43 protein-coding genes and 1 tRNA gene are annotated in these 45,160 nt (G+C 68.3%); 28 read left to right on the top strand and 16 right to left on the bottom strand.

The window, feature by feature from the left end; translation table 11 throughout:
• Positions 1 to 208 (top strand): hypothetical protein (locus MMB92_RS29145; protein WP_277563123.1); only part of this gene is annotated, 208 nt, incomplete at its 5' end.
• A gap of 159 nt (positions 209 to 367) precedes the next feature.
• On the opposite strand, the gene MMB92_RS29140 is transcribed toward MMB92_RS29145, so the two are convergent.
• Positions 368 to 1,633: an SGNH/GDSL hydrolase family protein gene (locus MMB92_RS29140; protein ID WP_111442475.1), complete on the bottom strand. Its 1,266-nt coding sequence runs from the start codon at positions 1,631 to 1,633 to the stop codon at positions 368 to 370.
• 200 nt (positions 1,634 to 1,833) lie between these two features.
• Here MMB92_RS29140 and paaA point away from each other — a divergent pair, with 200 nt between their 5' ends.
• The 8 genes from paaA (at position 1,834) to MMB92_RS29100 (ending at position 8,086) form a co-directional block, all read left to right on the top strand.
• A complete protein-coding gene (paaA, locus tag MMB92_RS29135; RefSeq protein WP_006497418.1) occupies positions 1,834 to 2,832 on the top strand; it encodes a 1,2-phenylacetyl-CoA epoxidase subunit PaaA in 999 nt (332 codons plus the stop codon).
• A gap of 35 nt (positions 2,833 to 2,867) precedes the next feature.
• Entirely contained in the window at positions 2,868 to 3,152 is a 285-nt protein-coding gene (gene paaB / locus MMB92_RS29130; protein ID WP_006482881.1) for a 1,2-phenylacetyl-CoA epoxidase subunit PaaB, read from the top strand.
• 10 nt (positions 3,153 to 3,162) lie between these two features.
• On the top strand, positions 3,163 to 3,966 hold the full coding sequence (gene paaC / locus MMB92_RS29125; RefSeq protein ID WP_058902225.1) for a 1,2-phenylacetyl-CoA epoxidase subunit PaaC: 804 nt from the start codon (positions 3,163 to 3,165) through the stop codon (positions 3,964 to 3,966).
• A gap of 25 nt (positions 3,967 to 3,991) precedes the next feature.
• On the top strand, positions 3,992 to 4,546 hold the full coding sequence (gene paaD, locus MMB92_RS29120; protein ID WP_006482879.1) for a 1,2-phenylacetyl-CoA epoxidase subunit PaaD: 555 nt from the start codon (positions 3,992 to 3,994) through the stop codon (positions 4,544 to 4,546).
• 2 nt (positions 4,547 to 4,548) lie between these two features.
• Complete coding sequence (gene paaE, locus MMB92_RS29115; protein ID WP_048992256.1) at positions 4,549 to 5,637, top strand: 1,2-phenylacetyl-CoA epoxidase subunit PaaE; 1,089 nt, start codon at positions 4,549 to 4,551, stop codon at positions 5,635 to 5,637.
• A 127-nt stretch (positions 5,638 to 5,764) separates the two neighbouring features.
• On the top strand, positions 5,765 to 6,586 hold the full coding sequence (locus tag MMB92_RS29110) for a DUF1835 domain-containing protein (protein WP_277563122.1): 822 nt from the start codon (positions 5,765 to 5,767) through the stop codon (positions 6,584 to 6,586).
• 12 nt (positions 6,587 to 6,598) lie between these two features.
• Positions 6,599 to 7,204, top strand: coding sequence for a TetR/AcrR family transcriptional regulator (locus MMB92_RS29105; protein ID WP_006482923.1), 606 nt, complete (start codon positions 6,599 to 6,601; stop codon positions 7,202 to 7,204).
• 234 nt (positions 7,205 to 7,438) lie between these two features.
• Positions 7,439 to 8,086, top strand: coding sequence for a GNAT family N-acetyltransferase (locus tag MMB92_RS29100; protein WP_277563121.1), 648 nt, complete (start codon positions 7,439 to 7,441; stop codon positions 8,084 to 8,086).
• 57 nt (positions 8,087 to 8,143) lie between these two features.
• Here MMB92_RS29100 and MMB92_RS29095 read toward each other — a convergent pair whose 3' ends face one another.
• Positions 8,144 to 8,668, bottom strand: coding sequence for an Lrp/AsnC family transcriptional regulator (locus MMB92_RS29095; protein ID WP_006482889.1), 525 nt, complete (start codon positions 8,666 to 8,668; stop codon positions 8,144 to 8,146).
• A 213-nt stretch (positions 8,669 to 8,881) separates the two neighbouring features.
• On the opposite strand from MMB92_RS29095, the gene hppD reads away from it, so the two are divergent.
• A complete protein-coding gene (hppD, locus tag MMB92_RS29090; RefSeq protein WP_058902223.1) occupies positions 8,882 to 9,979 on the top strand; it encodes a 4-hydroxyphenylpyruvate dioxygenase in 1,098 nt (365 codons plus the stop codon).
• Positions 9,980 to 10,111: 132 nt separating this feature from the next.
• Here hppD and MMB92_RS29085 read toward each other — a convergent pair whose 3' ends face one another.
• On the bottom strand, positions 10,112 to 10,306 hold the full coding sequence (locus tag MMB92_RS29085; RefSeq protein WP_006482893.1) for a hypothetical protein: 195 nt from the start codon (positions 10,304 to 10,306) through the stop codon (positions 10,112 to 10,114).
• 329 nt (positions 10,307 to 10,635) lie between these two features.
• Here MMB92_RS29085 and MMB92_RS29080 point away from each other — a divergent pair, with 329 nt between their 5' ends.
• Positions 10,636 to 14,226: an indolepyruvate ferredoxin oxidoreductase family protein gene (locus tag MMB92_RS29080; protein WP_059721069.1), complete on the top strand. Its 3,591-nt coding sequence runs from the start codon at positions 10,636 to 10,638 to the stop codon at positions 14,224 to 14,226.
• Between the two features lie 148 nt (positions 14,227 to 14,374).
• On the opposite strand, the gene MMB92_RS29075 is transcribed toward MMB92_RS29080, so the two are convergent.
• The gene (locus MMB92_RS29075; RefSeq protein WP_006482927.1) at positions 14,375 to 16,645 is read right to left on the bottom strand and encodes an NADP-dependent malic enzyme; all 2,271 of its coding nucleotides are present in this window, start codon (positions 16,643 to 16,645) and stop codon (positions 14,375 to 14,377) included.
• Positions 16,646 to 17,105: 460 nt separating this feature from the next.
• Between MMB92_RS29075 and MMB92_RS29070 the strand changes: the two genes are divergently transcribed.
• From MMB92_RS29070 to MMB92_RS29040, 7 genes are all read left to right on the top strand, one after another.
• On the top strand, positions 17,106 to 17,792 hold the full coding sequence (locus MMB92_RS29070; protein ID WP_006482887.1) for an orotate phosphoribosyltransferase: 687 nt from the start codon (positions 17,106 to 17,108) through the stop codon (positions 17,790 to 17,792).
• A gap of 240 nt (positions 17,793 to 18,032) precedes the next feature.
• The gene (locus MMB92_RS29065; protein WP_006482912.1) at positions 18,033 to 18,629 is read left to right on the top strand and encodes a YbhB/YbcL family Raf kinase inhibitor-like protein; all 597 of its coding nucleotides are present in this window, start codon (positions 18,033 to 18,035) and stop codon (positions 18,627 to 18,629) included.
• Between the two features lie 214 nt (positions 18,630 to 18,843).
• The gene (locus MMB92_RS29060) at positions 18,844 to 19,416 is read left to right on the top strand and encodes a flavodoxin family protein (RefSeq protein ID WP_006497426.1); all 573 of its coding nucleotides are present in this window, start codon (positions 18,844 to 18,846) and stop codon (positions 19,414 to 19,416) included.
• Positions 19,417 to 19,607: 191 nt separating this feature from the next.
• On the top strand, positions 19,608 to 20,558 hold the full coding sequence (gene argC, locus MMB92_RS29055) for an N-acetyl-gamma-glutamyl-phosphate reductase (RefSeq protein ID WP_006481596.1): 951 nt from the start codon (positions 19,608 to 19,610) through the stop codon (positions 20,556 to 20,558).
• Positions 20,559 to 20,992: 434 nt separating this feature from the next.
• The gene (locus tag MMB92_RS29050; protein WP_059721070.1) at positions 20,993 to 22,423 is read left to right on the top strand and encodes a DUF2957 domain-containing protein; all 1,431 of its coding nucleotides are present in this window, start codon (positions 20,993 to 20,995) and stop codon (positions 22,421 to 22,423) included.
• A 148-nt stretch (positions 22,424 to 22,571) separates the two neighbouring features.
• Positions 22,572 to 23,813, top strand: coding sequence for a DUF2957 domain-containing protein (locus MMB92_RS29045; RefSeq protein ID WP_006481600.1), 1,242 nt, complete (start codon positions 22,572 to 22,574; stop codon positions 23,811 to 23,813).
• A gap of 18 nt (positions 23,814 to 23,831) precedes the next feature.
• Complete coding sequence (locus MMB92_RS29040) at positions 23,832 to 24,665, top strand: OmpW family outer membrane protein (protein ID WP_006491960.1); 834 nt, start codon at positions 23,832 to 23,834, stop codon at positions 24,663 to 24,665.
• 184 nt (positions 24,666 to 24,849) lie between these two features.
• On the opposite strand, the gene MMB92_RS29035 is transcribed toward MMB92_RS29040, so the two are convergent.
• On the bottom strand, positions 24,850 to 25,779 hold the full coding sequence (locus tag MMB92_RS29035; protein ID WP_058902220.1) for a LysR family transcriptional regulator: 930 nt from the start codon (positions 25,777 to 25,779) through the stop codon (positions 24,850 to 24,852).
• Positions 25,780 to 25,876: 97 nt separating this feature from the next.
• Between MMB92_RS29035 and MMB92_RS29030 the strand changes: the two genes are divergently transcribed.
• Positions 25,877 to 27,160 (top strand): MFS transporter, encoded by a 1,284-nt coding sequence (locus MMB92_RS29030; RefSeq protein WP_277563120.1) that lies wholly within the window; start codon positions 25,877 to 25,879, stop codon positions 27,158 to 27,160.
• A gap of 91 nt (positions 27,161 to 27,251) precedes the next feature.
• On the opposite strand, the gene MMB92_RS29025 is transcribed toward MMB92_RS29030, so the two are convergent.
• Positions 27,252 to 27,887, bottom strand: a complete 636-nt coding sequence (locus MMB92_RS29025; protein ID WP_084749781.1) for a LysE family translocator — start codon at positions 27,885 to 27,887, stop codon at positions 27,252 to 27,254.
• A gap of 76 nt (positions 27,888 to 27,963) precedes the next feature.
• Positions 27,964 to 29,040 carry an NAD(P)-dependent oxidoreductase gene (locus MMB92_RS29020; protein WP_256097636.1) on the bottom strand — a complete coding sequence of 359 codons (1,077 nt, stop codon included), beginning with the start codon at positions 29,038 to 29,040 and terminating at the stop codon, positions 27,964 to 27,966.
• Here MMB92_RS29020 and MMB92_RS29015 point away from each other — a divergent pair.
• Positions 28,930 to 29,700 carry a Mut7-C RNAse domain-containing protein gene (locus tag MMB92_RS29015; RefSeq protein WP_212268171.1) on the top strand — a complete coding sequence of 257 codons (771 nt, stop codon included), beginning with the start codon at positions 28,930 to 28,932 and terminating at the stop codon, positions 29,698 to 29,700. The two genes, MMB92_RS29020 and MMB92_RS29015, sit on opposite strands and share 111 nt — an antisense overlap.
• Positions 29,701 to 29,780: 80 nt before the next feature.
• On the opposite strand, the gene MMB92_RS29010 is transcribed toward MMB92_RS29015, so the two are convergent.
• Positions 29,781 to 30,014, bottom strand: coding sequence for a hypothetical protein (locus MMB92_RS29010; RefSeq protein WP_006494172.1), 234 nt, complete (start codon positions 30,012 to 30,014; stop codon positions 29,781 to 29,783).
• 359 nt (positions 30,015 to 30,373) lie between these two features.
• On the opposite strand from MMB92_RS29010, the gene MMB92_RS29005 reads away from it, so the two are divergent.
• From MMB92_RS29005 to MMB92_RS28990, 4 genes are read left to right on the top strand one after another with little or no spacing between them, the layout of a single operon-like run.
• The gene (locus tag MMB92_RS29005; RefSeq protein ID WP_277563119.1) at positions 30,374 to 31,579 is read left to right on the top strand and encodes an efflux RND transporter periplasmic adaptor subunit; all 1,206 of its coding nucleotides are present in this window, start codon (positions 30,374 to 30,376) and stop codon (positions 31,577 to 31,579) included.
• A gap of 5 nt (positions 31,580 to 31,584) precedes the next feature.
• Complete coding sequence (locus MMB92_RS29000) at positions 31,585 to 32,283, top strand: ABC transporter ATP-binding protein (protein WP_006484506.1); 699 nt, start codon at positions 31,585 to 31,587, stop codon at positions 32,281 to 32,283.
• A gap of 21 nt (positions 32,284 to 32,304) precedes the next feature.
• Positions 32,305 to 33,459: an ABC transporter permease gene (locus MMB92_RS28995; protein ID WP_277563118.1), complete on the top strand. Its 1,155-nt coding sequence runs from the start codon at positions 32,305 to 32,307 to the stop codon at positions 33,457 to 33,459.
• 8 nt (positions 33,460 to 33,467) lie between these two features.
• Complete coding sequence (locus MMB92_RS28990) at positions 33,468 to 34,634, top strand: ABC transporter permease (RefSeq protein ID WP_264835989.1); 1,167 nt, start codon at positions 33,468 to 33,470, stop codon at positions 34,632 to 34,634.
• Positions 34,635 to 34,653: 19 nt separating this feature from the next.
• On the opposite strand, the gene MMB92_RS28985 is transcribed toward MMB92_RS28990, so the two are convergent.
• The 3 genes from MMB92_RS28985 to MMB92_RS28975 all read right to left on the bottom strand — a co-directional run bounded on the left by MMB92_RS28985 (position 34,654) and on the right by MMB92_RS28975 (position 37,501).
• A complete protein-coding gene (locus tag MMB92_RS28985; protein ID WP_277563117.1) occupies positions 34,654 to 35,985 on the bottom strand; it encodes a carotenoid oxygenase family protein in 1,332 nt (443 codons plus the stop codon).
• A 15-nt stretch (positions 35,986 to 36,000) separates the two neighbouring features.
• On the bottom strand, positions 36,001 to 36,633 hold the full coding sequence (locus MMB92_RS28980) for a DUF2239 family protein (RefSeq protein ID WP_006497438.1): 633 nt from the start codon (positions 36,631 to 36,633) through the stop codon (positions 36,001 to 36,003).
• Positions 36,634 to 36,769: 136 nt separating this feature from the next.
• A complete protein-coding gene (locus tag MMB92_RS28975; RefSeq protein WP_006497439.1) occupies positions 36,770 to 37,501 on the bottom strand; it encodes a glutathione S-transferase in 732 nt (243 codons plus the stop codon).
• Positions 37,502 to 37,541: 40 nt separating this feature from the next.
• Between MMB92_RS28975 and MMB92_RS28970 the strand changes: the two genes are divergently transcribed.
• From MMB92_RS28970 to MMB92_RS28960, 3 genes are all read left to right on the top strand, one after another.
• The gene (locus tag MMB92_RS28970; RefSeq protein WP_124633764.1) at positions 37,542 to 38,516 is read left to right on the top strand and encodes a LysR family transcriptional regulator; all 975 of its coding nucleotides are present in this window, start codon (positions 37,542 to 37,544) and stop codon (positions 38,514 to 38,516) included.
• Positions 38,517 to 38,730: 214 nt separating this feature from the next.
• Positions 38,731 to 40,071 (top strand): MFS transporter, encoded by a 1,341-nt coding sequence (locus MMB92_RS28965; RefSeq protein ID WP_006497441.1) that lies wholly within the window; start codon positions 38,731 to 38,733, stop codon positions 40,069 to 40,071.
• Between the two features lie 62 nt (positions 40,072 to 40,133).
• Complete coding sequence (locus MMB92_RS28960) at positions 40,134 to 41,531, top strand: enolase C-terminal domain-like protein (RefSeq protein ID WP_043205720.1); 1,398 nt, start codon at positions 40,134 to 40,136, stop codon at positions 41,529 to 41,531.
• A gap of 90 nt (positions 41,532 to 41,621) precedes the next feature.
• On the opposite strand, the gene MMB92_RS28955 is transcribed toward MMB92_RS28960, so the two are convergent.
• From MMB92_RS28955 to MMB92_RS28935, 5 genes are all read right to left on the bottom strand, one after another.
• Positions 41,622 to 41,697, bottom strand: a tRNA-Ala gene (locus MMB92_RS28955).
• A gap of 66 nt (positions 41,698 to 41,763) precedes the next feature.
• Positions 41,764 to 42,126, bottom strand: coding sequence for a c-type cytochrome (locus MMB92_RS28950; RefSeq protein ID WP_006497443.1), 363 nt, complete (start codon positions 42,124 to 42,126; stop codon positions 41,764 to 41,766).
• Positions 42,123 to 42,923 carry a BON domain-containing protein gene (locus tag MMB92_RS28945; protein WP_277563116.1) on the bottom strand — a complete coding sequence of 267 codons (801 nt, stop codon included), beginning with the start codon at positions 42,921 to 42,923 and terminating at the stop codon, positions 42,123 to 42,125. The genes MMB92_RS28950 and MMB92_RS28945 overlap by 4 nt, the downstream gene beginning before the upstream one ends.
• 17 nt (positions 42,924 to 42,940) lie before the next feature.
• Positions 42,941 to 43,525: an SIS domain-containing protein gene (locus tag MMB92_RS28940; protein ID WP_006497445.1), complete on the bottom strand. Its 585-nt coding sequence runs from the start codon at positions 43,523 to 43,525 to the stop codon at positions 42,941 to 42,943.
• A 126-nt stretch (positions 43,526 to 43,651) separates the two neighbouring features.
• Positions 43,652 to 44,080, bottom strand: a complete 429-nt coding sequence (locus MMB92_RS28935) for a YraN family protein (protein ID WP_012492275.1) — start codon at positions 44,078 to 44,080, stop codon at positions 43,652 to 43,654.
• Positions 44,081 to 44,126: 46 nt separating this feature from the next.
• Here MMB92_RS28935 and rsmI point away from each other — a divergent pair, with 46 nt between their 5' ends.
• Positions 44,127 to 45,014, top strand: coding sequence for a 16S rRNA (cytidine(1402)-2'-O)-methyltransferase (gene rsmI, locus MMB92_RS28930; RefSeq protein ID WP_006483673.1), 888 nt, complete (start codon positions 44,127 to 44,129; stop codon positions 45,012 to 45,014).
• Positions 45,015 to 45,160: the final 146 nt, after the last annotated feature.

Raw genomic sequence — 45,160 nt, 5'->3', positions numbered from 1 at the left:
CTTGAACCCCTCAGCAGCGCTGCGTTTTCAGCAGCAGAGAAGCGAGATTATGAACCGTGTTTCGCAGTTCGTCAACAACTTTCTGAACGACTTCGTTGCGACTGCGGGGCTCAACTTCCGTACCGCCAAGGTTCGCTACCTCCGAACTCCAACAGCACTGCTTCCCTTCCCTCCGCGCCGCGTTTCCGTTAGCGCGAAAGAGGCGTGATTCTAAGCACCTGTCCCCATCCATGCAAGCGCTTTGTGAAGAAAGTTTGAAAAAGCCTCCGTGCGCTCACGCGCACGGAGGCTTTGGGCTCGACGGGCCGGGAAGCGCGGTCGATCCACCAGCCGTCGGCAACGTTCCCTTCTATATATAGAGAGCGTGTCAGCTGCCGCCCGCAGCAGCCTGCAGTCGCTCAATCGGCACCGCGTCGGCCATCGCCGTGTAGCCGGCGTCGCTCGGATGGATACCGTCGCCGCTATCGTATCGGCGTTGCAGCACGCTCGGGCGCGCCGGATCGCGCAGCGCCGCGTCGAAGTCCACGACGCCGTCGAACCCGCCGCCGCTGCGGATCCACCGATTCACCTCGAGCCGGATCGCCTCGCGCCCGGCCGGCAGCGCCGCCGGCGTGAGTGTCGCGCCGAAGACCTTCACGCCCTGTCGGTGCGCCGCCTCGATCAGCCGGCGATAGCCATCGATCAGCGATGCAGCCGTCACCTGCGTATGCGGGTGATCGCAATCGAGCCCCGCGCGCGGCGGCATCGCCGCGAAATTGATGTCGTTGATCCCGATCAGCACGATCGCCGCCTTCACGCCCGAGCGCGACAGCGCGTCACGCTCGAACCGCGACGCCAGCGACGTGCCGTAACACGCGGAATCGCTGAGCAGCCGGTTCCCGCTGATGCCGAGATTTACGACGCCGACCGAATCGGCACCCGCTGCAGCCAGCCGGCGCGCGAGCGCGTCGGGCCAGCGGCGGTTCCGGTTCACGCTGGAGCGCAGCCCGTCGGTGATCGAATCGCCGATCGCCGCGACGCTGGCGTGTGCGGGACCAGCTTCGACGGCCAGTTCGGTCACCCACGCATATTGGGTAAAGCGGGTGCGAAACGTCGCGGCGCCCGGATCGTTCACGTGATCACCCGGCCCGGACACATAGTTGAACTGGTTCGACACGCGATGCCAGACCGTCATTCGCTGGTTCGGCCCCATCTGGAGGCTGATCGCATACGGCTGCGCGGCCGTCACGCCGATCGCCACCGGGTCGCTTTCGAGTTCCTGGCCCGGCGCGAGCGTCACCGACGCCTTGCCGCCGAACCGGACCGGCACCGCCGCACCACCGGCGAGCGCGGCCCCTTCGCCGGCGCGCGCGAGACTCGCGGCCACGACGACCAGCGGCGCGCGACCGTATGCGTTGCTCACGCGAATCCGCGCCGCCCGCCCCGACACGGTCGGGTAGACGATCTGACGCACGGTTCGCCCGGCCACGTCTGGCGCGCGGTAGAGCGGCGGCGGTGCGGCGAGGTCGGGAATCGGCTGCAGCGCGGTCGCCCACGCAGCGACCCACCCGGCCGGCGCGGCCGACGCTGCAAGCGGCGACACGAGAACGGCCGCACCCAGCACAGCCGCGGCGAAACTGCTTCGAAATGACATCGGCAAAATCCTCATCGGAAAGCGGGCATTGTGCCGCAGAAGATGCCGGCCCCACGTGCGGGGCCGCACTTGCTCCGCCTGATCGCGCCCCGATGTCCCTCGTTTACCCGAGTCCCGCCGCAAATCCACAAGAAATTTATTAACCGACCGGTCGGTTGGTTTATACTTCGCACACACTCAACCGGACGAGAGCCTTCGCCATGTACACGCAATCCCTCGACATCCCCGGCAACGTCGCGCCGCTCGACGCCGCAGCCGAGTCGCCCGAGCAGGCGCGGTTCGATGCGGTGATGGCCGCGGACGGCAAGATCGAACCGCAGGACTGGATGCCCGACGCGTATCGCAAGACGCTGGTGCGCCAGATCTCGCAGCACGCGCACTCCGAAGTCGTCGGCATGCTGCCGGAAGGCAACTGGATCTCGCGCGCGCCGAGCCTGAAGCGCAAGGCGATCCTGCTCGCGAAGGTGCAGGACGAAGCCGGCCACGGCCTCTATCTTTATAGCGCGGCCGAAACGCTCGGCGTATCGCGCGATTCGCTGATCGACGCGCTGCACGCCGGCAAGGCGAAATACTCGAGCATCTTCAACTACCCGACGCCGACCTGGGCCGACGTCGGCGTGATCGGCTGGCTGGTCGACGGCGCCGCGATCATGAACCAGATCCCGCTGTGCCGCTGCACGTACGGTCCGTACGCGCGCGCGATGATTCGCGTGTGCAAGGAAGAGTCGTTCCATCAGCGCCAGGGTTTCGACGCGTTGCTGTCGATGATGAAGGGCAGCGACGCGCAGCGCGCGATGGTCCAGCAGGCCGTCGATCGCTGGTGGTGGCCGGTGCTGATGATGTTCGGCCCGAGCGACGCCGATTCGGTCCACAGCAGCCAGTCCGCCAAATGGGGCATCAAGCGGATCTCGAACGACGATCTGCGCCAGAAATTCGTCGACGCCACGGTCGACCAGGCGAAGGTGCTCGGCGTGACGCTGCCCGACCCCGACCTGAAATGGAACGAAGCGCGTGGCCACCACGACTACGGCGCGATCGACTGGGACGAATTCTGGCGCGTGGTCAACGGCGACGGCCCGTGCAACAAGGAACGCCTCGCGACGCGTGTGAAAGCCCACGAGGATGGCGCCTGGGTGCGCGAAGCCGCGCTCGCGCACGAAGCGAAGCGCCGCGCCCGCGCCGAACAGCAGGCCGCCTGAGCGGCCCCCTCGAATTCAGGAATCAGGAGAAAACGATGAACAAGGAATGGCCGATCTGGGAAGTGTTCGTGCGCAGCAAGCAGGGCCTCGACCACAAGCATTGCGGCAGCCTGCACGCGGCCGACGCGACGATGGCGCTGCGCATGGCGCGCGACGTCTACACGCGTCGCCAGGAAGGCGTGAGCATCTGGGTGGTGCCGTCGTCGGCGATCACCGCGTCGGACCCGAGCGAGAAGGCCGAACTGTTCGAACCGGCGGGCGACAAGATCTACCGTCATCCGACGTTCTACACGCTGCCCGACGAAGTCAACCACATGTAACGCCCGCGCCATGACGATCACGCCCGAACACCTCTCCTACGTGCTGCGCCTCGCGGACAATGCGCTGATCCTCGGTCAGCGCAACGCCGAATGGTGCGGCCACGGCCCGATCCTCGAGGAAGACATCGCGCTCACCAACATGAGCCTCGACCTCATCGGCCAGGCGCGCATGCTGTACACGCACGCGGCCGAGCTCGAGCGCCAGCTCACCGGCGCGACGAAGACCGAGGACGACTACGCGTACTTCCGCACCGAGCGCGAGTTCGCGAACTTCACGCTCGCCGAACTGCCGCACTACGGCCCGGTCTCCGGCACCGCGCACGCCGACAAGGACTACGCGGTGACGATCGTGCGCAACTTCCTGTACGCGGCGCTGATGCTGCACGTATGGAGCGCGCTGGAGACGTCGGCCGACACGCAACTGGCGGCGATCGCCGCGAAATCGGTGAAGGAAACCCGCTATCACGTCCAGCATGCGCGCGAGTGGCTCGTGCGCCTCGGCGACGGCACCGACGAATCGCACCGCCGCGCGCAGGCCGCGCTCGACTACCTGATGCCGTACACGCGCGAATTCTTCGCCGCCGATGCGATCGACGACGCGATCGTCGCACCGGGCATCGGCCCGGCGCCAGCCGCGATCGAGGCCGCGTGGCGCGCGGACGTGGATGACGCGCTCGCGGAAGCCACGCTCACGTTGCCGGCGCCGGTGAAGCATGTGACGACCGGCAAGCAGGGCGAGCACTCGGAGCACATGGGCTACCTGCTCGCCGAAATGCAGAGCCTCGCGCGCCAGCATCCCGGCGCGAGCTGGTAACCGGCCCACGCCACGGAGCCCGACGATGTCCGCCCAGACCGCCGCCCCTGCCCCCGCCGCGCACCGCGACGATCCGTTGCTCGCCCGCGCGTGGGACGTGCTCGAAGCCGTGCCCGATCCGGAGATCCCGGTCGTGTCGATCCGCGAGCTCGGCATCCTGCGCGACGTCCGCCGCGCGGATGACGGCCAGCTCGAAGTCGTGATCACGCCGACCTACTCGGGCTGCCCGGCGATGTCGCAGATCGCCGAGGACATCGCCGCCGCGCTGCAGGCCGCCGACTTGCCGCCGCACCGGATCGAGACGGTGCTCGCTCCCGCGTGGACGACCGACTGGATTACGCAGGAAGCGCGCGACAAGCTGCGCGCGTACGGCATCGCGCCGCCGGTCGGCCAGTGCGGCAGCGCCGCGCCGCGGGAGAACGTCGTGCGCTTTGTGCCGCGGCCGGTCGCGGCGCCCACCTGCCCGCGCTGCGGCTCCGCGCGCACCGAACGTCTCGCGCAATTCGCGTCCACGGCCTGCAAGGCGCTGTATCGCTGCGTCGACTGCCGCGAACCCTTCGACTACTTCAAACCCTACTGAATATGGCGACCCCGCAATTTCACCCGCTGCGTATCCGCGACGTGCGGCCCGAGACCGCCGACGCCGTGACCGTCTCGTTCGACGTGCCGCCCGAATTGCGCGACGCGTACCGCTTCACGCAGGGCCAGTTCGTCACGCTGAAGACCCACATCGACGGCGAGGAGACGCGCCGCTCGTATTCGATCTGCGTCGGCACGACGGACTACGACCGTGACGGCGAACTGCGCATCGGCATCAAGCGCGTGCGCGGCGGCCGCTTCTCGAACTTCGCGTTCGATACGCTGAAGCCCGGCCACATGATCGACGTGATGACACCGGACGGCCGCTTCTTCACGCACCTGAACGCCGACCACGGCAAGCAGTACGTCGCGTTTTCCGGCGGCTCGGGGATCACGCCGGTGCTCGCGATCGTGAAGACGACGCTCGAACTCGAGCCGCGCAGCACGTTCACGCTGATCTACGGCAACCGCAGCGTCGACGCGATCATGTTCGCGGAGGAGCTCGAGGACCTGAAGAACCGCTACATGAACCGCTTCGTCCTCTACCACGTGTTGTCGGACGATCTGCAGGACGTCGAGCTGTTCAACGGCGTGCTCGACCAGGCGAAATGCGCGGAATTCCTCGCCACGCTGACACCGGCCGACGCGATCGACGAGGCGTTCATCTGCGGCCCGGCGCCGATGATGGACGCCGCCGAAGCCGCGCTGAAGGCGGCCGGCGTGCCGCAGGCGAAGGTGCATGTCGAGCGCTTCGGCACGCCGCTGCCGCAGGCCGGCGCACCGGTCGTCGAGATCACCGACCAGACGCCGGCCGCCGATCTCGAGATCGTGCTCGACGGCAAGAAGCGCAAGCTGCGCTTGCCGTACGAAGGCGTGAGCCTGCTCGACGTGGGCCTGCGCGCGGGCCTCGCGCTGCCGTATGCGTGCAAGGGCGGCGTGTGCTGCACATGCCGCGCGAAGGTGGTCGAAGGCGAAGTGCGGATGGAGAAGAACTACACGCTCGAGGAGCACGAGGTGAAGGATGGTTTCGTGCTGACGTGCCAGTGCCACCCGATCAGCGACAAGGTCGTCGTGAGCTTCGACGAACGTTGAGCGGCATCGCGTCGCGGCGCCCGACGGTTTCTCGCCGTCACACATCTCGCTTACACTAGGGGCCGCCGGCCGGCTGGACATCGCAACGTCCGCCCGTCGGCGGTTTTCTTTTGTTGACGACAGGCCGATGAGTACCATTCATGTGATTCAGGGCGGCACCGCCGCCGCGTCGCTGCGCGAGGCTCTCGTGCAAGCCGGACGCGACGAGCGCGTCGTCGGTTTGCTCGACGATCTCGGCGTCGGGCCACTGAAGGGCGCCGACGAGACGCCCGACACGCGCGCCGCTTTCTGGCAGCACGTGCTCGGCGACCAGATTCCCGACTGGAACGCGGAAATCGAAGGCGAATTCGCCCGCCTCGACCAGCTCGCGATGGATACCGGCCAGGTCGTCGTGTGGCATGCGCCGAGCGTCGGCGACAAGCTGCTGCTGCGCCGCGTCGCCTATCACCTGCGCAACGTGCCGCAGCGCCTGAACGAGGTACGGCTGTCGGCCGCCGACCTCGACGCCGCGCAGCGCGCATCGCTGTCGCGTACCGACCAGGCCTGCGTGACCGGGATGTTCTCGCCCGCGGAACTGGCGCGCAAGCGGCCGGTGGCCGCGCCGATCTCGGTCCTGCGCATCGGCCGCCTTGCGCTCGAGTGGCAGGAGGCGAAGCACCTGAACGCCGAGCTGCGTTATTGGGTCAGCAACACGATCAAGAGCGGCCACTACGCCGATCTCGACGCGCTGATCGTCGCGCGCGCGGAAACCGACTGGCAGCCCGCGCGGCGCCTCGTCGGCAGCATCATGGCCGCCGCCGACCGCGGCGGGCTGTTCGTCAGCGACTCGATCGCGTGGTGGCGCTGCCGCGAACTCGCGGCCACCGGCCGACTCGAGCTGCAGGACGACGCGCCCGCGGCCCTCTCTTCCACGCAGGTGCGCGCGGCCCCGGCCGCCGCGCACCGCTAATCTTCTTCGACCATGGCCCGAACCCGAGCGCCCGACCACGAATCCCAGCGCGAGCAGATCCTCGACCTGGCCGCCGAGAAATTCGCGCAGACGAGCTATCCGAGCACGTCGATGTCCGATCTCGCGACCGCGAGCGGTACGTCGAAGGCGCGGCTCTATCACTATTACGAGAGCAAGGAAGCGATCCTGTTCGACCTGCTCGATCGCTACACCAAACGGCTGATGCTGATCATCGCCGAGGTCGAGGGTGCGAGCCAGCGGCGCGGCCTCAGCGAGCGCGACGCGTTCGCCGAGCTCGTGCGCGCGTTCCTCGCCGAATACGAGACGTCGCACAGCCGCCACGTCGCGCTGCTCAACGACGTGAAGTATCTGGAGGATGCGCAGCGCGAAATCGTGCTCGACCGCCAGCGCGACATCGTCGCGGCGTTCACGCGGCAGCTCGCGCGCGCGTATCCCGACCGCATCTCGAAGGAAAACCAGACCTCCGTGACGATGATGGTGTTCGGGATGATCAACTGGACCTTCACATGGCTGAAGCCGGGCGGGCGCCTCGGCTACCGCGACTTCGCCGAACAGGTAATCGACCTGATCGAACGCGGGCTGTCGACAGCGGCCTGATGCCGCGCAGCAGCATTCGTTGCGCGGCGGGCACAGTGCGGCCGCCCGTCGCGCGTTTCATATGATGAATTTTAAATCCGTTAAAAATCAAATAGATATACGAATAATTAAGCGGATTTAGAATTCACCCTCGGCACAAATAACGTCAAATGCGGGTTTTCCCTTACCTCGGTCGGGTAGAATGCTGTTGCATTGCACAAGCCGCTTGTGCAGCCACACACTGAGGAACCCACGATGAACACGCGATCCAACCGCCGTGCCGATGCTGTCGGCCACGCCGGTACTGCGCCGGTTCTCGTCAGGGAACTGGCTTCCAAAGACCGTGAGCAGATGCTCACCCACTTTCTCTCGCTCGACGAAGAGGACCGCCTGCTGCGCTTCGGCCAGGTGGTGCCCGACCACGTGATCGAGAACTATGTCCGCACGATCGATTTCGGTCGCGATACCGTATTCGGCGTGTTCGACCACGATCTCGAACTGATCGGCGTCGGCCACCTGGCCTATCTGCCGGCCGAGGGCGACAAGCGCACGGCCGAATTCGGCGTGTCGGTGCTCGAACGCGCACGCGGCCGCGGCGTCGGCTCGAAGCTGTTCGAGCGCGCGGCGATCCGCAGCCGCAACACGCACGTGACGATGCTGTACATGCACTGCCTGTCGCGTAACGCGACGATGATGCACATCGCGAAGAAATCCGGGATGCGGATCGAGTACGCGTACGGCGAAGCCGATGCGTACCTGTCGCTGCCGCCCGCCGACCACTCGACGATCATCGCCGAGATGCTGCAGGAACAGGCCGCGGTGTTCGACTACGCGATGAAGCGCCAGGCGCGCCGCACGACGAAGTTCATCGAATCGCTGATACCCGCCGCACTGACGGCCTGACGTCGGCCAGCCGGGCCGCGCCTGTGGCGCACCCGGCTCCCCTCCTTTCCCTGCCCGCTAGCGCACCGAACGAATCGGCAACGCCGTCGTTTCCTTGAAGCAGTCGAGCGAAAAGCTCGTCTTCACGTCGATCACCGACGGGTGATGCAGCAGATGCTCCTGCACGAAGCGGGAGAAATGCGCCATGTCCTCGACCTGCACGCGCAGCAGGTAATCCATGTCGCCCGTCATCGCGTGGCACGCGACCACTTCCGGCCAGGCCTGCACGGCCGCGCGAAACAGCTCCGCGTGCGTCGCGCCCGCGCGCGCCGACGTCTCGTCGACCCGGACCGGCGCGAGGCCGCCACGCTTTTCGAGCCGCACGCTCACGTACGCGAGCAGGTCGAGCCCGAGCTTCTGCGGATTCAGCAGTGCGACGTAGCCGGTGATCACGCCGATGTCCTCGAGCCGCCGGATCCGCCGCAGGCACGGGCTCGGCGACAGGTTCACGCGCTCGGCGATCTCCTGGTTCGACAGGCGCCCGTTCTCCTGAAGAATCGCGAGAATTCGCCGATCGATGGCATCCAATTCGGCTTGCGCCATCTTCTGCCCTCCGTTGATTATTTTGAGACTGGAAATTGCGCCATCGTAGGCGCGGGCGATCAAGTTCGCAAGTTTCCGCTCGCGGCCGCCCGCTACACTCTGTCGCATGTCTCGACGCGCCGCACACGCTCATTGCGGAGGCGGCCGTCGACATCGAACCAGGCCGAGCAGGCGCACGCCGCCCCGGCGATCGCCCCGCACAGGAGACACGACATGCAGATCCCCAACTGGGACAACCCCGTCGGCACCGACGGCTTCGAATTCATCGAATACACGGCACCGGACCCGAAAGCGCTCGGACACCTGTTCGAACGGATGGGTTTCACCGCGATCGCGCGCCACCGCCACAAGGACGTGACGGTGTACCGCCAGGGCGACATCAATTTCATCATCAACGCCGAACCGGATTCGTTCGCGCAACGCTTCGCGCGCCTGCACGGCCCGTCGATCTGCGCGATCGCGTTCCGCGTGCAGGACGCCGCGAAGGCGTATCAGCGTGCGCTGGAACTCGGCGCGTGGGGCTTCGACAACAAGACGGGCCCGATGGAGCTGAACATCCCGGCGATCAAGGGGATCGGCGATTCGCTGATCTATTTCGTCGACCGCTGGCGCGGCAAGAACGGCGCGCAGCCGGGCGCGATCGGCGACATCAGCATCTACGACGTCGACTTCGAGCCGATTCCCGGCGCGAACCCGAACCCGGTCGGGCACGGCCTCACCTACATCGACCACCTGACGCACAACGTGCATCGCGGCCGCATGCAGGAATGGGCCGAGTTCTACGAGCGCCTGTTCAACTTCCGCGAAGTGCGCTACTTCGACATCGAAGGCAAGGTGACCGGCGTGAAGTCGAAGGCGATGACGTCGCCGTGCGGCAAGATCCGCATCCCGATCAACGAGGAAGGCTCGGACACGGCCGGCCAGATCCAGGAATACCTCGACGCGTATCACGGCGAAGGCATCCAGCACATCGCGCTCGGCGCGAGCGACATCTACCAGGCGGTCGACGGGCTGCGCAGCAAGGACGTGAAGCTGCTCGACACGATCGACACGTATTACGAACTGGTCGACCGCCGCGTGCCGAACCACGGCGAATCGCTGGCCGAGCTGAAGAAACGCAAGATCCTGATCGACGGCGCGCGCGACGACCTGCTGCTGCAGATCTTCACCGAGAACCAGATCGGGCCGATCTTCTTCGAGATCATCCAGCGCAAGGGCAACCAGGGCTTCGGCGAAGGCAACTTCAAGGCGCTGTTCGAATCGATCGAGCTCGACCAGATCCGCCGCGGCGTCGTGCAGGACAAGGCCTGACGCTTGCACCGCGCGGCAGCGGCTCGGCAGTCGGGCCGCCCGCGCGATCCGGCCGCACAAAGAAAAAGGGCGGGAATCCTCGGATTCCCGCCCTTTTGTATTTCGGCGCGGCCCGCAAGCCGCGCGATCGCATCAACGCACGTTCGCCTTCGACTCGGCGGCACGCTCGGCCGACGGCTGGGCTGCGGCGTCCTGGGCCGGCACGATCTGCTGCATCTGCGCGCCGGCTGCCGCCAGTGCGCTCGCGCCTCGCGCGTGCACCGGGCCGGTCATCGAGAAAAACGCGGCGGACACGATCAGGAAACTCTGGATATGACGTGTGTTCATTGCACCTCCTGTAAAACTGCCGGCGCCTCCCCGACTGCGTCGGAACGAACCCACGCGGCCGGGCACCTCCGGCAGGCCGACAAGATTAACGGCATTTGCCCGAAGATCAACGCGGCTTTACATGCTTTTACATGATGTAACGCATCATCCGCCCCGTTTTCGCGGGGCGCCGCCGCGCATTCCCCGCGTTGCAACCGATGGGCGGCGGGTTTGCCCCAGTGCTACCATCCCTTAAAACCGGCGAACATGCCGGCCACTGCAGACGCGTCCAAAAGATGCCGACGCAACCGAAGTTTTGGTGATCCCAGACCGGGTGGAGGAGACAGTTAATGAATGCCCCGCTAGACGCAGACCAACGCGCGTCGCTAGAAGCCGCGCTGAAGTCCGTCACGCTTGACGACAAATACACACTGGAACGCGGCCGCGCGTACATGAGCGGCATCCAGGCCCTCGTGCGCCTGCCGATGCTCCAGCAGGAACGCGACCGCGCCGCCGGTCTCAATACGGCCGGCTTTATCTCCGGCTATCGCGGCTCGCCGCTCGGCGGCCTCGATCTGTCGCTCTGGAAAGCCAAGCAGCACCTGGCCGCCCACCAGATCGTGTTCCAGCCCGGCCTCAACGAAGATCTCGCCGCCACCGCCGTGTGGGGCTCCCAGCAGGTGAACCTGTACCCCGGCGCGAAATACGACGGCGTGTTCGGCATGTGGTACGGCAAGGGCCCGGGCGTCGACCGCACCGGCGACGTCTTCAAGCACGCGAACTCGGCCGGCTCGTCGCAGCACGGCGGCGTGCTGGTGCTCGCCGGCGACGACCACGCGGCGAAATCGTCGACGCTCGCGCACCAATCCGAACACATCTTCAAGGCTTGCGGGCTGCCGGTGCTGTTCCCGTCGAACGTGCAGGAATATCTCGATTTCGGCCTGCACGGCTGGGCGATGAGCCGCTACTCGGGCCTGTGGGTGGCGCTCAAGTGCGTGACCGACGTCGTCGAATCGTCGGCGTCGGTCGACATCGACCCGCATCGCACCGAGATCGTGCTGCCGACCGATTTCATCCTGCCGGAAGGCGGGCTGAACATCCGCTGGCCCGATCCGCCGCTCGTGCAGGAAGCGCGGCTGCTCGACTACAAGTGGTACGCGGCGCTCGCGTACGTGCGGGCGAACAAGCTCGACCGGATCGAGATCGATTCGCCGAACGCGCGCTTCGGGATCATGACCGGCGGCAAGGCGTATCTCGACGTGCGCCAGGCGCTGACCGACCTCGGCCTCGACGACGAAACCTGCGCGCGGATCGGCATCCGACTCTACAAGGTCGGCTGCGTGTGGCCGCTCGAAGCGCAGGGCGCGCAGGCGTTCGCGCGCGGCCTCGACGAAATCCTGGTGGTCGAGGAAAAGCGCCAGATCCTCGAATACGCGATCAAGGAAGAGCTGTACAACTGGCCCGACGCGCAACGCCCGCGCGTGTTCGGCAAGTTCGACGAGAAGGATGGCGCCGGCGGCGAATGGTCGGTGCCGATGGGCAACTGGCTGCTGCCTGCGCACTACGAGCTGTCGCCGGCGATCATCGCGAAGGCGATCGCGACGCGGCTCGAGAAGTTCGAATTGCCGTCCGACGTGCGCGCGCGCATCGCCGCGCGGCTCGCGGTGATCAACGCGAAGGAAATGGCGCTCGCGAAGCCGCACGTGCAGACCGAGCGCAAGCCGTGGTTCTGCTCGGGCTGCCCGCACAACACGTCGACCAACGTGCCGGAAGGCTCGCGCGCGATCGCCGGCATCGGCTGCCACTACATGACCGTGTGGATGGACCGCAGCACGAGCACCTTCAGCCAGATGGGCGGCGAAGGCGTGCCGTGGATCGGCCAGGCGCCGTTCACCGACGAGAAGCACGTGTTCGCGAACCTCGGCGACGGCACCTATTTCCACTCGGGCCTGCTCGCGGTGCGCGCGGCGATCTCGTCGAAGGCGAACATCACCTACAAGATCCTCTACAACGACGCGGTGGCGATGACGGGCGGCCAGCCGGTCGACGGCGTGCTGACGGTGCCGCAGATCACGCACCAGCTCGCGTCCGAAGGCGCGAAGAAGATCGTGATCGTCACCGACGAGCCGGAGAAGTACGACAGCCAGAAGGCGCTGCTCGCGCCCGGCGTGACGATCCATCACCGCGACCAGCTCGACGACGTGCAGCGCGAGCTGCGCGAGATCGAAGGCACGACGATCCTGATCTACGACCAGACCTGCGCGACGGAGAAACGCCGCCGCCGCAAACGCGGCACGTATCCGGACCCGGCCAAGCGCGTCGTGATCAACGACGCGGTGTGCGAAGGCTGCGGCGACTGCTCGGTGCAGTCGAACTGCCTGTCGGTCGAGCCGCTGGAAACCGAATTCGGCACGAAGCGCCAGATCAACCAGTCGAGCTGCAACAAGGACTTTTCGTGCGTGAAGGGCTTCTGCCCGAGCTTCGTCACGGTCGAGGGCGGCCAGTTGAAGAAGCCGAAGGCGGTGTCGGTCGACGGCAGCGCATTGCCGCCGATTCCGGAACCGACGCTGCCGGCGATCGATCGCGCGTACGGCGTGCTCGTCACCGGCGTGGGCGGCACGGGCGTCGTGACGATCGGCGCGCTGCTCGGGATGGCCGCGCATCTGGAAAACAAGGGCGTGACCGTGCTCGACGTCACCGGCCTCGCGCAGAAAGGCGGCGCCGTGATGAGCCACGTGCAGATCTCGCACGCGCCGACCGACATCCACGCGACGCGGATCGCGATGGGCGAAGCCGATCTCGTGATCGGTTGCGATGCGATCGTCACGGCCGGCGACGAGTGCACGTCGCGGATGCGGCACGACACGACGCGGGTGGTCGTCAACAGCGCGCAGACGCCGACCGCCGAGTTCATCAAGAACCCGAACTGGGCGTTCCCGGGCCTGTCCGCCGAGAACGACATCCGCGCGGCGGCCGGTGTTGCGGTCGACTTCATCGACGCGAACCGCTTCGCGGTCGCGCTGCTCGGCGACGCGATCTACACGAACCCGTTCGTGCTCGGCTACGCATGGCAGAAGGGCTGGCTGCCGTTGACGCTCGCGTCGCTCGAACGCGCGATCGAGCTGAACGCCGTGTCGGTCGACAAGAACCGCGCGGCGTTCGACTGGGGCCGCCGCGCCGCGTACGACCTGGCCAGCGTGAAGCAGGCGGCGGCCGGCGACGCCCGGCCCGCGCAAGGCGCCACGGTGATCTCGCTGCACACGAAGAAGGCGGTCGACGCGCTGATCGCGAAGCGCGTGGAGTTCCTCACCGCGTACCAGAACGCCGCGTACGCGTCGCGCTATGCGGCGTTCGTCGACAAGGTGCGCGCCACCGAGCGCGCACTGGCGGACGGCGACACGGTGCAGGAACCGCTGACCGAAGCGGTCGCGCGCAACCTGTTCAAGCTGATGGCGTACAAGGACGAGTACGAGGTCGCGCGGCTGCAGTCCGACCCCGCGTTCCTCGCGCGCCTGCGCGCGCAGTTCGAAGGCGACTGGAAGCTGAAATTCCACCTCGCGCCGCCGCTGTTCGCGAAGACGGACGCCCACGGCCATCTCGTGAAGAAGGCGTACGGCCCGTGGATGATGTCGGCGTTCCGGCTGCTCGCGAAGGCGAAGTTCCTGCGCGGCACGGCGCTCGATCCGTTCGGCCGCACCGCGGAGCGCCGCACCGAGCGCGCGCTGATCGGCGAGTACGAAGCGCTGATCGGCGAGGTGCTGGCGAGGCTGAACGCGGCCAACCGGCCGCTCGCGCTCGAACTCGCGATGCTGCCCAACGGCATTCGGGGCTACGGCCACGTGAAGGAGAACAACCTGCGCGCGGTACGCCAGAAGTGGGACACGCTGCTCGCGAAGTGGCGTTCGCCGGCAGGCGGCCAGTCGCACCAGCAGGTCGCGTAACGCGCGGTCGCGGCGCGGCGTTCGAAGCAGGAACGCCCGCCCGCGCCGCCGCCCGTCGCGGTTCACGCAAAAAAAACGCCACGGAACCCAGGTTCCGTGGCGTTTTTCATTGCGCCGCGCCTGACGCGCGGCACACGCGGGCGTGAGCTTACTTCGTGTTCACGTTCGCGGCGGCAACGGCCGTCATGTTGATGATCCGGCGCACGGTCGCGGCCGGCGTCAGGATGTGGACCGGCTTGGCGGCGCCGAGCAGGAACGGGCCGACCGTCACGCCTTCGCCGCCGACCATCTTCAGCAGGTTGTACGCGATGTTCGCCGCTTCGACGTTCGGCATGATCAGCAGGTTCGCTTCACCCGACAGCGTCGTGCCCGGGAACGCCTGCTTGCGGATCAGTTCCGACAGCGCCGCGTCGCCGTGCATTTCGCCGTCGACTTCGAGGTTCGGCGCACGCTCGACGATCAGCTTGCGGGCCTCGGCCATCCGGCGCGACGACGCCGACGGCGCGCTGCCGAAGTTCGAGTTCGACAGCAGCGCGGCCTTCGGCGCGATGCCGAAGCGCTCGATCTCGGCCGCGGCCTGGATCGTCATGTCGGCGAGCTGGTCGGCGCTCGGCAGCTCGTTCACGTACGTGTCGCACACGAACAGGTTGCGGCCCGGCAGCATCAGCAGGTTCATCGCGGCGAAGTGCTCGGCGCCCTTCGCGCGGCCCAGTACCTGCTCGATGAACTTCAGGTGGCTGTGGAACGTGTCGATCATCCCGCAGATCATCCCGTCCGCATCGCCCAGATGCACGAGCATCGCGCCGATCAGCGTGTTGAACTTGCGCATCGCGGCCTTCGCGACTTCCGGCGTCACGCCGTCGCGCGCGCCGATCTCCTGATACGCCTGCCAGTAGCGGTGGTAGCGCGCATCGTCTTCCGGATCGACGATTTCGAAATCGACGCCGGCCTTCAGCTTCGAGCCGATCTTCTGCAAGCGCATGTCGACGACCGACGGACGGCCGACGATGATCGGCTTCGCGATCTTTTCCAGCAGCACGAACTGCGCGGCGCGCAGCACGCGCTCGTCCTCGCCTTCGGCGAACACGATGCGGGCCTCTTTCTGCTTCGCCGCCGCGAACACCGGGCGCATCACCATGCCGGTGCGGTAGACGGTCGCGCCGAGCTGCTCGCGGTACGCGTCCATGTCCTGGATCGGGCGCGTCGCGACGCCCGAATCCATCGCGGCTTGCGCGACGGCCGGCGCGATCTTGATGATCAGGCGCGGGTCGAACGGCTTCGGGATCAGGTAGTCCGGCCCGAATTCGAGCGAATGGCCTTCATACGCCTTCGCGACTTCCTCGCTCTGGTCGGTTTCCTCCGCCAGCTCGGCGATCGCGCGCACGCACGCGAGCTTCATTTCTTCCGTGATCGTGGTCGCGCCGACGTCGAGCGCGCCGCGGAAGATGAACGGGAAGCACAGCACGTTGTTGACCTGGTTCGGGTAGTCCGAACGGCCGGTCGCGACGATCGCGTCCGGGCGCACGGCCTTCGCGTCTTCCGGGCGGATTTCCGGTTCCGGGTTCGCGAGCGCCAGGATCAGCGGCTTGTCGCCCATCGTCTTGACCATGTCCTGCTTCAGCACGCCCGCGCTCGAGCAGCCGAGGAACACGTCCGCGCCGACGATCGCGTCGGCGAGCGTGCGCGCGTCGGTGTTGGCCGCATAGCGCTGCTTCGACGGATCGAGGTTGCCGCGCCCTTCGTAGATCACGCCCTTCGAATCGGCGACGAGGATGTTCGACTTCGTCAGGCCGAGATTCACCAGCAGGTCCAGACACGCGATCGCCGCCGCGCCCGCGCCCGAACACACGAGCTTCACTTCCGACAGCTTCTTGCCGACGACCTTCAGGCCGTTCAGGATCGCGGCCGACGCGATGATCGCGGTGCCGTGCTGGTCATCGTGGAAGACCGGAATCTTCATTCGCTCGCGCAGCTTCTGCTCGATGTAGAAGCATTCCGGCGCCTTGATGTCCTCGAGGTTGATGCCGCCGAGCGTCGGCTCGAGCATCGCGATCGCCTCGACGAGCTTGTCGGGGTCCGACTCCGACAGTTCGATGTCGAACACGTCGATGCCCGCGAATTTCTTGAAGAGGCAGCCCTTGCCTTCCATCACCGGCTTCGCGGCCAGCGGGCCGATGTTGCCGAGACCCAGCACGGCGGTGCCGTTCGTGATGACCCCGACGAGGTTGCCGCGCGACGTGTACTTCTGCGCGTCGAGCGGATCGGCGTGGATCGCCTCGCACGCGGCGGCGACGCCCGGCGAATACGCGAGCGACAGATCGAGCTGGTTCGACAGCGGCTTGGTCGGGGTGACCGAAATCTTGCCGGGTTTCGGGTTCAGGTGATAAGCGAGAGCGGCCTGCTTCAGTTGTTCGTCCATGATTGACCTGCGAGAGACATGCGGAATATTGACGACTCAGTACACAGCACCTTCGGCCGCGTCTGCTTGAATCGAGGGGATGGTCGACTGCGAGACGGCCCGCGACGCACCGGATCGGCACGCCATCGAACCTTGGCGGATGGCAAGAGGAAAGTACAAAGTACTGAACGATTTCTAAGGGTCGCCTAGTGTACACCCCCTAAATGACGTCCGTTGCTGCGACGCCGCATCTCCGGCATCAGCGCCGGGATGGTCTACCCCCGTTTGTTTCGCCGGTGGTGAGCCGGGCAGCGAACCCGCGCGAATTCCGCCGAAAACCTGCCTGAATCGGGTAAAATAGCGGGCTACGCGCGCAGCGATGCGATCGGCCCGCCGATCGCACCCCGGCCCTTCGGGCAGGTTCCCCTTGCTGCGCCACCGGGCCCGCGCCCGCTCCTCGCTCATCACCCAAGGAATGCCCATGACAGGCTACGATCGTCAGTCGATCTCGGATACGACCGCCAAAATCCTGCTCGAAGTGCAGGCGGTGCACTTCAATGCCGAAAAACCGTTCATCTTCACGTCCGGCTGGGCAAGCCCCGTCTATATCGACTGCCGCAAGCTGATCTCGTATCCGCGCGTGCGCCGTGCGCTGATGGAAATGGCGGAAACGACGATCACGCGCGACATCGGCTTCGAGCAGATCGACGCGGTGGCGGGCGGCGAGACGGCCGGCATCCCGTTCGCGGCATGGATCGCGGACCGGATGATGGTGCCGATGCAGTACGTGCGCAAAAAGCCGAAGGGTTTCGGCCGCAATGCGCAGATCGAAGGCCATCTCGAGGAAGGCTCGCGCGTGCTGCTGGTGGAAGACCTGACCACCGACAGCCGCAGCAAGATCAACTTCGTCAACGCGCTGCGCACCGCGGGCGCGACGGTGAACCACTGCTTCGTGCTGTTCCACTACAACATCTTCAAGGAAAGCGTGTCGGTCCTGAAGGACATCGACGTCGACCTGCACGCGCTCGCGACGTGGTGGGACGTGCTGCGCGTCGCGAAGGCGTCGGGCTACTTCGAGACGAAGACGCTCGACGAAGTCGAGAAATTCCTGCACGCACCGGCCGAATGGTCGGCGGCGCACGGCGGCGCGACGGCCCCGAAGGAATGACGCCCCGCCGGCATGCATGCCGGCGCACTGGCTGAACGAGCCGCCGGCTTCATCGCAGGCGGTTTTTTTTCGTCCGTCGCGTTGCGCGCCGACTGCGCGCAATCGCGGGCGCCGGTGTGCGTCGCTCATCGAACCCTAATGCTAGACTTGATCCATCGCCGCCCTCAGCTGCGCGGGCAACATACAACGCCAACAATGCCGGGAGCCTCGGCCCGGCCCACGTGACGGGAGAAGCGCCATATGCGTGTGGATCGCCGGATCACTCCGCCTGCGCCATCGGGTCGCCCTTCTCCGCTCCGTTTCTCCGCCCTCCTGTGCGCCGCCGTCTTCGCGGCGCTGCCCGCGCATGCGGAAGGCCCGTTCACCGTGACGAGCGACGACCTGACGGCGGGCGCCCGCGTGCGGCCCGCGAACGTGTTCGACCGCGGCGACTGCAAGGGCGCGAACCGCTCGCCGCAACTCGCATGGCACAACCCGCCGCCGGGCACGCGCGGCTACGCGGTCACGATCTTCGATCCCGACGCGCCGGGGCACGGCTGGTGGCACTGGGCCGTCGCGGGCATCCCGGCGACCGTCACGAGCCTGCCGGCCGATGCGAGCGCGTCCGGCTTCCTGCGCCGCATCGGCGCGAGCGAGGCGCGCAACGACTTCGGAATCGACGGCTACGGCGGCCCGTGCCCACCGCCCGGCAAACCGCATCGCTACGTGATCACCGTCTACGCGCTGAAAGGCACCGACCTGCGTATCTCGCAAGGCCGCCCCGCGCCGATGTTCGAGCACGAGATCGGCACGCTCGCGATCGGCACCGCGCGACTCACGGTCACTTACGGGCAGTAGGTAAGCGCGCGCCGCCGCCCGTGGCGGTCGCGATTGCCCGCGCCCGCGAATTTCTGTGCGCGGCCTGCGCGCTTTCTTCCGGTCATTTCGGCTTGCTAGACTCGGCTGCACCGGTCGCGGCATCCCGCCGCGCATCCGTCGCGCCGCCCAACTGCGGCGCGTGTCGCGGCGAGCCTGCGGGCCGCCGTTCCCGTCCCTTTCCGGAGAACGCTTCATGTCGAACATCGTCATCGTCTATCACAGCGGCTACGGTCACACGCAGAAACTGGCCGAGGCCGTGCACGCCGGTGCGCAGGATGCCGGCGCCGCCGCACGCCTCCTCGCCGTCGGCGAGCTCGACGACGCGGGCTGGGCCGCGCTCGACGCGGCGGACGCGATCGTCTTCGGCGCGCCGACCTACATGGGCGGCCCGTCCGCGCAGTTCAAGCAATTCGCCGACGCGACCTCGAAACCGTGGTTTACGCAGAAATGGAAGGACAAGATCGCCGCGGGCTTCACGAACTCCGCGACGATGAACGGCGACAAGTTCTCGACGATTCAGTATTTCGTCACGCTGGCGATGCAACATGGGATGGTGTGGGTCGGCACGGGCATGATGCCGGCCAACTCGAAGGCGGCCACGCGCAACGACATCAACTACGTCGGCGGCTTCACGGGCCTGCTCGCGCAGTCGCCGGCGGACGCGACGCCCGACGAGGGCCCGCTGCCCGGCGACCTCGATACCGCGAAGGCGTTCGGCCGGCGCGTCGCCGAAGCGACGGCGCGCTGGGTGGCCGGCGGCCGCTGAGCGCGCCCGGGGCACCCGCCCGCTCGCACCGGCCGCTGGCATGGCCGCGCAGCGTGGGGGTGCGCCAAAGGGACACAAGACGGCCCGCGGGCCGTCTTTTTTTCGCCCCGTGCGGTACAGGCCCGCCGGATGACGTCTTAAAATGGCGGTTTCAGGGCGCCGCGGCTCCCGTTTCATTCAGTGAGAGCGAAATGAGCACCAAAGTTTTTGTCGACGGCCAGGAAGGCACGACCGGCCTCAAGATCTTCGAATACCTGTCGGCACGCAGCGACATCGAGATCCTGCGCATCGATGAAGCGAAGCGCAAGGACGTCGACGAGCGCCGTCGCCTGATCAACGCGTCCGACGTCACGTTCCTGTGCCTGCCGGACGTCGCGTCGCGCGAATCCGCGTCGCTCGTCGAGAACCCGAACACCACGCTGATCGACGCGAGCACCGCGTTCCGCACCCATGCCGACTGGGCCTACGGCCTGCCCGAGCTGACCCGCGCGCAGCGCGAGAAGATTCGTACGTCGAAGCGCATCGCGGTGCCCGGCTGCCACGCATCGGCGTTCGTGCTCGCGATGCGGCCGCTCGTCGATGCGGGCATCGTCGCGCCGACGTTCGCCGCGCACAGCTACTCGATCACCGGCTACAGCGGCGGCGGCAAGTCGATGATCGCCGAGTACGAAAGCGCCGCGCCGGGCGGCAAGCTCGCGAGCCCGCGCCCGTATGCGCTCGGCCTCGCGCACAAGCACCTGCCCGAAATGGCCGCGCACACCGGCCTCGCGAACGCACCGATCTTCACGCCGATCGTCGGCCCGTTCCTGAAAGGCCTCGCGGTGACGACCTACTTCACGCCCGGGCAGCTCGCGAAGCGCGCGACGCCGCAGGACGTGCAGCGCGTGTTCGCCGAGTACTACGCGGACGAAGCGTTCGTGCGCGTCGCACCGTTCGACGCGGATGCGAACCTCGACAGCGGCTTCTTCGACGTGCAGGCGAACAACGACACGAACCGCGTCGACCTGTTCGTGTTCGGCAACGCGGAGCGCTTCGTCACGGTCGCGCGCCTCGACAACCTCGGCAAGGGCGCGTCGGGCGCCGCGATCCAGTGCATGAACCTCAACATCGGCGCGGCCGAGGACGCCGGTCTCAAACGCTGATTCAGCATCGCATGCCATGCAAAGCCGGCCACTGGCCGGCTTTTTATTTACCCGTATCAGGCAATATATAAAAACACCGGATCGCGCATTTACAAATATTTACAAGCTTTCCATTGCGCGATTACCAGTGAATTAATCCAGCCCGTTCTTTATCCAGTCAATCCCGAATAGGGATAAACCGGATACCGTCGATTTAAACGCTGCCGTTATACGCAGGAAGGCGCGGCGCGAGCGTGCCAGGCGTCGCGCAGCCCCCACTCCGGCAGCTTTCGACGGCCCGCCGCGCGTTTTAATTCTTACCAACCGCCTTATCGGGCAAGGATTCAAATCACCGATCCCGTTTCAATCGCCTTTTTTAGACGGGTTCATCAATTGACAGCAAAAATCCAGGCAGCGACATTAGCTCGCACAATTAAACGATTGGAGACAGCGGCATGTCGCACGCCTTATCGAAGGGGGTGGCAACGGCCTTTGCCATTGCCCCTTTCCTGGTTGCATGTGGTGGGGGGGACTCTGGCGGCGCGCTCGCGCCGATCGATGCGCCCCAATGTTCCGGCTCGAACTGCGGCACGCAAGGGCCGCCGCCTTCGCAGCCGATCAACGGCGCACTGTGCCCGGCCAACGCGGATATCGTGAAGAGCACGTATCTCGGCGGCGCGGGCAGCGGCGAGATCGTCAGCGTCAACATCGACGCGGTCGCGATGACGTACACGCTCAAGTGGCTCGAATCGCCGATTCCGCTGAAGACGGGCACCGTCACGCCGAGCCGCGCCGGCACGACGATCACCGGCAAGGTCGTCCATCCGCCGACCGGCACGCTGCCGACCGCCGAGCAGACGCGCTGCGCGTTCGTCCTCACGCCGGGCACCGGCACCGCGCCGGACGGTTCGACCTATTCGACGGCCGCCGACTTCAACCAGGCGAACCCGCCGATGCTGCTGGTCGGCATGGGCGTGGCGGGCGGTGGCATTCCCGGCGCGACGGTTCAGTACGACGGGCTGACGATCAGCGTGATCGGCCTCCCCGTATTCCAGAACGTCGGCCAGGTGCCCAATCGCCACTTCGACTTCTACCCGTTCCTCGGCTTCGCGAACACGACGACCGACCTCACGAAGCTGCCGGGCACGTACAACGCGCTGCTCTATCACCTCGTGCCGTCGGGCAACTATGCAACGAAGGGCATCAACTCCAGCGAGACGTTCGATGCGAACGGCGCGTGCACGTCGAGCGGTTCGGGCGGCTGCCAGACCACCGGCGATCCATGGAAGACGAGCGCGAACGGCGGCTACTTCGACAGCACCCAGGCACCGCAGATCCTGCCGCAAACGAAGCTGCCCCTGATCGGCGCGACCGGCAAGTCGGCCACCGCGCACATGGTGATCGGCCAGCTCAACGGCGCGACGGTGCCGGTGATCGTGCGCACCGGCTACGTGAACCTCGGCACGCCGCCGTTGCACACCGACGCAAAGGTCGACGACGAATCGGGCATCGCGGTGCTCGGCGCGGCGACGGCGATCACGTCGGGCGCGATCGACGGCGGCTACGCGGGCGCGGACTCGAACTTCAAGTACACGGCTGCGCTGATCCGCGGCAGCAACGCGTCGTTCATCAACCCGTCCACGCAGGCCGAGGAAGACGGCTTCACGCTCGACTACGGCCAGGCGACGCCGGGCCTGCTGAACGCGAAGACTACCCCGCCGAGCGGCGCGAGCTACCCGTCCGCATCGGGCGTGGTGATCGCGACGGGCGGCCTGTATGCGGCGCTGATCCAGGGCACGGTGAACGGCGGCGTCACGCCGACGTCGGCGAATTCGACGACGTCGTCGACCCCGTACTTCGGCGTGGGCGCGCAGATCAGCAAGTAGCGATCGAGGACGCGGCGGCCGGCCCGCCGCCGCGCATTGCAGGGAAGGCACGAAGGCGCTCGGCACGGCGCAAGCAGGACGAGCACGACCAACAGAAGCGGCCGACAGGGAGCTGGCCGCCGCACAAAGACAAATCTGGAGGAGCAACATGAAGCGCAACCTCATTCTGGCGGCGGCCCTTGCCGCCCCCCTTCTTTCGGCTTGCGGCGGCGGCAGCGACAATCCGCCCCCGCTCGTCGAAGACCGGCTTTGCCCGGCCACGCTCGACTACAACACCGTGTTCACGGGCGGCGCGGGCAGCGGCGAACTCGCGAAGGTGCAGCTCGACACGACCAAGATGACCTGGCAGGTCACCTATGTCGAATCGCCGGTGCCGCAAAAGACCGGCACCGTCGTGCCGACCCGCGCGGGCACCGTCGACAGCGGCACGCTCACGCAGGAAACGCTGCTGCCGACCAACAAGCTGAACCAGTGCGCGTTCCGCCTGAACGGCGCGAGCCTCGACGCGTCGCGTCCGGCGCGCATCTTCGTCGGCTTCGGCGTCGCGGGCGGCACGATTCCCGGCAAGGAGATCCAGTTCGACGGCGTGCTCGGCCAGGCGGCGGTGCCCGACACGAAATTCCCGTACTACCCGTTCATCGGCTTCTCGTCGATCGAAACCGACATCACGAAGGTCGCGGGCACGTACAGCCACATCGGCTTCGGCGAAGTGCCATCGCAGAAATTCGCGCCGGCGTCGATCGACGCGAAGGTGACGATCAACGCGGACGGCACGTGGACCAAGTGCGACACGACGGGCCAGTTCGCGGGCGGCGCGTGCGTGCAGCAAGGCACGAACTTCGTGCAGTCGGCCGACGGCAGCGGCGCGTTCCAGTCGAACAACTACCGGAGCCAGCTGAAGCCGACGCTGTCGGCCACGCCGCAGGGCAAGGGCTTCATGATCGTCGGCAAGCTGCGCAACCAGCTCGTGCCGATCCTCGTGCGCACGGGTGTCGCGAACCCGAACCCGACACCGGACAGCAACGGCGTGCCGGGCCTGACCGCCGACGACGAATCGAGCATCTCGATCCTCGCGCCGCAGACGGCGGTGGCGGCCGGTTCGCAGAACGGCGAGTACATCGGCGTCGACAGCCAGTTCGACTACCGGACCACCGCGCTGATCGACAAGCAGGCCACGCTGCTCGATCCGTTCCAGCCGTCGCAGGCGTCGCTCGCGACCGCGCTCGATCTCGACTACACGCAGAAGGTGCCGGGCACGGTCACGACGATCCACACGGGTTCGGGCAGCACGTCGCCGACCGGCAAGTTCATCTTCACGGGTGGCGTGTTCGGTTTCCTCGACAACGCGGGATCGACGCCGTATTTCACGATCGGCGCATTCGTCCAGTAAGCGGAGGGAAAAGCCGTGATGAAGAAAACCCTTCTCTGCGCGGCGGCCGGCGCCGCCGCCGTGGCGCCGCTCGCGGCGCACGCGCAGAGCGCCGGCAGCAACGTCGTCACGCTGGGCTGGTTCCACATCATGCCGCAGCAGAGCAGCACGCCGATGACGACCAACGTCGCGCCGACGCCGATCAACACGCCGCTGCGGCTGCCGCCGTCGTTCACGTCACCGGGCACCGGGCTGCACACGAGCGGCGCGGACACCGTCGGCCTGACGGTCAGCCACTTCCTGACCGACCACATCGCGGTCACGTCGGTGGCCGGCGTGCCGCCGGTATTCAAGGTGTCGGGCCAGGGCACGATCAAGCCGCCCGGCCCGGCCGGCGCGCTCGGCACGCAGAACATCGGGCTGGGCTCGGTCAACCCGATCGTGAAGAGCGTGCGGCAGTGGAGCCCCGCGGTGATCCTGCAGTACTACTTCGGGCAGGCCACCGCGAAGTTCCGGCCGTTCCTCGGCCTCGGCGTGTCGTACAACTGGTTCAGCGACCTGCAGCTCAACACGAACTTCATCAAGCAGACGCAGGACAACCTCGGCGCGATTCTCGCGGCGGGCGCGGGCAAGCCGGGCACGACCTCGGTGGAAGCGAAGGCGTCGTCGTCCTGGCAGCCGGTGTTCAACGCGGGCCTGCAGTACAACATGACGGAACACTTCGGGCTGGTGGCGTCGGTCACCTACATCCCGCTGAAGACGACGTCGACGGTGACGATCAAGGCGGCCGACGGCTCGGTGCTCGCCGAGTCGAAATCGGACCTGAAGGCGGACCCGATCATCAGCTACGTCGGGATGACGTACAAGTTCTGAGCGCGGCGACAGCCGGCAACGGAAGCGCCGCGACAAAATCGCACGCAAAAAAAAGCCCGCCTAAGTGGCGGGCTGAATCCATATCAGAGGAGACATGGAGGAGACAGTTCCAATGATATCGAATCGGTTTCCGCAATGCAACATTTCCGTAGAGAAAATAAGGATTTTCCCTCGAATGCGGCCTCTAGTCCGCCGTAACGGCACCTGACCCCGTTCCGTTCTCCCGCTCGAGCACCTCGCCCAGCGCGTCGCGCAGCAGCGCGACCGGCCGCATCAGCCGGCCCGGTAACGCGCCGTGCACGATCCACACGTTGATTCGCGTTTCCAGCCCCGCCGTTTCCACGATCCGCAGCGCATCGCGATGCGCACTGCGCGCCAGCGCGTTCGGCGGCGCGATGCCGATGCCGGCGCCGCGCGCGACGAGCGACAACTGCAGCTCCGAGCCGAAGGCCTCGACCGCGACGTCGAACGGCAGCCCGGCCGCGCCGAGCGCGCGGCTCAGCGCCGAGCGCATTCCGCAGCCGTCCTGGCTCAGCACCCACGGAAAACCCGACAGCGTGTCGAGCGACAGCGGGCCGTCCGGCAGCGGGAAATCGCGCGCGGCGACGAGCACCGTCGGCTGCGTGGCGAGCAGCGTCGCGGTCAGCGCGTCGGGCAGCGTCGCGCTCGCCGGCACCATCGCGGTGGCGACGTCGAGCGCGCCGCGCTCGATGCCCTGCACCAGCGCAGGCGACCAGCCGGCCGTCACGCGCAGCGTGAGGCGCGGGAATGCATCGCGCAGCCGGTCGATCGGCCGCTCCAGCGCGAGCTCGGACAGGAACGGCGGCACGCCGATGCGCAGCTCGCCCGACGGCTCGCTGTCCGGCGCGCCCGCCGCCATCAACTCGTCGACCGCGCCGAGCACGTTGCGCGCGAGCGCGTAGACGTCGCGCCCGGCCGCGGTCGGCTTCAGCGGCTTGCTCTGCCGTTCGAGCAGCGGCACGCCGAGCAGCGTTTCGAGGTTCTGCACGCGCCGCGTCAGGCCCGGCTGCGTCAGGTGGAGCTTCGCGGCCGCGGCGACCATCGACCCGCTGTCGACGACCGCGACGAACGCCTGGAGATCACGCGTATTCAAAACAAACTCGCATAATCATGTTAGACATATTTCAATTGTCGCATAAACATCGGGCCCCTACGATGGGAGTTCCTTCGATCTCCCTCCCAGGCTTCCGATGAACGGCCCTGCCCACCGTTGCTCCGCCCCGGTTTCCCCGTCCGTCGCCGCGCCGCCCGTGCTGAGCACCGGCATGACGCTGTTCTTCGCCGCGACGGTCGGCGTGATCGTGATGGACCTGTTCGCCGCGCAACCGCTGACCGGCCCGATCAGCGCGGACCTGCACCTGCCGCCCAGTCTCGCCGGCCTCGTCGCGATGCTGCCGCAACTCGGCTACGCGGCCGGACTCGCGTTGCTCGTGCCGCTGGTCGACCTGCTCGAGAACCGCCGGCTGATCGTCGCGACGCTCGCCGTCTGCGCGGCGGCGCTCGCGCTGCCCGCGTTCACGCAGTCGGGCACCGTGTTCCTGCTCGCGACGCTCGTGGCCGGCGCCGCGTCGAGCGTGATCCAGATGCTGGTGCCGATGGCCGCGTCGATGGCGCCCGAAGCGCAGCGCGGCCGCGCGGTCGGCAACGTGATGAGCGGGCTGATGCTCGGGATCCTGCTGTCGCGGCCGCTCGCGAGCCTGATCGCCGGGTCGGCCGGCTGGCGCGCGTTTTATCTGCTGGCCGCGCTCGCGAACGCGGCGATCGCCGTCGTGCTCGCGCTGCGCCTGCCGGCGCGCACGCCGTCGATCACGGCCGGCTACCGCGCGTTGCTCGCGTCGATGGGGCGCCTGCTCGCCGACGAGCCGGTGCTGCGCCGGCATGCGCTGTCGGCCGCGCTCGCGATGGCCGCGTTCAGCGCGTTCTGGACCGCCGTCGGGCTGCGGCTCGCGCAGCCGCCGTTCGCGCTCGACCTGCACGGCATTGCGCTGTTCGCGTTCGCCGGCGCGAGCGGCGCGATCGTCACGCCGCTCGCCGGCCGCGCGGGCGACCGCGGCCACGGCCCGGCCGCGCAGCGGCTCGCGCACGGCACGATGCTCGCGGCGCTCGTCGTGCTCGGCGTCGCCGGCGCCGGCTGGTTCGGCTTCGATGCGCATGCGCATCGCGGCGTCGCGCTCGCGCTGCTGGCCGGCGGCGCGGCGCTGCTCGATGCGGGTGTCATCGTCGACCAGACGATCGGCCGCCGCGAGATCAACCTGCTGAACCCGGCCGCGCGCGGACGCCTGAACGGGCTATTCGTCGGGCTGTTCTTCTGCGGCGGCGCGCTGGGTGCGGCGCTCGCGGGCAGTGCATGGGCATGGGGCGGCTGGAGCGCGGTATGCGGTGTCGGGTTCGCGTTCGCGGGCGCGACGGCCGTGTTCGGGCTGGTGGCTGGACGCGGGGCCGGCGCGGCGGCGCTGGATCGGCCGCGTGCGTGAGCAGGCAACGCGGTGAAGCGGCTTCCAAAAGCCGAACGCCCCGCCCTCTTGCAAGGGACGGGGCGTTCGGTACGCCGGAGCCGGCCGGAAATCAGTGACGGACCAGCGCCATCATCGCGCCGAAGCCGACGAACAGCCCGCCCGTCAGCCGGTTGAACACCTTCGCGACGCTCTGGCTCTTCAACGTGGCGCCGATACGCGTGCCGAACGACGCGTAGACGAGATACCAGCTCACCTCGATCACCGCGAACGTGACGACGAGGATGCCGAACTGCGGCAGCGTCGGCTCGGCCGCGTTGATGAACTGCGGCAGCAGCGCGGCCGCGAACAGGATCGCCTTCGGGTTGCTGCCCGCGACCAGGAAGCCATTGCGGAACAGCACCGCGCGCGACACCGACGCCCCGTGCGACACGGCATCGACGTCGGCCGCCGGCGTGTCGTCCACGCGGGCGCGCCATGCCTTCACGCCGAGATAGATCAGGTAGGCCGCGCCCGCGAAGCGCAACGCATTGAACATCGCCGGCCATGCCTCGAGCACCGCGCCGAGGCCCGCCGCGGATACCGCGAGCATCAGCACCAGCGCGCTCAGGCAGCCGGCCATCGTCGCGGACGAGCGCCGCAGCCCGTGCCGCGCGCCGTGCGTCATCACGAGCAGCATGTTCGGGCCCGGAATCGCCGACACGACGAACACCGTCGCCACGAAAAGCCACCACGTATGCAAATTCATGACTGCCTCTGCCTGAAATGAATGGAGGAAAACCGGACGGTCGATTATGCCGTGCGCACCGCGTTCCTGTCGCGGGTCAGCGGCCGGCGCGGCGCAGCGCGGCCTCGCCGAGCACCGCGAAATCCTGGTCGCCGCCGCCGTGCGCGAGCGCGTCGAGCAGGCTGTCGCGCACGACGCTCGCCACCGGCAGCGGCACCGACGTCGCGTCGCCCGCCTCCAGCGCGAGCCGGACGTCCTTCAGCCCGAGCCGCGCCTTGAAGCGCGCGGGCTCGTAGCGCCGCTCGGCGATCATCGCCCCGTAGCCTTCGTAGACAGGCCCCGGAAACACGCTGCTGGTGATCACGTCGAGGAAATCGCGCATCGCGACGCCGTGCGCGCCGAGCAGCGCCGACGCCTCGCCGAGCGTCTCGATCGCCGACGCGAGCGTGAAGTTCGCGGCGATCTTCGCGACGTTCGCGTGCTGCGGCAGCGAGCCGAAGCGCCAGGTCTTCTGGCCGATCGCGTCGAACAGCGGCTGCACGCGGTCGATCGCCTCGGCCGGGCCGCCGGCCATGATGGTCAGGCGCGCGGCGGCCGCGACGTCGGGCCGGCCCATCACCGGCGCGGCGACATAGTCGATGCCGCGCGACGCATGCGCGTGCGCGAGCGATTCGGCGAGCGCGACCGACACGGTCGCCATGTTCACGTGGATCAGCCCACGGGGCGCCTGGGCCAGCAGCGCATCGTCGAACACCGCGCGCGCGGCCGCATCGTCGCCGAGCATCGAGAACACGGCGTCGCCGCGAAACGCGTCGGCCGGCGTGTCGACGATCTGCGCGCCGAATGCCGCGAGCGGCTCGGCCCGCTCGCGCGACCGGTTCCAGACCCGCACCGTGTGACCCGCCTTCAGCAGGTTCGTCGCGATCGCCTGCCCCATTTCGCCCAGCCCGATAAACCCGAGATCCATGTCCTGCTCCTTCGCTCCGTGAAGCCGCGAGTTAAACACAGATGCCGGCGGTCTGCAGCGCCTGCCGCCGGCCGGGCGCGGTGCGATACTGCACGGATGGCGACCGCGACCTTCCGCTTTCACGGCGAACTGAACGCCTTTCTCGCGCGCCCGCAGCGCGACCGGGCGTTCGCGCACGCATGCGCCCGCGACGCGACGGTCAAGCATGCGATCGAGGCGCTCGGCGTCCCGCACACCGAAATCGGCCGGCTGTACGTGAACGACGCGCCGGCCGCACTCGACCGGCCGCTCGACGACGGCGACCGTGTCGAAGTCCTGCCCGAACGCGCCGGGCCGGTGGCCAACGGTGCAACGGGGCCGCCACCGGCGGCATGGCGCTTCGTCGCCGACGCGCATCTCGGCGGCCTCGCGCAACTGCTGCGCCTCGCCGGGTTCGACACCTGCTACGACAACCACTACCGCGACGACGAACTCGCGGCGCTCGCCGAGCGGGAGAACCGGATCGTGCTGACGCGCGACCGCGAGCTGCTCAAGCGGCGTGCGGTCGTGCGCGGCTGCTACCTGCATGCGCAGCGGCCGGCCGACCAGTTGCACGAGCTGTTCGAGCGGCTCGATCTCGCGCCGCACATGCGACCGTTCCGGCTGTGCCTGCGCTGCAACGCGCCGCTGCATCCGCTCGATGCAGCCGCCGCCGCACCGCGCGTGCCGGCCGGCGTCCGGCTGCGGCACCGGCGCTTCGCCGCGTGCGACGTGTGCCGGCGCGTGTTCTGGGAAGGCTCGCACTGGCGGCGCATGCGCGCGGTGGTCGACGCGATGCGCGCGCCGCCGCCCGTCCGGGCCGACGAACCGGGTGAATCCGGTGCCTGAAAAAAACAAAACCCCGCATGCCGAAGCATGCGGGGCTGGCCGACCGATGGCCGGCAACGCCGGCCGTGGCGGCGAACCGCTTAGTTCTGCGTGCCTGCGTCGTTCGTGCCGGCGGCCGATGCGGCTGCAGCCTTCGCCTGGCCCTTCTTCGAACCGTGGTGCTTCAGCTGGTGCTTCGGCTTGCTGTGATCCTTCTTGGCCGGTGCCGGAGCGGCGGCCGACGTGTCGGCTGCCGGCGCGGACGCCTGTGCGAATGCCGAAACCGATGCGAGAGCGAATGCTGCGGCGATGATCGAAGCGAGCGTCTTCTTCATTGTTCTTCCTTTAGCGGAGAAAAAATCAAACGTACCGGTAATTAAAGATGCGAGGCATTCGCATCGGAGCCCCAGGCCGCATGGCACGGCTTGCGCCGTGCCGTCGCGACAAAACCTGACGCACTGGTTCCATAACGCACCGGCTTCGCGGCAAGTTGACACGTTGCTTGCGTCCTCGGGTTTCCCCGGGGGCGGGCTTGTCGGCCGGCGCCGGCCGGCCCGACGGGCCGCCGCCGCACGGCGCCGCAAACCGGCTCGCGCGGCGCCGGAGCGACGCTTATACTGGCGTCCATCCGTCCCTTTCCCGGAAACCGGATCGCGGCCGGTCACACGACCCCCGCCGTCTCGAGGCGCTCAAATTGCCCGACCACAATCTGGACAAACTGAAAATCGACCGGCGTCCGATCGCCCCAGTGCCGCGCCGGCACCGCTGGGCGCGCTATGCGGTCGCCGCCGCGCTGATCGTCGTCGCGATCGTCGCCGGCCTCGCCCTCACCGGCCGGCCGACCGTCGACACCACGTCCGTCACGTCCGCCTACCCGTACCAGAACGACACGCAGCTCAATGCGACCGGCTACGTCGTGCCGCAGCGCAAGGCCGCGGTCGCGTCGAAGGGCCAGGGCCGCGTCGAATGGCTCGGCGTGCTCGAAGGCACGCGCGTGAAGAAGGACGAGATCATCGCGCGGCTCGAAAGCAACGACGTGCAAGCGTCGCTTGCGCAGGCGCGCGCGCAGGTGCAGGTGTCCCGCGCGAACTTCGGCGTCGCGCAGGCCGAACTGAAGGACGCCGAGATCGCATTGCGCCGCACGTCCGCGCTCGCGCCGAAGGGCGCGGTGCCGGCCGCGCAGCTCGACACCGACACGGCCCGCGTGAACAAGGCGCGCGCGACGCTCGCCAGCGACCAGGCCGCGATCGTGTCGGCCGAAGCGAACGCGCAGGCCGCGCAGGTCGCGGTCGACCAGACGGTGATCCGCGCGCCGTTCGACGGCATCGTGCTCGCGAAGCATGCGAACGTCGGCGACAACATCACGCCGTTCTCGTCCGCGTCGGACAGCAAGGGCGCGGTCGTGACGATCGCCGACATGGACACGCTCGAGGTCGAGGCCGACGTCGCCGAATCGAACATCGCGAAAATCCGCGCCGAGCAGCCGTGCGAGATCCAGCTCGACGCGCTGCCGGACATGCGCTTCGCGGGCCGCGTGTCGCGCATCGTGCCGACCGTCGACCGCTCGAAGGCCACCGTGCTCGTGAAGGTGCGCTTCGTCGACCGCGACGAGCGCGTGCTGCCCGACATGAGCGCGAAGATCGCATTCCTGTCGAAACCCGCGACGCCGCAGGACCGGCAGCCGGTGACGGCCGTGCAGGCGAGCGCGGTGGTCGAGCGCGACGGCCGGCCGGTCGTGTTCGTCGTGAAGGACGACAGCGCGCACGCGGTGGCCGTGACGCGCGGCATGCGGATCGGCGAGCTGGTCGCGGTGCGCGGCGTGAAACCGGGCGACACGGTCGTGCTCGCGCCGGACGCGAAGCTGAAGGACGGCGCGAAAGTGACCGTCGCGAAGAAGTAGCGCGCGTGAACGACGCCCCGCCGCCCCTCGTCGAGCTCAGCCACGTCGCGAAGTCGTACCGGCGCGGCAACCAGATCGTGCCGGTGCTGACCGACATCACGCTCGACATCGGCGAAGGCGATTTCGTCGCGCTGATGGGGCCGTCGGGCTCCGGCAAGAGCACGCTGCTGAACCTCGTGGCCGGCATCGACCGGCCGGACAGCGGCGAGCTGCGCGTCGGCGGCCTCGACATCTCGCAACTCGCCGAGGCGCAACTGGCCGAATGGCGTGCGGCGAACGTCGGTTTCATCTTCCAGTTCTACAACCTGATGCCCGTGCTCACCGCGTTCGAGAACGTCGAGCTGCCGCTGATGCTCACGCACCTGTCGCGCCGCGAGCGGCGCGAACGCGTCGAGCTGGTGCTCGACATGGTGAATCTCGGCGACCGCACGAGCCATTACCCGTCCGAGCTGTCGGGCGGCCAGCAGCAGCGCGTCGCGATCGCGCGCGCGCTGATCACGGATCCGGTGCTGATCGTCGCCGACGAGCCGACCGGCGACCTCGACCGCGCGTCGGCCACCGACGTGCTCGCGATGCTGCAGCGGATGAACGCCGAACTCGGCAAGACGATCATCATGGTGACGCACGACGCGCATGCGGCCGGCGCCGCGCGCTCGCTCGTCCATCTGGAAAAAGGGGAGCTGATCGATGGGCACGCCGGCTGACCGGCGGCGGGAGCGCGCGCGATGTATGTGCTGAAGCTGATCGCGCGCAACGCGTTGCGGCACCGGCTGCGCACGCTCTTGACCGTGCTCGGGCTCACGATCGCAGTGCTCGCGTTCGGGCTGCTGCACACCGTCGTCGACGCGTGGTACGCGGGCGCGGCGGCCGCGTCCAGCGGGCGGCTCGTCACGCGCAACGCGATCTCGCTGGTGTTTCCGCTGCCGGTCAGCTACGAGAACCGCATCCGCGGCGTCGACGGCGTGACGGCCGTGGTCCGCTCGAACTGGTTCGGCGGCATCTATCGCGACCCGAAGAACTTCTTCGCGAGCTTCGCGGTGTCGGAGAACTATCTCGACCTGTACCCGGAATTCATCCTGCCGGCGCAACAGCGCGCCGACTACGACCGCGACCGCCGCGGCTGCCTCGTCGGCCGCCAGCTCGCGACGCAGTTCGGCTTCAAGGTCGGCGACGTGATTCCGCTGAAGGGCACGATCTATCCGGGCACGTGGGATTTCGTCGTGCGCGGCATTCTCGACGGCCGCGACGATTCGACGATCACGCGCCAGCTGGTGTTCCACTGGGATTACCTGAACGAGACGGTGCGCAAGCGCACGCCGAGGCAGGCCGACCAGGTCGGCGTGTTCGTGCTCGGCGTCGCGAACCCCGACGACGGCGCGTCGATCGCGCGCAACGTCGACGCGGTGTTCAGGAACTCGCTCGCCGAAACGTTGACCGAGACCGAGCAGGCGTTCCAGCTCGGCTTCGTCGCGATGTCGAACCAGATCATCGCGGCGATCCGCCTGGTGTCGTACGTGGTGATTCTGATCATCATGGCCGTGATGGCCAACGCGATGGCGATGAGCGCCCGCGAGCGCACGGCCGAATACGCGACGCTGAAGGCGCTCGGCTTCGGCCCCGGGTTCCTCGCGTTGATCGTGTTCGGCGAATCGGTCGTGATCGCGGTGGCCGGCGGCGGGCTCGGCATCCTCGCGACGCCGCCCGCCGCGAGCCTGTTCAAGCAGGCGGCCGGCGGCATCTTCCCGGTGTTCAAGGTGTCGACCGAGACGATCGCGCTGCAGGCCGCGTGCTCGGTCGCGGTCGGCCTCGCGGCCGCGCTCGTGCCGGCGTGGCAGGCCGCGCGCGTGCGCGTCGTCGAAGGCCTGCGGGCGATCGGCTAGAGGCGCGCATGGCGATCCCGCTCACCTACATCGCGCGCAACCTGTGGACCCGGCGCCTCACCACCGCGCTCACCGCGGGCGGGATGGCGCTCGTGATCTTCGTGTTCGCGACGGTGCAGATGCTCGATGCGGGGCTCACGAAAACGCTCGTGTCGACCGGCGAACCGGACAACGCGGTGGTGATCCGCAAGGGCGCCGAGACCGAGATCCAGAGTTCGATCGACCATCAGCAGGCCAACGCGCTCGAGATGCACCCGGCCGTCGCGCTCGGCCCCGACGGCCGGCCGCTCGTGTCGAAGGAAGCCGTTGTGCTGATCTCGCTCGTGAAGACGTCGACCGGCAAGCCGTCGAACGTCGTGATCCGCGGCGTATCGCCGGCCGGCCTCGCGCTGCGTCCGCACGTGAAGCTCGTGGCCGGCCGCCCGTTCGCGCCCGGCTCGTCGGAAATCGTCGTCGGCAGCGCGATCGCGAAAGGCTTCAGCGGCACGCAGCTCGGCGACCGCCTGCATTTCGCGCAGCGCGACTGGACCATCGTCGGCATCTTCGATGCGGGCGGCAGCGGCTTCGATTCGGAGATCTGGGGCGACGTCGACCAGCTGATGCAGTCGTTCCGGCGCACCAGCTATTCGTCGATGGTGCTGCGCATCCCGAGCGCGGACGGCTTCGCGCGCTTCAAGGCCGACATCGACGTCGACCCGCGGCTGACCGACGAGGCGAAGCGCGAGCAGACCTTCTACGGCGACCAGTCGAAGGCGCTGTCGACCTTCATCAACATCCTCGGCATCACGCTGTCGACGATCTTCTCGATCGCCGCGATGATCGGCGCGATGATCACGATGTATGCGTCGGTCGCGAACCGCGTGGCCGAGATCGGCACGCTGCGCGCGCTCGGCTTCAAGCGCACCAGCGTGCTCGTCGCGTTCCTGCTGGAGGCGCTGCTGCTCGGCTTCGTCGGCGGCGTCGCGGGGCTCGTGTGCGCGTCGCTGATGCAGTTCGCGTCGTTCTCGACGACCAACTTCCAGACCTTCTCGGATCTGTCGTTCCGCTTCGTGCTGACGCCCGCGATCGTCGTGAAGACGCTCGTGTTCTCGCTCGTGATGGGGCTCGTCGGCGGGTTCCTGCCGGCGATGCGCGCCGCGCGCTTGAAGATCGTCGACGCGCTGCGCGCGCAGTGACGCGCGCCGCCGCTCACGCTCAACGTTCGCGCGGCACCCACGCGCCGTGGAACCCGGCCGGCACGCGACGCGGCAGGTGCACGGTCGCGACCGGCCCCGCGTCGATCGCGCGCGCATCGAGGATCACGACGTCGCTCGTATCCGTCGCCGCGCGGTAGACCATCACCAGCAGCCAGCCGTCGTCCTCGTCGGCGCCGCCCGGGCGCGGCACGAACACCGGCTCGCCGTTCTGGTCGCCGGCCGGCACCGCGTAGTGCGTCGTCGTGCCGCGCGCGTGGTCGAAGCGCATCACGCCGCGCATTTCCGCGTTGTTCGGCTGCTCGACCGCGTACAGATAGCGGTAGCGGCGCCCCGTGCGGCTTTCGTTGATGCGCGGCAGCTCGATGCCGCCGTCGGCGAGCGGCCCTTCGTCGATCAGCCCGTTCGCCGTATCGATCACGTAGCGCCACAGCTCGCCGACCGGGTTGTCGGCGAAGCGGCCCGTGCGCGCGTCGAGCCGCAGGAACGACGGGTAGCGCACCGCGTCGAGCACGATGCACGACGCGTCGCAGTCGTACGCGTTCACGACGTGCTGGATGAAGCACGGCTCGACGCCGAACCAGCGCACGTCGCCGCCGTGGCGCGGCAGCACGCCGATGCGCGCGGGCCGGTCGTCGTGCCAGCGCAGCGGCATCCGGTGGCCCTGCTGCAGCAGCGAGAAGTCGTAGCCGACGTTCAGGTCGAGCAGCAGGCTGCGGGTTTCGGTGATCGCGAGGTCGTGCATCATCGACGGCGCGCCCAGTTCGATCTCGAGATTGACGCGCGGCACGCCCTGCGCATCCACGACGCCGTAGCGCAGCCACGGAGCGCGCCAGTCCGCGCGGAACAGGATCAGCTCGCCGGTTACCGGGTCGACCTTCGGATGCGCGGTCATCGCGCCGTCGATGCCCGCGTGCCGCGTCGGCGCGCCGAACGAATCGAGCGCGGCAGTGATCGCGAGCGGCGCGCCGCCCTCGGCCAGCGCGAGCAGTTCGCCCGCATGCTGCAGCACGTTCACGTTCGGATTGGTGTCGGGCAGCTGCGGCGCCTGCCCGGGCGCGTGGACGGCCGCCCAGCGCCGCGTGCGCGCCCAGCGGTTCCGGTAGCCGGCCGCGCGGCCGTCGTCGAACGCGATCGCATGCAGCATCGCGGCCTCCGGCCACCACGACAGCATGTCGTTGCCGTCGAAGCGGCCGCCCGGCGGGTTCGGACCGTTGCGCAGCAACGTGCCGTCGAGTTCGCGCGGAATGGCGCCCGTCACGCGCAGCTCGACGACGTCCACTTCGTCGGCGACCGGCGCGAGCGCGCCGCGGTTCAGGTCGAATACGGTCATCGCGTCGGCGCTCCGTCAGCAGTCTTCGGCGGCGGGCGGCAGATCGCCGCGCGCCAGCGCGAGCGCATGGTCGCGCACGTCGTCCGGCCAACCGGCGATCAGCTCGGCCAGCCGCGCCGCATCGTTCGCATACAGCGCCCGCGCGGCTTCCTCGAAACCGGGCAGGTCGCCCGCCATCGCCGACATGAAGTGATACGCGCGCGCCTGCGCGTCGCGCTGCCGGTCGGCCGCCGCGTGCGTGCGCCGCGCGTCCTCGACGAGCTTGCGCAGCGCGACCGACGCGCCGCCCGGCTGTGCGCCGAGCCATTCCCAATGACGCGGCAGCAGCGTGACCTCGCGCGACACCACACCGAGCTTCGGCCGGCCGCGGCCGCGCTGTTCGGCAGCGCCAGCGCCTGCCGGTTCGCCAGCGCCGCTGGACGCGTCGGCCGCCGGTGCCGCATAGCGCGCGCGGATGTCGTCCGCCGTGCCGCGCAGGTCGAGGTCGATCGAGCGGCCCGTCGCGTCGTCGAAGATCAGGATCGTGCCGGGCATCGCGTCGCCGGCCGCCTGCCGGACGGCAAGCGCGACCGTCGCGAGCGGACCCGACGCGAGCCGCCGGTGGCCGTCGAAGGCCGTGTACGAAGGAAGGAGTGTGGAAGAGGTCATCGTGGTCGCCCGCAGGCTGGAATCGGAGTGACGCTATTTTTATCCGGGTATTAATTGGATGTCAATATTATCCGGGTAAAAAATATCACCTCGGGATTCCACCCTGCCGGGCCGCGCGCGTGGCCGGTGCCGCCTGTCAGGCTGCCCGCGCCGGCACCACGATGCCGCGCGCGCTGGCCAGCGCGTCGTCGAGCGACACATGTCCTTCGAACGCCGACGACGCCGGCGGCGGCAGGTTTTCCTCGATCGCGTGCGCGAACTGCACGCCGGCATCGTCGGCGAGCCGCGCGCGCAGCGCGGCGACGCGCGGGAACGCATCAGGCTCGAACACCGCGTGATAGTCGGCCCAGCGCGCGATCCCGGTGAAGTACGCATCGGCCAGCGTGCGCCGCGCGCCCAGCAGCCACGGGCCTTCGCCGCGCTCGAGCAGCGCTTCGAGCTGACGGTGCGCCTTCAGCACCTTGCCGCGACCGTACGCCTGCAGCGCCGCTTTCTCGGCGCCTTCGGTGTCGTGTTCGTATACGTACCAGAGCGCGCCGAACGCGTTGAAGAACGTCGTGTTCAGCCACGCCAGCATCCGGTTCAGCCGGTCGAACGCCGCGCTGCCCTGGCGAAACGCGAGGCCGCTGTCGAGCGCCTGCGCGCCGATATGGCCGAGGATCGCGATGCTTTCGGTCAGCACGTCGCCGTTCGCGGTGACGAACGCCGGCGTTTCGGCGACCGGGTTCAGCGCGAGGAACGCGTCGCTCGTCACGGCGCCCGGCATCGTGATGCGCGACAGCCGGTACGGGCGGCCGGTCCATTCGAGCGCGACGATCGAGCCGAACGAGCAGCCGGCGGGAATACCGTAGAGAAGGATCGGAGACATCGGGACATTCCGTGAAAGTTGAACGAGCCGTCATGCTCCCATGACGAACGATGACGCAGTAGCCGCTAAAATCGAAACCCTTCGTTTCTTCATGTGGACGCTGGAAGTGAATCTGAACGATCTCTACCTGTTCGTGCAGGCGGTGGATGCCGGCAGCATGTCGGCGGCCGCACGCCGGCTCGACCTGCCGAAATCGACGGTCAGCAAGCGCGTGGCCGAGCTCGAGCGCACGCTCGGTGCGCGGCTCGTGCATCGCACGTCGCGCAGCTTCCGGCTCACGCCGGTCGGCGCCGAATTCTTCGAGCATGCGCGCGCGGCCGTGATCGAGGCCGACAGCGCGCGCGACGCGGTGCTGCGGCAGGCCGCCGAGCCGGCCGGCGTCGTGCGGATCACGAGCTCGGTGCCGGTCGCGCAGCACATCCTCGCGCCGTGCCTGCCGGCACTGGCGATCGCGCACCCGAAGCTGCTGCTGCAGATTCATGCGAGCGACCGACTCGTCGACATCGCGCAGGAAGGCTTCGACATCGCGGTGCGCAGCCATTTCGCGCCGCTGCCCGATTCCGCGCTCGTGCAACGGCCGCTCGCGGCGTCCCCGATCGTCGTCGTGGCCGCGCCGGCCTATCTCGCGCGGGCCGGCACGCCCGACACGCCGGCCGATCTCGCGCAGCACGACGGGCTCCACCCGGGCCCGCAGCCGTGGCGGCTGCAGTGCGGCGGCGACGCCGTCGACGTGACGCCGCGCCTGCGGCTGCAGGCCGATGAATCGACGCTGCTGCTGCAGGCGGCGACGGCCGGCCTCGGCCTCGCGTGCCTGCCCGACTGGATCGCCGGCGCCGCGCTCGCGTCCGGTACGCTCGTGCGCGTGCTGCCCGGCTGGTGCGCCGGCACCGTCACGACGACGCTGCTGATGCCGCACCGGCGCGGCCAGCTGCCCGGCGTGCGCGCCGCCGTCGAGTTTCTCGCGCAGCACGTGGCGCGTCACCACGGCAGCGGCCCGGACGACGCGCGCGCGTGACCGCATGCGTCCATTCGATCGATTCAAATGCTGAATCGATCAAGTCAGCAATTGGCATGAAAGCGCAAATTTCGACATGACAGAATGGCCCGGACGCCCCGCCTGCCTCGGCGTCCGGTGCCCGGTCTCCCGCCGGCGGCATCGATACACACAACGCGCGCACCGACGCGCGTGCCGCACGACGGCACCTTCCGCCCTTCGGAGGAGACGAGTCATGAATCCGCTTCACGCGCTGCCGGCGTCCGCGTCGGCAACGGCCCGGCGCACCCGCGTGCGCTGGCTCGTGCTGGCCGTCCTGTTCGCGGTCACGACGATCAACTACGCGGATCGTGCGGCCATCGCGATCGCGGGCCCGGCGCTGGCCCGCTCGATGCACCTGACGCATGTGCAGATGGGTTTCATCTTCTCCGCGTTCGGCTGGTCGTACGTGGTCGCGCAACTGCCGGGCGGCTGGCTGCTCGACCGCTTCGGATCGCGCATCGTCTACGCATTCAGCATCTTCTTCTGGTCGCTGTTCACGCTGCTGCAGGGCGGGATCGGCTTCTTCGGCGGTGCAGCCGCGTTCGCGCTGCTGTTCGGGCTGCGCTTCCTGGTCGGTGCGGCCGAGGCGCCGTCGTTCCCGGCCAACAGCCGGATCGTGTCGACCTGGTTCCCCGCGCCCGAGCGCGGCACCGCGTCGGCGATCTTCAACGCCGCGCAGTACGCGGCGACCGTCGTGTTCGCGCCGCTGATGGGCTGGCTCGTGCACGCGTTCGGCTGGCAGTCGGTGTTCGCGGTGATGGGCGTGCTCGGCTTCGCGCTCGTGCTGGTGTGGAACCGCACGATGTACGACCCGAAGGATCATCCGGGCATCAATCGCGCGGAACTCGACTACCTGACCGAAGGCGGCGCGCTCGTGAACATCGACCAGGCGATCGGCGGACGCGACGGCGGCCCGTCGCTGCATCACGTGAAGGCGCTGCTGAGAAACCGGATGCTGGTCGGCGTGTACGTCGCGCAGTACTGCATCAACGCCCTCACCTACTTCTTCATCACGTGGTTCCCGGTCTATCTGGTGCAGGCGCGCGGGATGTCGATCCTCAACGCGGGGCTCGTCGCGTCGATCCCGGCCGTGTGCGGGTTCCTCGGCGGGATTCTGGGCGGCGTCGTGTCCGATGCGCTGCTCAGGCAGGGCCGGTCGCTGTCGGTCGCGCGCAAGGTGCCGATCGTGATCGGCATGCTGCTGTCGATGTCGATGATCGTCTGCAACTACACCGATTCGCACGTGCTCGTCGTGGTGTTCATGGCGCTGTCGTTCTTCGGCAAGGGGCTCGGCGCGCTCGGCTGGGCCGTCAACGCCGACACCGCGCCGCGCCAGATCGCCGGCCTGAGCGGCGCGCTGCTCAACACCTGCGGCAACCTTTCCAGCATCACGACGCCGATCGCGATCGGCTATATCGTCGACCGCAGCGGCTCGTTCAACGGCGCGCTCGTCTATGTCGTCGCGCACGCGCTCGTCGCCGTGATCTGCTACCTGTTCGTCGTCGGCGAGATCCGCCGCGTCGAGCTTCAATGAACGGCGCGGGCCGCGCCGGCGCGTCCGGCGGCCCGCACGCCACCGAAACCAGGAGCGAACCGATGTCCGAACCGAGCCGTGCCGGCACCCCGCGCGTCACGCGCATGCAGGTGATTCCCGTCGCCGGCCGCGACAGCATGCTGCTCAACCTGTGCGGCGCGCATGCGCCGTACTTTACGCGCAACCTCGTGATCCTCGACGACAGCAGCGGGCACACGGGCGTCGGTGAAGTACCGGGCGGCGAAGGCATCCGCCACGCGCTCGAACGCATGACGGATCTCGTCGTCGGCCAGTCGATCGGGCGCTACCAGGCGACGCTCAACGCGGTGCGCGCGGCGCTGTCCGGCGCAGGCGCCGGTGCCGGCCGCACGATCCGCCACGAAGTGACGTCGGCCGGCGAGGCGGCAGTGCTGCGCCAGCCGCACGAGATCAACCTGCGGCTCGACAACGTGATCACCGCGATCGAAGCCGCATTGCTCGACCTGCTCGGCCAGCACCTCGACGTGCCGGTCGCGGCACTGCTCGGCGAAGGTCAGCAGCGCGACGCGGTGCCGATGCTCGCGTATTTGTTCTACATCGGCGACCGGCGCCGCACCGATCTGCCGTATCGCGACGAGGCGCAGGCGCCGGACCCGTGGTTCCGGCTGCGCAACGAGGCGGCGCTCACGCCGGCCGCGATCGCGCGGCAGGCCGAAGCCGCGGTCGAGCGCTACGGTTTCGCCGATTTCAAGCTGAAGGGCGGCGTGATGGCCGGCGCCGACGAGATGGAAGCGATCGCGGCGATCAAGACGCGCTTTCCCGACGCGCGCACGACGCTCGACCCGAACGGCGCGTGGTCGCTCGACGAGGCCGTCGCGCTGTGCCGCGGGCAAGGCCACCTGCTCGCGTACGCGGAAGATCCGTGCGGGCCGGAAGGCGGCTATTCGGGCCGCGAGGTGATGGCCGAATTCCGCCGCGCGACGGGGATCCCGACCGCGACCAACATGATCGCGACCGACTGGCGACAGATGGATCACGCGGTGCGGCTGCAGGCGGTCGACATCCCGCTCGCCGATCCGCATTTCTGGACGATGCAGGGCTCGGTGCGGCTCGCGCAGCTGTGCCGCGACTGGGGACTCACATGGGGTTCGCACTCGAACAACCACTTCGACGTGTCGCTCGCGATGTTCACGCATGCGGCGGCGGCCGCGCCCGGCACGATCACCGCGATCGATACGCACTGGATCTGGCAGGAAGGCGATGCGCGGCTCACGCGCGAACCGCTCGCGATCGTCGGCGGCAAGGTGGCCGTGCCCGAACGGCCGGGGCTCGGCATCGAGCTGGACATCGCGCAGGTCGAGGCCGCGCATGCGCTGTACAACGCGGTGGGTGGTACGGCGCGCGATGATGCGGTCGCGATGCGGTATCTGGTGCCGGGGTGGACGTATGACCCGAAGCGGCCGAGTTTGGGGCGGGTCTAGGGCGGGGTGGCGAGACGGTCGAGCAACAGGCCGCGGTCGCCACGGTAAAACAAAAGGCCCGATCTCGCGATCGGGCCTTTCGAATTCCGTTGGTGGAGCGGAGGAGGATCGAACTCCCGACCTTCGCATTGCGAACGCGACGCTCTCCCAGCTGAGCTACCGCCCCAACAGTCAATCATCATACACACGCATTTCCGCGCTTGGCAATAGGGGTTACGTCACCCCCGACGCGTTACTTTGACGGCGCGCCAGCCAGCACCCATTCGACCACCGACCGGACGTCGGCGTCGCTCATGCGCGGATGCGCGGGCATCGGAATCGCGCCCCACACACCGGAGCCGCCGTCCTTCACCTTCTTCGACAGCTTCGCGACGGCCTGCGGATCGGACTTGTAACGCGCGGCGATATCCTTGAACGACGGGCCGACGAGCTTGCGGTCCACCGCATGGCAGCCCATGCACGCGTTGCTGCGCGCAACCTTCAGGCCGTCGCCGACGTCCGCATGCGCGGCGCCCAGCGTGCCGGCCACGAGCGCCGCGGCCGCGGCGCCCTGCACCATCCGGCGTTTCATCGATTTGATCTGCATGCCCGTCATTGCGCCTTCGCCTTCGGATTGCCCGGATGCACGCTCGACGAATTCGAGATCGGCGCGGGCGGCTGCAGCGGCGTGGACTGCACCGACGCGTCGGGCACCGCGCCGACCGTCGCGTTGTCCGCCGGTGCGGCAGCCGCCTGCGCGCCGGAGGCGCCGCTCGCGGGCGACGCGTCCTGCAGCGCCTGCGCGTCCTGCGGCTTCACGTACTGGAACACCTTCACGACCTTCTCGACGCCCGGCACCTGGCTCGCGGCTTCCGCGCCGCGATTGCCTTCGTCCACCGTCACGAGGCCCATCAGGTAAAGATTGCCGCGTTCGCTGACGACCTTGTAGTAGTTCGCCGAGATGCCCTTCGTCGCAATCAGCTCCGACTTCACGCGGCCTTCGAGGTACGAGTCGTTCGCGCGCGACGACAGCGACGACGCCGGCTCGACCGACAGCTCGTTGACGATGCCGTTCACGTTGTTGATGCCGCGCACGATTTCCTCGGCGCGCTGCTTCGACGCATCGTTCGGCACTTCGCCCGTCAGCAGCACGCGGCGGTTGAACACCGTCACGTTCACGTGCGACTGGTCCGGCAGCCCGTTGTTGATCTGCGTGAGCGACTTGACCTGGATCTCGCGATCCTCCGTCTGCGCGCCGAGCGTGCGGCGATCGGTCGCGATCAGCGCGCCGCCGCCGGCCGCGGCCCCCACGACCCCGAGCACACAGCCCTGCAGCGACACGGCGAGGCTCGCCGTCAGCGCAGCAAGCAGCGTGGTTCTGACGAGCGTCTGTTTGACGCGGCTTTGATTCATCGACGGCTCTCCTTCGTTCAATCCTCACCCAGCAGCATCGCGTCGATGCCGTCGCACAGGCTGTGGATGGTCAGCAGATGGACTTCGTGGATGCGCGCCGCGCGAACGGCGGGCACGCTGATCGGAATATCGGTGTCGGACAGCGCGGCCGCGACCGTGTGGTCGTTGCCGCCCGTCAATGCGACGACGGTCATCTCGCGCTCGTGCGCCTCATCGATCGCCGCAAGCACGCGCGGCGATGCGCCGCCCGCATCGAGCACCAGCAGGATGTCGCCCGTCTGGCCCAGCACGCGCACCTGCTGCGCGAACAACTGCTCGGCGGCGGCCGCGCCGGCGAGGCCGGCCTGCGACGCGTCGGTGGCCAGCGCGATCGCGGGCAGGCCCGGACGCTCGCGCTCGAAACCGCCGACGAGCGACGCGGCGAGGTACTGCGCGGCGGCGGCCGACGGGCCGTCACCGCACGCGACGATCTTGTTGCCGTTCGCCAGCGCGGCGAACATCGCATCGACCGCGGCTGCGATCGGCAGCGACAGCGCGTCGGCCGCTTCGGCATGAAGCGCGGCGCTGTCGCGGAATTGTTGCTGAATACGTTCGACTGACATCGATTCCTGGTGAACTGGGCGCGTGGCACCACTCGCGCGACATCGTGGGTGCGGCGAGTTTACCGTACTCCGGCGCCCTCTCCGGGGGTCCGGCAAGAACTCTTTACATCTCGTCACAGCTCGCCGCTACGCGTCGTCGGTACGAAATGCGTCGCGCAGCCACGCAAGCCGGCCGGCCTCGAACGCGACGACGTCGAAACGGCACGCGGCACCGGCGCCGTGCCGCGACCAGAACTGCAACGCGGCCGCGACCAGACGCCGCCGCTTGCGCCAGCCGACGCTCGCGGCCGCGCCGCCATGCCGGGTGCTGCGCCGCGCGCGCACCTCGACGAACACGAGCATGCCGTCGGGCTCGCGCATCACGAGATCGAGCTCGCCGCCGCGCATCGTCACGTTCGCGGCGACGAACCCCAGACCGTGACGCTCGAGAAACTGCCGCGCGCGCTGCTCGAACGCGGCGCCGACCGGTTTGGATCGCGCCGCGCCGGAAAAGTTGTCGCCCGAACGCGGCCGACCGCGCGCGCCCTCCGGCCGCGCCGGCGCCGCGTGGCACAATGCCGTCCTTGTTCCGCTCGTGCCGCGATTGCGTGCATTGCCTGCCATGACTGCCCTCCTCGAACTCGCGCATACGCAGCACTACCCGGACGCCACGCTCTACGTGGTCGCCACGCCGATCGGCAATACGGCCGACATCACGCTGCGCGCGCTGCACGTGCTCGGCCTCGCCGACCGCATCGCGGCCGAAGACACCCGCAACACGGGCCAGCTGCTCGCCCGCTACGGGATCTCGAAACCGCTCGTCGCCGTGCACGAGCACAACGAACGCGAAGCCGCGCAGCGCGTGATCGAGCTGCTGCGCGGCGGCGAACGCGTGGCCTATGTGTCGGACGCCGGCACGCCGGGCATCTCGGACCCCGGCGCGCGGCTCGTCGACGCCGTGCGCGCGGCCGGCTTCGCGGTGGTTCCGCTGCCTGGCGCGAGCGCGGCCGTGACCGCGCTCAGCGTGGCCGGCGACTGGGCCGGCGCGTTCACGTTCGCGGGCTTCCTGCCGCCGAAGGCGAAACAGCGCGCGAGCGCGCTGCAGGCGCTGGTGTCGCACCCGTACGCGCTGGTGTTCTACGAAGCGCCGCACCGGATCGCCGAAACCGTCGCCGCGCTCGCCGACGCATTCGGCCCCGCGCGCCGGCTGCTGATCGCGCGCGAACTCACCAAGCTACACGAGCAGTTGTTCCAGGGCACCCTGGCCGAAGGACAGGGCTGGCTCGCCGGCGACGCGAACCGGCAGCGCGGCGAGTTCGTGCTGGTCGTCGAAGGTGCGCCGGCGGCAAGCGGCGAAGCCGACGACGCCGCGCACGACGCGCTGCTCAGGCTGCTGCTCGAAGAGGTGCCGGTGAAAAGCGCGGCAAAGCTCGCGGCCGCGCTGACGGGCGCATCGCGCAACGCGTTGTATGCGCGTGCGCTCGTGCTGAAGGAAGGCACGGAAGGCTGACGCGCACCGCCGCCGCGCGGAATCGGCATAGGGGACGGCCATGAGGCCGTACCCCTGCCACACCACCCGGCATGCGGGTCCGCACCGGGCGGTTCGGGAAGTTGAGGTTATGAGAGTCGGGGCACACCCAGCCGATCGAAGTACGC

Origin of the sequence: Burkholderia sp. IO2, from assembly GCF_029522185.1 — a bacterium.
GTDB lineage: Bacteria > Pseudomonadota > Gammaproteobacteria > Burkholderiales > Burkholderiaceae > Burkholderia > Burkholderia cenocepacia.
The sequence above is the reverse complement of the archived record's forward strand: the minus strand, read 5'-3'. Positions and strand labels throughout refer to the sequence as shown.

Coding starts and splice junctions, on each gene's coding strand:
- MMB92_RS29140 (WP_111442475.1), bottom strand. CDS start 1,633: ATGTCATTTCGAAGCAGTTTCGCCGCGGCTGTGCTGGGTGCGGCCGTT.
- MMB92_RS29025 (WP_084749781.1), bottom strand. CDS start 27,887: ATGAATTTGCATACGTGGTGGCTTTTCGTGGCGACGGTGTTCGTCGTG.
- MMB92_RS28970 (WP_124633764.1), top strand. CDS start 37,542: ATGACGAACGATGACGCAGTAGCCGCTAAAATCGAAACCCTTCGTTTC.
- MMB92_RS29085 (WP_006482893.1), bottom strand. CDS start 10,306: ATGAACACACGTCATATCCAGAGTTTCCTGATCGTGTCCGCCGCGTTT.
- MMB92_RS29020 (WP_256097636.1), bottom strand. CDS start 29,040: ATGCTTGACCGTCGCGTCGCGGGCGCATGCGTGCGCGAACGCCCGGTC.
- paaE (WP_048992256.1), top strand. CDS start 4,549: ATGGCGACCCCGCAATTTCACCCGCTGCGTATCCGCGACGTGCGGCCC.
- MMB92_RS29050 (WP_059721070.1), top strand. CDS start 20,993: ATGTCGCACGCCTTATCGAAGGGGGTGGCAACGGCCTTTGCCATTGCC.
- MMB92_RS28940 (WP_006497445.1), bottom strand. CDS start 43,525: ATGTCAGTCGAACGTATTCAGCAACAATTCCGCGACAGCGCCGCGCTT.
- MMB92_RS28965 (WP_006497441.1), top strand. CDS start 38,731: ATGAATCCGCTTCACGCGCTGCCGGCGTCCGCGTCGGCAACGGCCCGG.
- MMB92_RS29105 (WP_006482923.1), top strand. CDS start 6,599: ATGGCCCGAACCCGAGCGCCCGACCACGAATCCCAGCGCGAGCAGATC.
- MMB92_RS29065 (WP_006482912.1), top strand. CDS start 18,033: ATGCGTGTGGATCGCCGGATCACTCCGCCTGCGCCATCGGGTCGCCCT.
- argC (WP_006481596.1), top strand. CDS start 19,608: ATGAGCACCAAAGTTTTTGTCGACGGCCAGGAAGGCACGACCGGCCTC.
- MMB92_RS29045 (WP_006481600.1), top strand. CDS start 22,572: ATGAAGCGCAACCTCATTCTGGCGGCGGCCCTTGCCGCCCCCCTTCTT.
- paaD (WP_006482879.1), top strand. CDS start 3,992: ATGTCCGCCCAGACCGCCGCCCCTGCCCCCGCCGCGCACCGCGACGAT.
- MMB92_RS28995 (WP_277563118.1), top strand. CDS start 32,305: ATGTATGTGCTGAAGCTGATCGCGCGCAACGCGTTGCGGCACCGGCTG.
- MMB92_RS29070 (WP_006482887.1), top strand. CDS start 17,106: ATGACAGGCTACGATCGTCAGTCGATCTCGGATACGACCGCCAAAATC.
- MMB92_RS28985 (WP_277563117.1), bottom strand. CDS start 35,985: ATGACCGTATTCGACCTGAACCGCGGCGCGCTCGCGCCGGTCGCCGAC.
- MMB92_RS28960 (WP_043205720.1), top strand. CDS start 40,134: ATGTCCGAACCGAGCCGTGCCGGCACCCCGCGCGTCACGCGCATGCAG.
- hppD (WP_058902223.1), top strand. CDS start 8,882: ATGCAGATCCCCAACTGGGACAACCCCGTCGGCACCGACGGCTTCGAA.
- paaB (WP_006482881.1), top strand. CDS start 2,868: ATGAACAAGGAATGGCCGATCTGGGAAGTGTTCGTGCGCAGCAAGCAG.
- MMB92_RS29040 (WP_006491960.1), top strand. CDS start 23,832: ATGAAGAAAACCCTTCTCTGCGCGGCGGCCGGCGCCGCCGCCGTGGCG.
- MMB92_RS29100 (WP_277563121.1), top strand. CDS start 7,439: ATGAACACGCGATCCAACCGCCGTGCCGATGCTGTCGGCCACGCCGGT.
- MMB92_RS28950 (WP_006497443.1), bottom strand. CDS start 42,126: ATGACGGGCATGCAGATCAAATCGATGAAACGCCGGATGGTGCAGGGC.
- paaA (WP_006497418.1), top strand. CDS start 1,834: ATGTACACGCAATCCCTCGACATCCCCGGCAACGTCGCGCCGCTCGAC.
- MMB92_RS29095 (WP_006482889.1), bottom strand. CDS start 8,668: ATGGCGCAAGCCGAATTGGATGCCATCGATCGGCGAATTCTCGCGATT.
- MMB92_RS29060 (WP_006497426.1), top strand. CDS start 18,844: ATGTCGAACATCGTCATCGTCTATCACAGCGGCTACGGTCACACGCAG.
- paaC (WP_058902225.1), top strand. CDS start 3,163: ATGACGATCACGCCCGAACACCTCTCCTACGTGCTGCGCCTCGCGGAC.
- MMB92_RS29110 (WP_277563122.1), top strand. CDS start 5,765: ATGAGTACCATTCATGTGATTCAGGGCGGCACCGCCGCCGCGTCGCTG.
- MMB92_RS28990 (WP_264835989.1), top strand. CDS start 33,468: ATGGCGATCCCGCTCACCTACATCGCGCGCAACCTGTGGACCCGGCGC.
- MMB92_RS29015 (WP_212268171.1), top strand. CDS start 28,930: ATGGCGACCGCGACCTTCCGCTTTCACGGCGAACTGAACGCCTTTCTC.
- MMB92_RS29080 (WP_059721069.1), top strand. CDS start 10,636: ATGAATGCCCCGCTAGACGCAGACCAACGCGCGTCGCTAGAAGCCGCG.
- MMB92_RS29075 (WP_006482927.1), bottom strand. CDS start 16,645: ATGGACGAACAACTGAAGCAGGCCGCTCTCGCTTATCACCTGAACCCG.
- MMB92_RS29010 (WP_006494172.1), bottom strand. CDS start 30,014: ATGAAGAAGACGCTCGCTTCGATCATCGCCGCAGCATTCGCTCTCGCA.
- MMB92_RS28975 (WP_006497439.1), bottom strand. CDS start 37,501: ATGTCTCCGATCCTTCTCTACGGTATTCCCGCCGGCTGCTCGTTCGGC.
- MMB92_RS28945 (WP_277563116.1), bottom strand. CDS start 42,923: ATGAATCAAAGCCGCGTCAAACAGACGCTCGTCAGAACCACGCTGCTT.
- MMB92_RS29030 (WP_277563120.1), top strand. CDS start 25,877: ATGAACGGCCCTGCCCACCGTTGCTCCGCCCCGGTTTCCCCGTCCGTC.
- rsmI (WP_006483673.1), top strand. CDS start 44,127: ATGACTGCCCTCCTCGAACTCGCGCATACGCAGCACTACCCGGACGCC.
- MMB92_RS28980 (WP_006497438.1), bottom strand. CDS start 36,633: ATGACCTCTTCCACACTCCTTCCTTCGTACACGGCCTTCGACGGCCAC.